At 40.3% G+C, this 46,947-nt stretch carries 37 protein-coding genes, 1 tRNA gene and 1 pseudogene; 19 read left to right on the forward strand and 20 right to left on the reverse strand.

Annotated features, from left to right (window positions below):
• Positions 1-349 precede the first annotated feature (349 nt).
• Both GARC_RS22245 and GARC_RS22250 read left to right on the forward strand, forming a co-directional pair.
• On the forward strand, positions 350-2,917 hold the full coding sequence (locus GARC_RS22245; protein WP_007624754.1) for a glycoside hydrolase family 3 protein: 2,568 nt from the start codon (positions 350-352) through the stop codon (positions 2,915-2,917).
• Between the two features lie 133 nt (positions 2,918-3,050).
• Positions 3,051-5,402: a DNA polymerase II gene (locus tag GARC_RS22250; protein WP_007624755.1), complete on the forward strand. Its 2,352-nt coding sequence runs from the start codon at positions 3,051-3,053 to the stop codon at positions 5,400-5,402.
• Between the two features lie 276 nt (positions 5,403-5,678).
• Here the strand turns inward: GARC_RS22250 and GARC_RS22255 are convergent, their stop codons facing one another.
• The 5 genes from GARC_RS22255 to ccoG form a co-directional block, all read right to left on the reverse strand.
• Positions 5,679-6,302 (reverse strand): thiol:disulfide interchange protein DsbA/DsbL, encoded by a 624-nt coding sequence (locus tag GARC_RS22255; protein ID WP_007624756.1) that lies wholly within the window; start codon positions 6,300-6,302, stop codon positions 5,679-5,681.
• 129 nt (positions 6,303-6,431) lie between these two features.
• Positions 6,432-7,553 carry a porin gene (locus GARC_RS22260; RefSeq protein ID WP_007624757.1) on the reverse strand — a complete coding sequence of 374 codons (1,122 nt, stop codon included), beginning with the start codon at positions 7,551-7,553 and terminating at the stop codon, positions 6,432-6,434.
• Between the two features lie 14 nt (positions 7,554-7,567).
• Positions 7,568-7,996 (reverse strand): type 2 periplasmic-binding domain-containing protein, encoded by a 429-nt coding sequence (locus GARC_RS22265; RefSeq protein ID WP_007624758.1) that lies wholly within the window; start codon positions 7,994-7,996, stop codon positions 7,568-7,570.
• 433 nt (positions 7,997-8,429) lie between these two features.
• Positions 8,430-9,395 carry a serine/threonine protein kinase gene (locus GARC_RS22270; protein WP_007624759.1) on the reverse strand — a complete coding sequence of 322 codons (966 nt, stop codon included), beginning with the start codon at positions 9,393-9,395 and terminating at the stop codon, positions 8,430-8,432.
• The gene (gene ccoG / locus GARC_RS22275) at positions 9,392-10,825 is read right to left on the reverse strand and encodes a cytochrome c oxidase accessory protein CcoG (protein ID WP_007624760.1); all 1,434 of its coding nucleotides are present in this window, start codon (positions 10,823-10,825) and stop codon (positions 9,392-9,394) included. Before ccoG ends, GARC_RS22270 begins: the two co-directional genes overlap by 4 nt.
• A 343-nt stretch (positions 10,826-11,168) precedes the next feature.
• Between ccoG and GARC_RS22280 the strand changes: the two genes are divergently transcribed.
• Complete coding sequence (locus tag GARC_RS22280) at positions 11,169-11,441, forward strand: hypothetical protein (protein WP_226989290.1); 273 nt, start codon at positions 11,169-11,171, stop codon at positions 11,439-11,441.
• Positions 11,442-11,461: 20 nt separating this feature from the next.
• On the opposite strand, the gene GARC_RS22285 is transcribed toward GARC_RS22280, so the two are convergent.
• The 5 genes from GARC_RS22285 to GARC_RS22305 all read right to left on the reverse strand — a co-directional run bounded on the left by GARC_RS22285 (position 11,462) and on the right by GARC_RS22305 (position 14,669).
• The gene (locus GARC_RS22285; protein WP_153811002.1) at positions 11,462-12,196 is read right to left on the reverse strand and encodes a sensor histidine kinase; all 735 of its coding nucleotides are present in this window, start codon (positions 12,194-12,196) and stop codon (positions 11,462-11,464) included.
• Between the two features lie 92 nt (positions 12,197-12,288).
• Positions 12,289-12,690 carry a hypothetical protein gene (locus tag GARC_RS27485; RefSeq protein ID WP_007624770.1) on the reverse strand — a complete coding sequence of 134 codons (402 nt, stop codon included), beginning with the start codon at positions 12,688-12,690 and terminating at the stop codon, positions 12,289-12,291.
• Positions 12,691-12,696: 6 nt separating this feature from the next.
• Complete coding sequence (locus GARC_RS22295) at positions 12,697-13,398, reverse strand: response regulator (protein WP_007624772.1); 702 nt, start codon at positions 13,396-13,398, stop codon at positions 12,697-12,699.
• Positions 13,398-13,772: a DUF3019 domain-containing protein gene (locus GARC_RS27790; RefSeq protein WP_039990320.1), complete on the reverse strand. Its 375-nt coding sequence runs from the start codon at positions 13,770-13,772 to the stop codon at positions 13,398-13,400. The genes GARC_RS22295 and GARC_RS27790 overlap by 1 nt, the downstream gene beginning before the upstream one ends.
• A gap of 6 nt (positions 13,773-13,778) precedes the next feature.
• On the reverse strand, positions 13,779-14,669 hold the full coding sequence (locus GARC_RS22305; RefSeq protein ID WP_226989292.1) for a MipA/OmpV family protein: 891 nt from the start codon (positions 14,667-14,669) through the stop codon (positions 13,779-13,781).
• A gap of 170 nt (positions 14,670-14,839) precedes the next feature.
• On the opposite strand from GARC_RS22305, the gene GARC_RS26545 reads away from it, so the two are divergent.
• Positions 14,840-16,849: a beta-propeller domain-containing protein gene (locus GARC_RS26545; RefSeq protein WP_007624775.1), complete on the forward strand. Its 2,010-nt coding sequence runs from the start codon at positions 14,840-14,842 to the stop codon at positions 16,847-16,849.
• A 164-nt stretch (positions 16,850-17,013) separates the two neighbouring features.
• Positions 17,014-17,571 carry a DUF3016 domain-containing protein gene (locus tag GARC_RS22315; RefSeq protein WP_007624776.1) on the forward strand — a complete coding sequence of 186 codons (558 nt, stop codon included), beginning with the start codon at positions 17,014-17,016 and terminating at the stop codon, positions 17,569-17,571.
• Here the strand turns inward: GARC_RS22315 and GARC_RS22320 are convergent.
• Positions 17,568-19,202: a diguanylate cyclase gene (locus GARC_RS22320; RefSeq protein ID WP_007624777.1), complete on the reverse strand. Its 1,635-nt coding sequence runs from the start codon at positions 19,200-19,202 to the stop codon at positions 17,568-17,570. The two genes, GARC_RS22315 and GARC_RS22320, sit on opposite strands and share 4 nt — an antisense overlap.
• Entirely contained in the window at positions 19,199-20,578 is a 1,380-nt protein-coding gene (locus tag GARC_RS22325) for a bifunctional metallophosphatase/5'-nucleotidase (RefSeq protein ID WP_007624781.1), read from the reverse strand. The genes GARC_RS22320 and GARC_RS22325 overlap by 4 nt, the downstream gene beginning before the upstream one ends.
• Here GARC_RS22325 and GARC_RS27490 point away from each other — a divergent pair.
• Positions 20,568-20,762: a hypothetical protein gene (locus tag GARC_RS27490; RefSeq protein WP_007624782.1), complete on the forward strand. Its 195-nt coding sequence runs from the start codon at positions 20,568-20,570 to the stop codon at positions 20,760-20,762. The genes GARC_RS22325 and GARC_RS27490 overlap by 11 nt on opposite strands.
• Positions 20,763-20,851: 89 nt before the next feature.
• On the opposite strand, the gene GARC_RS22335 is transcribed toward GARC_RS27490, so the two are convergent.
• The 3 genes from GARC_RS22335 to pepA are packed head-to-tail and all read right to left on the reverse strand — an operon-like array spanning position 20,852 to position 25,694.
• Positions 20,852-23,704: a valine--tRNA ligase gene (locus GARC_RS22335; protein WP_007624784.1), complete on the reverse strand. Its 2,853-nt coding sequence runs from the start codon at positions 23,702-23,704 to the stop codon at positions 20,852-20,854.
• The gene (locus GARC_RS22340; protein WP_007624786.1) at positions 23,697-24,164 is read right to left on the reverse strand and encodes a DNA polymerase III subunit chi; all 468 of its coding nucleotides are present in this window, start codon (positions 24,162-24,164) and stop codon (positions 23,697-23,699) included. The genes GARC_RS22335 and GARC_RS22340 overlap by 8 nt, the downstream gene beginning before the upstream one ends.
• Positions 24,165-24,188: 24 nt before the next feature.
• On the reverse strand, positions 24,189-25,694 hold the full coding sequence (pepA, locus tag GARC_RS22345) for a leucyl aminopeptidase (protein ID WP_007624788.1): 1,506 nt from the start codon (positions 25,692-25,694) through the stop codon (positions 24,189-24,191).
• 247 nt (positions 25,695-25,941) lie between these two features.
• Between pepA and lptF the strand changes: the two genes are divergently transcribed.
• Together lptF and lptG are read left to right on the forward strand one after the other, a co-directional pair.
• Positions 25,942-27,051: an LPS export ABC transporter permease LptF gene (gene lptF / locus GARC_RS22350; protein WP_039990321.1), complete on the forward strand. Its 1,110-nt coding sequence runs from the start codon at positions 25,942-25,944 to the stop codon at positions 27,049-27,051.
• A complete protein-coding gene (lptG, locus tag GARC_RS22355; protein WP_007624792.1) occupies positions 27,044-28,111 on the forward strand; it encodes an LPS export ABC transporter permease LptG in 1,068 nt (355 codons plus the stop codon). Before lptF ends, lptG begins: the two co-directional genes overlap by 8 nt.
• A gap of 6 nt (positions 28,112-28,117) precedes the next feature.
• Here lptG and GARC_RS22360 read toward each other — a convergent pair whose 3' ends face one another.
• Positions 28,118-28,660 carry an RDD family protein gene (locus GARC_RS22360; protein WP_264370929.1) on the reverse strand — a complete coding sequence of 181 codons (543 nt, stop codon included), beginning with the start codon at positions 28,658-28,660 and terminating at the stop codon, positions 28,118-28,120.
• Between the two features lie 354 nt (positions 28,661-29,014).
• On the opposite strand from GARC_RS22360, the gene GARC_RS22365 reads away from it, so the two are divergent.
• A complete protein-coding gene (locus GARC_RS22365) occupies positions 29,015-29,761 on the forward strand; it encodes an SDR family NAD(P)-dependent oxidoreductase (protein WP_007624794.1) in 747 nt (248 codons plus the stop codon).
• 282 nt (positions 29,762-30,043) lie between these two features.
• Here the strand turns inward: GARC_RS22365 and GARC_RS22370 are convergent, their stop codons facing one another.
• Positions 30,044-30,775: a FadR/GntR family transcriptional regulator gene (locus GARC_RS22370; protein ID WP_007624795.1), complete on the reverse strand. Its 732-nt coding sequence runs from the start codon at positions 30,773-30,775 to the stop codon at positions 30,044-30,046.
• A gap of 258 nt (positions 30,776-31,033) precedes the next feature.
• Between GARC_RS22370 and GARC_RS22375 the strand changes: the two genes are divergently transcribed.
• The 8 genes from GARC_RS22375 (at position 31,034) to GARC_RS22410 (ending at position 42,218) form a co-directional block, all read left to right on the forward strand.
• Entirely contained in the window at positions 31,034-34,114 is a 3,081-nt protein-coding gene (locus GARC_RS22375; RefSeq protein ID WP_039990323.1) for a TonB-dependent receptor, read from the forward strand.
• A gap of 92 nt (positions 34,115-34,206) precedes the next feature.
• Entirely contained in the window at positions 34,207-36,456 is a 2,250-nt protein-coding gene (locus GARC_RS22380; RefSeq protein WP_007624798.1) for a polysaccharide lyase 6 family protein, read from the forward strand.
• Positions 36,457-36,658: 202 nt separating this feature from the next.
• Positions 36,659-37,960, forward strand: a complete 1,302-nt coding sequence (locus GARC_RS22385; protein ID WP_007624800.1) for an MFS transporter — start codon at positions 36,659-36,661, stop codon at positions 37,958-37,960.
• A 60-nt stretch (positions 37,961-38,020) separates the two neighbouring features.
• A complete protein-coding gene (locus GARC_RS22390) occupies positions 38,021-38,944 on the forward strand; it encodes a sugar kinase (RefSeq protein WP_007624801.1) in 924 nt (307 codons plus the stop codon).
• A 173-nt stretch (positions 38,945-39,117) separates the two neighbouring features.
• Positions 39,118-40,290, forward strand: a complete 1,173-nt coding sequence (locus GARC_RS22395; protein ID WP_007624803.1) for an NAD(P) transhydrogenase subunit alpha — start codon at positions 39,118-39,120, stop codon at positions 40,288-40,290.
• Complete coding sequence (locus GARC_RS22400; RefSeq protein WP_007624804.1) at positions 40,290-40,571, forward strand: NAD(P) transhydrogenase subunit alpha; 282 nt, start codon at positions 40,290-40,292, stop codon at positions 40,569-40,571. Before GARC_RS22395 ends, GARC_RS22400 begins: the two co-directional genes overlap by 1 nt.
• An 8-nt stretch (positions 40,572-40,579) precedes the next feature.
• The gene (locus GARC_RS22405) at positions 40,580-41,983 is read left to right on the forward strand and encodes an NAD(P)(+) transhydrogenase (Re/Si-specific) subunit beta (protein WP_007624806.1); all 1,404 of its coding nucleotides are present in this window, start codon (positions 40,580-40,582) and stop codon (positions 41,981-41,983) included.
• 150 nt (positions 41,984-42,133) lie between these two features.
• Positions 42,134-42,218: transfer RNA gene (locus GARC_RS22410), tRNA-Leu, on the forward strand.
• A 353-nt stretch (positions 42,219-42,571) separates the two neighbouring features.
• On the opposite strand, the gene GARC_RS26965 is transcribed toward GARC_RS22410, so the two are convergent.
• The 3 genes from GARC_RS26965 to GARC_RS27795 all read right to left on the reverse strand — a co-directional run bounded on the left by GARC_RS26965 (position 42,572) and on the right by GARC_RS27795 (position 46,569).
• Positions 42,572-42,775 carry a hypothetical protein gene (locus GARC_RS26965; protein WP_039990326.1) on the reverse strand — a complete coding sequence of 68 codons (204 nt, stop codon included), beginning with the start codon at positions 42,773-42,775 and terminating at the stop codon, positions 42,572-42,574.
• 827 nt (positions 42,776-43,602) lie between these two features.
• Positions 43,603-45,696 (reverse strand): FG-GAP repeat domain-containing protein, encoded by a 2,094-nt coding sequence (locus tag GARC_RS22420; protein ID WP_153811006.1) that lies wholly within the window; start codon positions 45,694-45,696, stop codon positions 43,603-43,605.
• Positions 45,697-46,464: 768 nt separating this feature from the next.
• The gene (locus GARC_RS27795; protein WP_161603943.1) at positions 46,465-46,569 is read right to left on the reverse strand and encodes a PEP-CTERM sorting domain-containing protein; all 105 of its coding nucleotides are present in this window, start codon (positions 46,567-46,569) and stop codon (positions 46,465-46,467) included.
• On the opposite strand from GARC_RS27795, the gene GARC_RS26970 reads away from it, so the two are divergent.
• Positions 46,523-46,687 carry a hypothetical protein gene (locus GARC_RS26970; RefSeq protein WP_007624820.1) on the forward strand — a complete coding sequence of 55 codons (165 nt, stop codon included), beginning with the start codon at positions 46,523-46,525 and terminating at the stop codon, positions 46,685-46,687. The two genes, GARC_RS27795 and GARC_RS26970, sit on opposite strands and share 47 nt — an antisense overlap.
• 108 nt (positions 46,688-46,795) lie before the next feature.
• Positions 46,796-46,947, forward strand: a pseudogene (locus tag GARC_RS26850) (transposase); the annotation flags it as partial.

Consider the following 46,947-nt stretch of genomic DNA (forward strand, 5'->3'; position numbering starts at 1 on the left):
ATGGGGGATACAAAGAATTACCGCCACTAAGGATCATACATAACCAGCCAATAAAAGCAGCTGTGTGTGTCGAGCTTAAAGCACAAAAAAATCAAAAAATTATCACCACAGAGGAAAAGGAGAGCACAGAGAAAAAGACTTAATTCTTAACAATCTAGTTCTCTGTTTAGCGAAGCGCTTTGTACCTCTGTGGTTCAAACGTTTTTAATACTGAAGTCAGGAAGTATTGTAGGATATTGGGTTTAGGCGCTTTAATAGATTGTCGGTTTTTATTGCTTAATTGGGAGCAGTTGTTTATTTTTGTGAAAACGTTTCCAAAAAAAAGAAAATATAGGCCCTATTTTTACTAATGATAAATATTAAATATAAGCAGATACTCACCTCTACAGCATTAATTTTACCACTATTAGCCTCCCTAGTCGTATATTCTGATACAAGTCATGAGCAGACAAGTGAAAAACTCAAACCTGTTTTTGCTGAAAAAATTACTGCCATAACTGTTACACCTGAAAACTGGCCTAAACAAACATCTCCTATAAAACGTTCCCCAGAGCAAGAAGCTAAAATTGTTGAAATTTTAGCTAAGATGACTCTTGAAGAAAAAGTCGGTCAGGTTATCCAAGGAGATATTGCTTCAGTCACACCACAAGAGGCCGGAGAATATAATTTAGGCTCAGTGTTAAACGGTGGCAGCAGTGCACCTAATGGCGATATTCACGCGCCACCAGAAGAATGGTTGCAACTGGCAGATGAATTTTACCAAGAATCAACAGATACCAGTGATGGTGGCGTGGGTATTCCATTGTTATGGGGTATAGACGCGGTGCATGGTAATAACAATGTAGTGGGGGCGACTCTTTTTCCTCATAACATTGGTTTGGGGGCGGCGAATGATCCTAATCTGATGCGCAAGATCGGAGAAATCACGGCTAAAGAAATATTGGTGGTGGGCATTGATTGGACATTCGCACCTACTTTAGCTGTGGTACAAAATGATAAGTGGGGACGTACCTACGAGAGTTATTCTGAAAACCCTGAGATAGTAGCAAGTTTTGCAGGACCTTTAGTCGAAGGGATCCAAGGGAAAGTAAATAGCGATAATTTTCTAAGCAAAAATCATTTATTAGCCAATGTTAAGCACTTTTTGGGCGATGGCGGTACCAAAGACGGAAAGGACCAAGGTGATACCCTTGTTAGTGAAGCCATCATGCGCGACATTCATGGTGCCGGTTATCCTCCAGCTATCCAGCACGGAGCACTAGTCGTTATGGCATCGTTTAATAGCTGGCACGGCAGAAAAATGCATGGCAGCCGCGAAATGTTAAATGATATTTTGGTCGAACGTTTAGGCTTTGATGGCGTAGTCGTCGGCGATTGGAATGGCCATGGGCAGGTGGCGGGTTGCAGTAATGTGTCTTGTCCACAAGCGTTTAATGCTGGCTTAGATATGTTTATGGCCCCCGATAGCTGGAAAGAACTGTATAAAAACACCCTCAAACAAGTCAAGTCGGGTGAGATCAGTTTAGCGCGATTAGACGAAGCAGTGTCACGTATCTTACGAGTTAAATTACGTGCTGGTTTATTTGATGCTGGGTTACCATCAAAACGTCCTTTTGCCAGTAAGTTCGAGTTATTGAGCTCTAGCGAACATAAAGCTGTTGCCAGAGAAGCGGTGCGAAAATCCTTAGTGTTACTCAAAAATAATAATCAGTTGTTACCTCTGCAAGCTAATTCAAAAGTCTTGGTTGCTGGCGGCGGAGCTAATAATATTGCTCAACAATCGGGCGGTTGGACCTTAAGTTGGCAAGGTACAGGCAATAATAATTCACACTTCCCTAATGCTGAGTCAATTTATCAAGGTATTGAAAAAGCTGTTCAACAAGCTGGTGGACAAGTTGAATTGAATGAGAATGGGGATTTCGAAACTAAACCTGATGTCGCCATAGTAGTGTTTGGCGAGCAACCCTACGCCGAATTTCAAGGTGATGTAACAGATTTAGATTACAAACCTAATGCAGATTTAGCTTTATTAACATCACTTAAAGAGCAGGGTATTCCTACTGTGACTGTATTTTTGTCAGGCCGGGGTATGTGGGTAAATCCTGAGTTGAATGTGTCTGATGCCTTTGTTGCAGCTTGGTTACCGGGTTCTGAGGGCGGCGGTGTGGCGGATTTATTGTTTAAAAATGCCCAGGGTAGTGTTCAATATGACTTTACTGGACGTTTGTCTTTTTCTTGGCCTGCCACTCCTCTTGATGTAGAAGTGAATATTGGTGATGAAAATTACCAACCGTTATTTGCTTATGGGTATGGATTGTCGGTAAAAGACAACCAAAATTTAGCGCTATTGAGTGAAGAAGTAGATCCTTCGGTTAGCCAAATTAATGATAGTCGATTCTTATTTGCTGGTGATCCGGTTCAGCCTTGGCGTTTAGTGTTAAACGATGCAGGAGGTAACACCCAAGTTAGCGCTAGTTCACAAGCCAGTTCCTTGTCTAAGTTGTTGGTTGAAGCCAAAGATAACAAAGCACAAGAAGATGCTATGCAAGCTACTTGGAGCGGTGAAGCCAATCTATTAATACAAGGTAACCCAGTTGACTTAACCACAAAAATGGCTGCGGGGATGGCTCTTGCGTTTAACTACAATGTGCTGGAACAAGGTGCCAGCAAGATTATCTTAAGCACAGGGTGTGGTTTGGATTGTGGCGGCGAACTAGATATCACCACATCACTAAAATCTAAGACAGGCCAAGGTTGGCAACAAGCAACTATTGCACTTAGCTGTTTTGCGAAGGCTGGCAGTAATATGCAGCAAGTGGATGTTCCATTTATATTGGCCTCTGACGCTGGATTGACAATACAATTAAGCGAAATAAAAATTGTAGCGGCTGAAAACATAGCAAATTGCGATCTCTAACTACTTCCCATAACCCAAAATTTCCGAGGCATAGGTGCACAGCATTGCTGTATGTCTATGCCTTGGCTTGCTTTCTAGTACAATTACCCTTACCTTGCCGTCAATTGAATTTTTAGAAGCCTAGATCCCAATTATGAACGTCTCCTTAGAGGGATTTATTCTTACTGCTCGCTCTATTGAACGCCAAGGTAAAACCTATATTGAATTCTGGTTTACCACTCAAAATGGTGTAGTAAAAGGGATCTCAACAGCGCAACAAGCTTTGTTTTTTATCGAGCAAAAAGATCAGGCTCAAACATCGCGACTGCTAAAACAAAATAACATTGAACACAGTTATAAACCCTTAGATTTACAAACCTTTGAACATCAGACCGTGGGTGCTGTGTACTTTGATAAAAATAACTCACTTTATAAAGCTAAAACATTACTAAAGCAGCACCAGATTAGCTGTTTCGAAGATGATATACGTTTAACCGAACGTTATTTGATGGAGCGCTTTGTGTATGGCAGTGCTGTTTTTACGGGCAAGCAAGATAGCCAGAAACCAGCAGTACTTTTTGATATTCAATGTAAACCTAGCCAATTTGTACCGAAATTCAAGCTATTATCCATTGATATTGAATGCAGTGAACACGGAGAGTTGTTCTCAATTGGCCTAGCCAGCGATACCTACAAATGTGTATTAATGATTGGCGAGGCGCAAATAGCTGATGACTGGATCCATTGGGTCGCCGATGAAAAGGCCTTGTTGCAGCAGTTTGTAATGCAAGTGAGTCAAATCGATCCAGATATTATTATTGGTTGGAACGTTGTCAATTTTGATTTTCGTTTGTTGATTAAACGTGCCACTTTGCATCAGGTCAAATTGACTTTGGGACGGGATAATCAAGCTATTTCATGGCGAGATGCTAGAAACGAAGTGAATCAGGGGTTTGTATCCATGCCCGGCAGGGTAATCGTTGATGGTATCGATGCTCTAAAAACAGCTACCTATCAGTTTGACAGTTTCAGCCTAGAAAATGTTGCTCAAACCCTATTAAGTAAAGGTAAAAAGACTGAAGACGTTGACGATAGGCTTGCCCAGATTGTGCATGATTTCAATCACAATAAAGTTAAGCTAGCTGAATACAACCTACAAGACTGCCAGTTAGTGTTAGATATTTTTGAGCACACAAAAGTATTAGACTTTTTAACTTTACGTAGTCAGCTAACCGGCCTTGAATTGGACCGAATGGGCGGTTCGGTGGCCGCTTTTATCAATCTGTACTTACCCAAACTTCATCGCGCAGGATACATCGCTCCTAATCGCCCACAGGATGGCGGTTTAGCTAGTCCAGGTGGTTATGTGATGAGCTCGAAGCCGGGGTTATATAAAAACGTCTTGGTACTGGATTTTAAGAGTTTGTACCCTTCTATCATGCGTACCTTTAAAATTGACCCTCTTGGTTTAGTCGAGGGTTTATTGTCCCCAGAGCAAGCTATTGAAGGTTATAAGGGGGCTAAATTCAGTCGCGATAAACATTTCTTACCAGAAATTATTACCTCTCTTTGGCAGCAGCGTGATGAAGCTAAGAAAAACCAAGATGCTGCACGCAGTCAAGCCATAAAAATTCTGATGAATTCCTTTTATGGTGTATTAGGCTCAGGTGGTTGCCCGTTTTATGACACTCGGTTAGCCAGCTCAATCACTATGCGTGGTCATGACATTATGCAAACAACAGCGAAATGGATCGAACAAGCGGGTTACCAAGTGATTTATGGTGATACCGACTCGACTTTTGTGTGGTTGCAAGGAGAACATACAGCTCCACAGGCGGATCAAATTGGCCAATCTCTTGTTCTTGAAATTAACCAAAAATGGCAAGCTAACATTCGTCAACAACATCAACTAGATTGTGATTTAGAAATAGAATTTGAAACCCATTTTAGCCAGTTTTTAATGCCCACTATCCGTGGTTCAGAGCTAGGCAGTAAAAAGCGTTATGCAGGATTAAAAACCACAAAAGATGGTGACGAACTGGTATTTAAAGGTTTGGAAACGGTTCGCTCAGATTGGACGCAATTGGCTAAGGGCTTTCAACTCACGCTATATAAAATGGTTTTTGCAGGGCAAAGTGTTGAAGATTATTTGCTGAAAATCATCGACGATACTCGCTCTGGCATGCTTGATGAACAACTAGTTTATCGCAAACGTATTCGCCGCAGGTTAGATCTTTATGTAAAAAATGTACCACCACACGTGAAAGCGGCAAGATTGGCTGACCAACAAAACAAAGCATTAGGCAAAACACTCAGATACCAACACAAAGGTTGGATATCTTATGTGATCACTGTCAATGGCCCACAACCAATAGAATACCTAAGCAGTCAAATAGATTATGAGCACTACGTAGATAAACAAATCAAACCTATAGCTGAAGGAATATTACCCTTTATACATTTATCCTTCGAAGATATGACCAGTCAACAAATGGGGTTGTTTTAAAGCTGCTTCGAGTGTCGAGCTGAAAACTAGAGAAAAAAACAAAAGCTTATCACCACAGAGGAAAAGGAGAGCACAGAGAAATACAATTTAAATCTTTTCCTCTGTGAAGCGAAGCGCTCTGTGCCCCTGTGGTTCAAATTCTTTAATGTGTTTATTTCTAAATTTAGAATTAAAAAAGCCAGTTGCATAGCAACTGGCTTAAAGGTTTATCATTTTGCGAAGCTCGAAGCTCGAAGCTCGAAGCTCGAAGCTCGAAGCTCGAAGCTCGAAGCTGATTTATTTCTTATTTGATAAGAACACAATCAAATCAACCATGTCATCTTGGTTCATATCTTTAGTGAAGGTCGCTTGATATTTGCCGTTAACAATAAAGTTTGGCACGCTGGTGACGTATTGGCGGTATTCTTGAACAGCCTTGTTATTCATTTTTAATCTGCTATTTACGCCAAAGCTAGACATCATTTTGTCAAAGTCTTCAGGTTCAACACCATTTACAATAAAAATATTTTTTAAGTCTTTAATACCAGCTATGTTCGATCGGGATACGTGAATATAATTAAAGATGGCTTGAATAAGCGCATCATCTTTTTTCAACTCTCTGGCTACCATCATAGCTTTAGTTGCATCGTCCTGAATGGCTGAACTGGTGAAGCCCATAAAGTTAACGTGAATTTTTTTAAATTCAACATCATCGGCTAATTTGGTTTTCATGTTCTTAACTATGGGTTCAAAATTAAAACAATGGCCGCACCAAAACGAAAAGAATTCCATTACTTCTTTTTTCTCAGTGGCTTTATCTGAGATGATTTTGTAGTGCGTGTCTTCGCGCCATTTTTCTTGGGCACAGGCTTGCAATGGCAGCAATAAAGTTAAACTGAGTAACAACAATATTTTTTTCATAATATTTCACAACTAAATTAAAATTTGAAGCAAGATTAGCATAGCTTCTAAAAAAATCCGATAGGACTTTGTAAGCAAGTATAAAAAACGCTCCACGAAGGAGCGTTTGAGGAGCTTCTAAATAGCTGTTTAGAAAATATAGTTTACCGCAACACGTAATAATGTAGTTTCAGCATCATTAAGTTTGTTGTCATATCGGCTCAAGTCGGTTTTAAACGCAACGTTTGTATCGAAGTCATAGCGTAAACCTAAGGTAATGACGTTATGTTTATTAAATGAACCTTCTTGTAACCCACGTACTAAGCCTTCAATCCCTGCTTTATTAGCGTCAGGAAGAGGAAGTGCGTTTACTTGATCAAGAAACTTATACTCTTTACTGTCGAAATTTTCATAAGTCACTGAAGGTGTGAATTTGCCCAAACGTAAACCTGCAGTAACGTAATAAGCATCAGATTTTGGGTTAAAAGACTTTTCTGTTTCTAATATTGTGATTTCACCACTTACAAACCAATCATATTTATCAACTTCTAATCCAAGACCTAAAAAAGGTGATGTGTCGTTTTCATAGGCCAAATTGTTATACAACTCAGTCAATCCTAAGTCATTCAATACACTTATGGCTTCTGTTATAGCTGCACTATCTAAAGTTACTTTAGATGTTCCATATACGGCTCTGGCCTTAAACCAATCGTTCACTGCTTCAACAGAAAATACCGCTGTATTGTTTGCTACAAATTTAACATTGTCGTTATCAACAGTTATTTTTCCTAGAGCAAGTTGCGTATTATATTCCCAGTCACCCGCATAAGTACTGTAATCAAATCTTACGCCATCAATATTGTTAAACTCTACGTCATAAACTGCCCGAGGCGCATTAACCCAATGATATGAATAACCAACATCTAGAGACGCGGAGTATTTAAACAATGGCAAGCGTAGACGCCCAGCTGAAATGCTCAGCTTATCCGTTGCTTGATAAGTCATATAAGCCCACGCAACCTTGGCTTCATAATCGTCTTCGCCACGGGCTAATATTTGTCCTGTGGCCGTCATTTTTTCATTGATATCACCCGTTATTTGGATGGCAAATGAGCTCTCTTCAGAAAAGCTAATTTTGTCTTCATAACCATATACGGTGTCATCGCTGCTGGTAATTCCGCCGATTAGATTGGCGAAACCGTTGATACGTACTTCTGCTTGAGCAGTAAATGTGCTGGCGGTCAAAGCCGCGATAGTTAATAATTTTTTCATAATAAAGCTCCTAATTAGTTCAACGAAATGACTTTAACGGCACCAGAAACTGATGCGCTGTCTACATAACCAATGGCATTCGGATTATCTGCCACTATGGCCAGTACCGCTGCATCGTTGTCTAATTCTTTAGGTGGTATACCTTTTCCTGTAAATACCAATTTTGACCAGTAAGCGGCAATTTGAGTCGAGCTACGGCCTAAGGTGTTAGTATCGAAAGAATCACGAGCTGCAGAAGAGGGCACTTGGTTTATGGGCAAAACTTCTTTGCCATTAGAAAACTTTTTCTCTTTGCCTAGGAATATTCGCTGAACGATTTTTGCATCTAATGCAGCGTCATTGCTTGGATGTACCACTACCACTACTTCAGCTATAGATAAGAATGAAATAGAGTAAGCTAGCGCTGCGCCTATGAGTGTTTTTGAAAATTTCTTAGTGTTCATGTGTGTTACCTATGTGTAGGTTCATTAAGTATAATTTTCGTAAAATTATACGTTTTTACCAAACGTCAACTATTGCCTTTTAATTTTAAATTACAAAATTGTTTTTATAAAACAAAGGCTTATAGTGTTCTTGTTATTCACCGAAAATTTGACGGGCATATTATGATATAAATTTTGAAAGGTTTGAGTATGTAAAAATATACTTACATATGAACAGCAATCGCTAAAACCGCCATTTGGAACTATTGAAGAAACTTCATTTGATTTTTTTGAATGGTTTTACCTTGATAAACACTATTAACTTATTGTTATATATATAAAATACAATATGTGGCTGATATCAATGCTACTTTAGTATTCTTCATGTTCACAATAAACAAGAATGTCTATGTACTCGCAAGTTATGTCTCGTTAAGTACTAATGTGGTTATGTTTATAGTGCTAAAGGTGGTTCTTGTAATGCAGAATACTGTTCTTTTAATCCCAGTATTTGTTGTTCCCAATATTTGCCGTCGGCAAACCAAGGGAAAGCTTGTGGAAATGCGGGGTCTTGCCAGCGTTTTGTTAGCCAAGCCATATAATGCACCATACGCATGGCTCGCAAGGGCTCTATTATGGCAAGCTGTGTATTATCAAATTCACAAAACTCCTCATAGGCTTCGACTAGTGTATCCATTTGAATAAACTGCTGTTGTCTGTCCCCCGATAGCATCATCCACAAGTCTTGGATCGCAGGCCCGCTTCTGCAATCATCTAAATCAACAAAAGTTGGGCCGTCGCGCCACAATATGTTGCCTGGGTGACAATCCCCGTGCAGCCTAATGTTATTTGTGCTTTGGTAAAGTGATAGGGCTAAATCGACAACTTGCTGTAAAATAGTGAAAAATGCTTGCTGTAAGCCTGAAGGGATCAGTGGACTGTTTTGTAGCTCTTGTAATGGTTTCACCAAATACTCATCAACACTTATTGTTGGCCGATAGGCAAAATCAGCACTTTTGGCAACAGCATGAATTCGGCCAATAAAGCGTCCCATCCATTCGACTTGATTTAAATTGTCGACTTCAAATTGTCTACCGCCTACCGAAGGGAAAAGTGCAAAGCAGTAGTCGTTATAAAGATGCAGGCTTTGTTTGTTGTAAACTAACGGTGCAACCACAGGAATTTCATGAGAAGCCAACTCAATAGAAAAATCATGTTCTTCTTGAATTTGAGCTTGGCTCCAACGTTGTGGTCGATAAAATTTGGCCACATAACGTTTTTTGTCTTCAGCAATAAACTGATAAACCCTGTTTTCGTAGCTGTTGAGTGCTAACAGTCCCGACTCAACGCGAATGTCTTGTGATTCGATCGCATCAAGTATCAGGTCTGGAGTGAGTCCAGAAAAATCAAAAGTACTCATAAATCAGGATACAAAAATTTACTTATTGCTTGTACCTTGACTGCGTTATTTTCATCACCTATTGATTCAACTCTAAAGCTAAATTCTGTGGATTCTTGGGTTAATTTACTTGGGTTGATGGCAATGCTTATAGGTAAATTGAACACCTCACCACCTGCAACAGTTGCTTCATCTTCACCAATATAAGTGTGTCCTTCAAGGTTATCAACGTATATGTGGTAGCGTTGTGTGAGTTGTGATTTATTCAGAATTTTTATGGTAAATACGTTCTCAATAAGCCCATAACCGGTTTCTCGAAACATGGGAACTCGGTCTTTTATAATATCTATTTCCAACGGTTTCCTAGACGCAATTTCAAAAATAAGCAGTCCTGACATTAATAATAAAACCATTGCGTAACCAATTAGTTTAGGTCGAAATATTTTTGTTTTCCCGCCAGCTAATTCTGTTTCTGAGGTAAAACTAATCAATCCCTTGGGATAGTTCATTTTTTCCATAACACCATTACAGGCATCTACGCAGGCACCGCAATTTATACATTCATATTGCAAACCGTTACGAATATCAATGCCTGTTGGGCAAACTTGTACGCAAAGGTTGCAATCAATACAGTCACCTAGTCCCTGAGTTTGATTTTCTTCACGACTGACTTTTCGTCCTCTTGGGCCTCTTTGTTCTCCCCGCGTAGTATTATAGGCAACGGTGAAAGTGTCTTTGTCGAACATGGCAGATTGAAAGCGTGCATAAGGACATATGTGTGTACACATGATTTCTCGCATCCATCCTGCGTTACCATAAGTACAAAGCGTAAAAAACAGTACCCAAAAAACCGCCCAAAAACTGCTTGAGAAGGTAAAAAACTCAACAAATAAATTGTCAATGGGGGTGAAATAACCAACAAAGGTCAAAGAGGTAAGTAATGCAACTGAAACCCAAGCAAAATGCTTAAGTGTTTTGCGCCAAAATTTATCAAAGTCCATTTTTCTTTGATCTAGCTTCATTCGTTTATGGTTGCTGCCTTCAATTCTTTCTTCAAACCAGATGTAAATAAAGGTCCAGGTAGTTTGTGGACACATAAAACCACACCAAACACGACCCGCAAAGGTGGTTACAAAAAATAATGCAAAGGCGGCCACTATCAAGATCCATGCAAATAACGTCAAATCTTGTGGCCAAAGTGTTAAGCCAAATATATTAAAACGCTGTGCACCAATATCAAATAAAACGGCTTGACTACCATTAAACTGTAGCCACGGAAGCATCGCAAAACTTCCCAAAAAAAACAGTCCAAAAAATCGACGAATATTTTCCAGCATGCCAGTAACCGCTCGCACATATATTCTACTGCGAGGTGTGTTGTCATGTTTGTTTTTATCTGGGCGGTGTACTTTTACGGGTGAGATGTTTTTAACGGGAATGCGCTCACTCATTGGGTGTCCTTGGTATATCAAAAAATGCAAGAATAGAGAGTTTTATAGACTCTGATAACTAAAGGAGTATACCAGTATGTTAACTACCATGCTTGATCTTGGTCAGGCTTTTTCTCGTTTTACCCACGGTTACTATATGCTATGGATTGTTATTCTTGGTTATCAGAAGATATAACTATTGACTATATTTTATGAGCCTGTTCTCGAGTAGCATATACAATCTTCTAATGATTGAATAGTTTTTGAGTCACAGAGTATGTTGCGTTTTGTTGTAGTTACATTTGAAATTTTGGCATTGATAATGATTTTGCGCAGCGCATTTGTACAATTTTGGTTGTCGGATATGCAAACAAACACATCACAGTGGATGCACGGTATCTCTATGACCATAGATAATCAACAACTGGCTAAGTTTAGAAATCAAATTTCGGATCATGTGCAAGATTTATCCGAACCCCAAACAGAATATTTAAATAGGATCACTAGTACAAAAACTGAGCTTAACAATTTTAATCTACATTATTGTTACGCTGGGGATAAAAATCCTTATATTTATGGAAGCAATTTACATTATGTCTGTGGTGAAATTAGCCGTAAAGGTATTCTAAAAGTGTAATCAGAGTTCAGATTGGGGCGTTAAAAAGGATTGGGTAAGGTAATTACAAATTTAGCGCCTCCCAACTCCCCATCTGTGACGTAACAATCCCCTTGATGCCAATCGACAATTCTCTGTACTATCGCCAATCCAAGACCCGCTCCCCCTTTTTGCCTATCTCGACTTTCATCAGGACGAAAAAAGGGTGAGAATATTTTTTTACGCATAGCCTGCGAAACGCCAATACCGTCATCTTCGATACATATTTTAATGACATCTTTTTGCTTGATGACATGTATCTCTAGTTTTTCTTTAGCATAACGCGCACCGTTTAATACTAAATTTTCAATCGCTCTTTCGATAAAGTGTTCATCGGCTAATACTTGAGGATCATCACCATAAACCCTTACGTTTAAGTTAGTTAGATGACTTCCTTTCAAACGATAAATCAATTGCTGACACAGTTGTTTAATTGGAATTTCTGCTAGGTTCATTTCGGGAATTCTTGCGTCGGTACTGGCATAATCCAACATTTCTTGTACAAGATGTTCTAATTCATTGACGTCTTTTTGCATATCCAGCCAAGGTTCGCTTTGTGCCGTGGGGTTCATCGCCAGGGCAAATTTTAATCGTGCCAGTGGAGTCCGAAACTCGTGGGTCACAGCACCACTTAGTTCTCGCTGATTTTGCATCAGTTGGGTGATTTGGCGTCCCATATTGTTAAGGGATTTTGCAATAGGGTAAATCAAAGATGTTTTACTAATATTGTTTTGCACAATGCTGCCATCGGGCTTGACGTTGGAAACGGTTTTTTCAAGATTTGATAAATCACGCCATAATGGCCAAATCCAAAATGCAATAACGCCACCTAACAACAAAAAAACAAAACACTGTATAACAGAAATCTTCCCGAGTCTGGTCTGCTTATAGGCAGTGATATTTCTAGCAGTTGGGTTTCATTATCAAGTATATAAATTTGCTCTGTTACACTTGAGTCACTAAGTACTATTGCTTGCCCATCATGTAATTTTTTTAAATTGCTATCGGACCATGCAATATCGCCTAAAGTGCGTATTTGATGAGTGCCTCCTAAGCGTTGAATAAAGCTTGGCATATCAACATTTTGCAGTTTGGCTGCTTCAAACACAGGCCCTAACAGTTGAGTGTTAGATGTTTCTGACTGAGTGTAAAATATGCGTTCAAGACCGGCACTAAGGCCCACTAAAGATACCGCAATAAATAAATACAAACTTATGAATAGGCGCGCCATATAAGGTTAATCGTCCCAAGCATCTGCGACAAAGAAAAATCCCTTACCCCAAATAGTCTTTATCCGGTAGGGATGTTGGCTATTGTCTTGTAGTTTTTTACGTAACCGGGAAATTCGTACGTCGGCACTGCGATCCAAACCATCATATTCACGTCCTATTACGTCTTTATACAAAGTTGTCCGGTCAACTAAGGTTGCTGGATTTTTGGCTAGTTTCCATAACATATCAAATTCGTGGCTGGTTAATTGTACATCTTGACCTTTTAAGCATGCCGAACGCGTTGCACGGTCAATAATGAGTTGTCCATATTGTAATTTTTGTTGTGAATTGGTTGCAGCAGTTGGCACTTTATGGCGACGCAACAAAGCGTTGATCCGAGCCAGTAATACTCTTGGCTCAACGGGTTTGATGATGTAATCATCGGCACCAATTTCTAAACCAAAAACCTGATCGAAATCATCGTTTTTTGCGGTCATAAATAACAGTGGACCAGAGTAAAAAGGCCTGACTTTATTACATAACGTAAAACCGTTTTCACCAGGCAACATTACGTCTAACAGCAATATGTCGGGAGGTGAAGTTTGCACATGTTGCAGCAAGTTTTCGCCATTGGGCAAACTCTGAACAATAAAATCGTGTTCAGTAAGATATTGGCTGATGAGTCGGCTTAATCTTTCGTCATCTTCGACTAATAAAACTTGTTTCATCAAAAAAGACTCCATGGAGGTCGGATCCGTCTACGTTGTTCATGTGGTTCCAAGTATTTGATCAATAATTTTTTTGAAAGTATGGTTTTCTGTGCTTTATTCTTTAATTCAATTAGTGAATTTTTTTTAATCAATATAGATGTTTTTTTATGGAAGTAAGCCTTCTGAGAACAATTTAACAAATGTCCGTCAAGATAAAGACAGAGTTGCTCTGAAGGCATATTTTGTGTCTCAATGCTAAAAGACATTTGGCACTCGTCACCCACTCTTTGAGCAACACATATATTGGGTTGTATAGTCCACGCAGGTGTTTGTGCAGAGATATTACTGCAAAAAAAGATACCCGCAATTATTACAATTGCTCTCAATGCCATTGCCTACTAAAAACGATACGCTACACCTAAGAATATCCTACGAATATTATTTTGCTCTATTAGAGGGCTGCTTGTTAGCGAGTTGGGTAGCCATCGATAGCCCATACTTGCCAACCATGACCAGTTTTCATTAATAGGCTTTTGGGTATTAATAGACATGTAAGGTTGCCATCCGGATTTACCATCAAAATAAAATTCCTTGAGTGGAGTATCTCTTTGTGAAACGCCATAATAATAGTCAATCAAACGGGCGCTTTTCCAATCAGTGCCTATACGCGCACCCAATCGAAAATCATTCCATAACCACCTATGGCTATATTCTAACCCTAGTTGACTGCCTTTGTGTACATTGCTGATATCTTGTTGAAATGTTAATTGCCATTCACCATTAGATAAAAAATAATGGCCTCGAATACCAGCATTGATTGCCCACTTACGGCTCGCTATTTCGTCAATCGATAAATTGGATTGAGGTGTTTTGATTATTTCAGAAGGCGAATCAGTCGAATCAGACGTTCCTGACCAATCAGGGGAGATGGGCATGGAAGTGGATATGCTATTTGTCGGTGCTAAGATGTTGGCAGGATGCAAAAAACTAAAAAATGCACTTTCTCGATCAAGGTGTAGAAAAGTTTCAAATGCAAATTGGGATTGGTTTAACCACTGATACCCCAGCTCGCCATTATCAAAATATGCTTTTTCTGCATACCAAGCGACGTCTGGTAATATCACCAAGGGAATGTCATCCCCATCAACAAGTGGGTTGCTTTTTATGCCTAAGCCAAAGGCGATACCAAGGTGCCAGCTACTTTTTTCAATGCATGTTTCATCCCCAGAACAAGCGAGTATTGTTCCGGAAAAAAATATAGATAACAGAATGAGTAAACGAAAAAACACAGCGTACAAAAACAAAGTCCTCACATCGATAATATGCGTAGCCTAGCAGAGTTTTTGTGCTGCTTGTAATAGGGTTACAATTATTCACAAATAGATCCAAATTGGCGCATATATAATACGCTGGATTCACTACAATCATCTACATCATTTATATAAAAAGGTATTTGATTATGCTTCAACCCAAAAACCACAATATTGGCGACCTGTTGTGCGTAGCTGTTATTCTGATGATCGTTTTGGTATTAGCGGCTTGTTCGGATGAAAACACCAAAGTTATTGATGATCCCATTAATGAAAGACCTACTGAGCCTCCGAAGCTGAATTCGGCTACTTCTTTTGATGGACCGTTGGTTAAGGCTGGGCAACTTTCTGTTAGTCGCTTTATTAAAAATGGTATTTACTCAGCGGCATTTGATTATGCCAATTCTTATAAAGAAGGGGTGCCTGAACCTACCTCGAATCTAGATAGTGCATCTAGTGATTTTTCTAGCACTAATACTCAAGAGTCAGGAGTCGATGAAGCGGACCGTATAGAATACGATGGAAATATACTGTATCTAGCTGCTTACCCAGAATGGTTCGAGGGCGGAACTGATAAATCGAAAGTGAGAGTTTTGGAGAGACAAAATGACTTTTCTCTAAATTCACTGACTGAATTACCTCTGGGAGATGAAAATTCTAATATTGAAGGTATGTATCAACATAATGATAGGTTAGCGGTGTTAAGTACCAACACTCAATTTTACACCATTGATGCGCTTTCCTTTGCACCAGAACCTTGGTCGTTAAGTGAGCAAAAATTAACTTTAGATATATATGACACTTCTTTACCAAGTAGTCCTTCCACAGTGAGCAATATCAAAATAGATGGTTCGATGATTTCGAGTCGTCGTATAGGTGATGAGCTTTATATAGTGACCAGTTATACTGCCTATATTGAAGGGCTTAACCCTAATGCCAGCACCGAAGAAGAGTTACTAGCAAATTATCTGACTATTTTAGACACAGCAGATTCCGAGCTTATGCCAAAAATCTATCGAGATGGTGACCAAGGCACGCCTTTAAACACAACTGAAGACTGTGTTATCCCTGCTCAAGCTACAGACAAAGATGGATATGCCCAGCTTTTAAGCGTCAGCAGAATTAACTTAACTGACCCTAACGATATTCAGTCTAGTTGCATTAGTTCAGTGGCAAATATGTTGTATATGTCTGAGGCAAACCTGTATTTAAGTTCGACTGTGGATAATCAAACTGTTTTACATAAAGTGTCGTTAGATGCAGATTTGACCTATCAGGCAACAGGTAAGGTTGATGGTGTTATTGGCTGGCGAGGAGCGCCTAATCTGCGTTTAAGTGAACAAGATGAATATTTACGGATAGTGACCAGTGATTATTCTCAAACAGGGCCTCAACACAAACTTTCAATCTTGAGTCAGCAAGGCAGTGAGTTAGCTATTGTGGCTGCGTTACCCAATGACACATCCCCTGAACCAATAGGAAAGCCTGGTGAAGATATCTTTGCTGTTCGATTTTTTGGAGACAGAGGTTACATAGTCACTTTTGAAAGAATAGACCCGCTTTATGTACTCGACTTAGCCAATCCCAATGCTCCGAAAGTGTTAGGTGCGTTAGAAATTCCTGGGTTTTCTAGTTATTTACACCCGTTGGATAATGGCTATCTGCTTGGAGTAGGTCAACAGGTTAATATTAATAATATTCCTGAAAATGGAAAAGTAACTGACGAACCTGTGACCCAAGAAGGAATGAAAATCAGTTTATTTAATGTAACTGATCCAAGTAATCCTGTTGAGGTGAATAGTATTGTTAAACCTAGTAGTTATACGCCAGTTGAGTATGATTATCGCGCATTGTCGGTGCTAAATAATAATGGCAATTACCAATTCGCATTACCTCTTGAGAGTTGGTATACAGGGTCCAATGAACTAGTGGGTATTTGGGCACCTTCTAATAGCTTGCTATTGCTAGAAGTTGACACTACATCTAACACGCCTGAGTTAATTCAAAGGAGTGAGATGCGACCTAAAGTAAGTGACGCCTATGCCGGAGGATGGAATGACAGAAGTATTATTCATGGTGATAACGTCTATTATATCCATGGCAATCAAGTATGGCATACCACTTGGGCTGAGGATGCCCCAATATTTGGGCCTTTTTAATCAGTCCTGACTATATTGACTTAACTTTTTTTGATGGCTTGATCCAAGTTGTCATCTAAGATCGCTGTTAACCGACCTTAGATGACAACTTATTTGTATTAAATTCAGTATATATTCAGGTATTAGTGCAATACTGGAAAGTAGTTCAACGTAGGGGATTTATTATGAAAATATTAACCGGTCTTATTATATCTGCAGTGACATTAGGCCTGTCTAGTCAAGTTTTGGCACAAACAGAAGTTGAAATCGAATGGGACAAACCGGAAAAATACCGTGATGTCAGGCCCAGCAATGAATCGCGCAAAAGATTCAGAGAAGCGACTTTTGAGCGTATTAACAAATATATGAATGAATTGGCATCGGCAATACCCGATAATAAAAAATTGCTTATGAAAGTAAGCGACCTTGATTTGGCTGGGCAAGTTTGGCCTGCGTCTTTTGTTGGATTGGGGCATAGTGTATCTGACGTACGGGTCATTAAAAATATAGATATCCCAAGGATGAACTTTAGTTACCAGTTATTGGATGAGTCTGGTGAGATAGTGCAAGAAGCGGAAGTAAATCTCAAAGATATGTCATTTCTCGATCGTGGTAACCGGTTTTTCAAAAGTGAAATGTTACGTTACGAAAAAAACATGTTGAAACGTTGGTTTGATGAAGAGTTCGAATCACAAATAACACCGCAGACTGCTAATAAAGAACTAGTTAACCAGAACAGTTAATCTAAATGTTCAGTGGGTGAATATACGCTGTAAGAGTTTTTATTTGTTGTTTTGGCAACATACAAGGCAGTGTCGGCTTGTTTAATGATTGTTTCTGGCGTCAATAATTGATTGGGCTGTGAAGTCGCTATACCAATACTTATGGTCACGTAGTCTGCAACATTGCTATATTTATGTGGCAGCGCTACGTTTTTGAATTTTTCAAGGATATGTGTTGCTATATCTTGTGCTCCTTTTGACCCCGTGTTTGGCAGAACACAAATAAATTCCTCTCCTCCATATCGGGCAACGAAATCGTTATCTCGATGCAGGGAATCGCATATAATCTTAGATACTTCCTTTAAACACTCGTCTCCCGCTGAGTGACCATAGTTATCGTTATATAATTTGAAACAATCTATATCCATGAGCAATATGGATACGCTATATTTTTGTCTAGTCGATAGCTCAAGATCATGTTTTAAACGAGTGTCTAACGCTCTTCGGTTAGCAATACCGGTTAGCCCATCTGACATAGAGAGGTGTTCAAGTTTTTGCTTTTGTATTTCAATTGTCTGTGTGAATTCTTTAAAGGCTTCAGCCAAATCAGTAATTTCATCATTACCATTTAACATAGTTTGATACTCGAACCCTTGGGTTTCGTTACGCACCATTTGATTGAAAATACTGATCCTTCTAAGGATACGTTGCTGAAACAAAACGACTATAACCAATAGAAAAACAACGCCACCTATCAAGACAAGCCTGATAAGTTGGGTCTGCTTTTTCATTTCGATAACAGAGGCGGCTACATGATCGGTAATACTCATTTCTGTTTGGTTAGTAACAAAACCAAGTTGTGCGACGTAATCTTTAATTAAGTTGTGTACAAAATTTTCTCGACCTATAGATCTGCCTTCTAAACGTAGAGATTTTATTGTTAATGCCTCCATACCATTCTCATTAAAAAGTAATGTTTTGAACTGGTTAGTTAATTGATGCTTAATTGCCTGATCTTGCCCTTTGGCAGAAATAACACCTAGTTCGTCTAGTTGTTTGTTTAATTGGCCAAATAAAAACCTAACTCGTTGCAGTCTTTTTTCGTTCAATGCTCTGCTGACATCCACTGAAGCTTGCGAAAACCCTAACGTCCAAATGGACGAATTCTGATTATTAAGATCAATAGCTTGAGCGTTAAGCTCGTACATTTGCGCTTTTAGTAACTCGATATTATTCTTATTTTGCAAACGCTCTTCTATCAAAGAAGAAAATTCAACTAATTCCATGGCAATGGTGCTTAGCTGTGTATCTAAAAACTCATTTTCGAAGATTTCTTTCGCTGCTTTACTGGTATTAGTCAGGTTAGTCTGGAGTTGTTTGTCAGCTAAACGTTTTGACGCATTTGATGAAGAATTTGACAAAATATCTGTGGACTCTAATAGGGTAGCAGCTTGACTATAGAGCTGGCTTATTCGTATTAGGTTGGGTAAGGATTTATCTGATACATCTGTTAATGTCGATTCAAAACTAAGTAAGCGCGTAAAGGTAAAATAACTGAGTAGGACAAAAACAAAGAGTATTCCCAGTAGGCCAGCACTAAATACTTTTAGCAGTGAAATACGTGGGCTTTTTTTGGTTACTAACACAGTCATTCAATCACTCGTTTTATTCTTAATTCAAATTTAGGCGTGATAGTTTTCTTCTGTTGTATCGTGCGCGTGACAATATCGGACAACAAGGGAGCGGGTTGAGTATTTTGTTGATGATGCTGTGCATTCAGAAATACACTATAACCATCTCCACCGTGTGCCAGATAATCTGAGATAGCTACTGAATATGTTTGCTTAACATCTAATGGCTGCCCATTTACTTGTATTGTTTGTATACGTTCATTGACCGGCTTTTCAATAGAATATGTAAAAGAAATACCTGATACTTGCAAAAAACGTCCTTTGACGTCTTCCACTTGACTTACGCTATTTTCTAAAGCCTGCCTTAATTGCTCTCCTGTCACACTTAACACGGTAGCACGTGACCTAAAAGGTAATTCAGTGGCAATGTCTCTGCGAGTGATTGCAGCTCCTTTTTTATAACTTTTATCACCACGAATATCGCCACCATTTACTAAAGCAATATCTGTTTTGGCATGATTTTTCAAGGAATCCGCTATAAAGTTCCCAATGGGCATTTCCATCGTTCGAATGAGTGTTTTGGATGTGTCTATTGTACTACCCCAAACTCCGATCTTCTGATTTAAGAGTCTGTCAAGCCTATGATTATATTCGTTAATCAGCAATGAAGTGGTTGGCCTAGTAGGCAAAAGCGAGTAATTAATTTTAGGGGTATCGATAATAAGGTTTTTTTCTTGTTTGTTTCCTTGCCAACTCATGCGTAGCAACATGAATGGTTCTTGGTTAATAATTGAGTAGACTTTATTAAGGTGATCTTGTTTAGGTACACTAAGTACCCTTAATGCAAAATCAATTTTATTTTCTGATATAAGAGTTTGGTAATAGTCTCTTTCTTTGGAATAAACTAGTACCATTAATTCTGCGCCTTGTTGTTTTAGCGCGACAATTTGCTGTTGAATAATTTGTCGAGGTTCAAACACTCGGGCCCTTTGTAATAAATATTCCTCAACCACCTCTTCATCAAGAATCGATATAAAACCAACTTTAGTGTTACCTTTTTCGACAATAAGGCTTGTTAAAATACCTTCAAGGTTACTATTGGTTAATGGATCATAAAGATTGCTACTGACAATTGGGAATGCCGCTTCATAGGAACGCAAAGTGAGTTCATCTTCAAAATAACTAAAATCTCTTTTGGTGAGTGTCATTAAATCAGGTTCTAGTGTATTAAGAATGTCAATGATATGTGAGCCCTTGTCTAGGCTGGAAAAGGGACTAGGCCCTAAACTCCCCCCTGCAAAAGTAAATATAGTGGGGGTGTCTTCAGCTCTCATTTTTTCTAGCAAGCCTGCAAGGCCAGAGTAAGTGCCGCGGGTTTGAATTCCTATGTCAGGCATACTGCCTGCAAACACTAAGGTTAAATGTTTTTCTGTTGATGGTGAAGAAGATGCAGACGCTGAAGAAGGTGCAGATGCTGAGGAAGGTGCAGATGCTGAGGAAGGTGCAGCTTTTGTCATTATAATCATCAAAAGCACAACGATTAAGAATCGAAATATTATGACCATTGTCTCACCCCCATAAAAACTAATTTATTCAAATAATAAACGTTCTTCAATAGTTTCAGGGGTGTCATCAATATCGATAACACCCCTTATAGTCACAATTACACTTTAAATAGATTCAATGCTACTACGTTGTTCATGTAATTTTCCCATCAGCATAGTAAAGTCGGCTAGCTTAGCTTTTTCTTTCTCAATCACAGCGTCAGGTGCATTACTCACAAACTTCTCATTATTGAGTTTTCCTTGAGTACGAGCATAGTCTTTTTCTAACTTATCCAATGCTTTGGCAATCCTAGCTAATTCGGCTCCTTTATCAATCAAGCCTGCCATGGGGATCATAACTTCAAGTGAGCCCAATAAAGATGTCGCACATGCTGGTGCTTTTTCACCTTCACTTAATGCTGTTACTGTCTCTAGCTTGGCAATTGAGTGTAAGAAAATGGCATTTTCTTCGAGTCGTCTAATATCCTCAGCAGAAGCATTGCGCAACAACACGGGTAAAGGTTTACTTGGGGCAATGTCCATTTCGCCGCGAATGGTGCGAACGGCTAATACAAATCCTTTCACCCATTCCAAATCTTGCATCGCTGTGGCATCAACCTTAGCGGCATCATATTCAGGGTAGGCCTGATTCATGATGGTGGCAGAATGACAGTTAGTCAGAGGAGATACATTTTGCCAAATTGTCTCAGTAATAAACGGCATAATAGGATGCATCAATCTAAGTAAAGATTCTAAAACAGTGACTAGAGTATGCCTAGTGCCCCGCTGTTGTTCTTCGTTACCTTGTAATAACACCGGCTTGGTTAATTCTATATACCAACCACAAAACTGATCCCAAGTGAATTCGTATAATGTATGTGCCGCAATGTCAAAACGATAAGTATCCATCGCATTACGATAGGCTTTTATAGTGTTTTGGTATTGGCCGATGATCCACTTGTCAGCCAATGAAAAAGTCATTTTTGAATCTGCTTTAAACCCACAGTCGAACTCTTGGGTATTCATCAGTACAAAGTTACTGGCATTCCACAACTTGTTGCAAAAATTTCTATAACCTTCTAGGCGCTTCATATCCCAATTGATATCACGCCCAGTAGAAGCAAGGGCTGCAAGGGTAAAGCGTAATGCATCTGTACCGTGGGCCTCTATGCCATTCGGAAATTGTTTAGCTGTTTGTTTTTTGATTTTTTCAGCCATTTTTGGCTGCATCATATTACCAGTACGTTTTTCGAGTAAATCTTCCAGAGAAATACCATCAATCATATCCAAAGGATCGATAACATTACCTTTAGATTTAGACATTTTATGGCCATCATCATCTCGAATAAGACCTGTCACATATACGGTTTTGAAAGGCACTTGAGGTTTGCCATTTTCATCTTTAAGAAAATGCATGGTCATCATGATCATTCTGGCCACCCAGAAGAAAATGATATCGAAGCCAGTGACTAAAACATCGCTAGGATGGAAGGTTTTTAAGTCTTCAGTATTTTCAGGCCAACCTAAGGTAGAAAATGTCCAAAGCGCCGAAGAGAACCAAGTGTCTAATACATCTTCATCTTGTCTAAGCACCACATTAGCAGCTAAGTCGTTTTCTGCTCTCACTTCAGCTTCATCGCGACCCACATAGACTTTACCTTGCTCGTCATACCAAGCCGGTATTCTATGACCCCACCATAGTTGACGAGAGATACACCAATCTTGGATATCATTCATCCAAGAAAAGTACATGTTTTCATATTGTTTAGGTACAAATTCAATCTCGCCATTGGTCACAGCATCTGCTGCAACTTTGGCTAATGGTGCGGCGCGCACATACCATTGATCGGTTAACATAGGTTCAATTACCACACCACCTCTATCACCATAAGGGACAGTCAAGTCGTGGTCTTTTACTTCTGCTAATAAACCCATTTCATCAAATTTGGCCACTATGGCTTTACGGGCGACAAAACGGTCTAAATTTTGAAACTCTTCAGGTATTGCAGAACTCAGAGCATCACTGGGTTCACCCTTAGTATCGTATATTTCAGCTTGCTGGCGAATTTCACCAGAGAAAGTCAAAATATTGATCATAGGTAATTGATGACGTTTACCCACTTCATAATCGTTAAAGTCATGAGCAGGAGTTATTTTTACGCAACCTGTGCCTTTTTCCATATCTGCATGTTCATCACCGACAATAGGAATACGCCGATTAACTAAAGGTAAATCGATAAACTTGCCAATTAAGTCTTTATATTTTGGATCTTCTGGATTAACCGCTACGCCTGTATCACCTAACATGGTTTCAGGTCTGGTTGTGGCGACCACAAGGTAATCTTTGCCTTCAGTGGTTTTGACCCCGTCAGCTAAAGGATAACGAAATTGCCACATGTGCCCTTTTTTATCTATATTTTCGACTTCAAGATCAGATATGGCAGTAAGAAGTTTAGGATCCCAGTTAACCAGTCGTTTACCGCGATAGATTAAATTTTCTGAATGTAGGCGCACAAACACTTCGTTTACTGCGTTTGAAAGCCCTTTGTCCATGGTAAAACGCTCACGATCCCAATCCACTGATGCACCCAAACGACGCATTTGGTTGGTAATGGTATTGCCCGATTCGGCTTTCCATTCCCAAATTTTGTCGATAAAGGCTTCGCGGCCTAATTCTTTTCGAGTTGGGCCATCTTCTGCTGCTAGTTTTCGCTCCACTACCATTTGAGTGGCGATCCCAGCGTGGTCAGTACCCACTTGCCATAAGGTATTATTACCCGACATACGTTTGTAGCGGGTTAAGGCGTCCATAATGGTTTGTTGAAACGCATGACCCATATGCAGGCTGCCTGTTACGTTAGGCGGCGGGATCATGATGCTATATGACTCGCCTTCTCCTGAAGGCTTAAATTGTCCGCTGTCTTCCCACTTTTGGTATATATCGCGTTCTATATTTTGTGGATTAAATGTCTTATCCATTATTTTGTGTCTCGTTAATGCTTGAGGCGGGTAGGGTATCAAGTTGATTGCCTAACGCTCTATATTGTTTATATCTTTCTCTGGCCTGTGGTTTGAGTTGTTCTTTTGCAGGCACAAAATCAATGACTTGTCTAAATCGTTGATGGAAATCGGGGATGTTGTCAGCCAGATTAATCAGTATTGGTCGATTAAATTGGCTAGGTGTTTGCCAGCATATTTCAACTGGGGCTCCGCCCACTGGACCCTCTCCGCTTAAATTATGTGGAACAAAGGCATCATTGGGTAACTGCCATAACAATTCATCAAATTGTTCAGCCTGTTGTTGATCTTGGCAATACACTAAACATTTTTGTTTTTGCCGATAACTACGGGTTGCCAACAAACAAGCCAGCGCAAAGTGCGCTGGCTGTTGATGTGTATCGTTTGTTTCATCAAGCAGATAAAACCTTACATTTGACATATGCGAAGTGGTCCCTAGGCGTGATTAATCTTCTGATTCAATGCCAGCTCGGTTCATTAAGAACTGAGATAACATGGGCACAGGTCGACCTGTTGACCCTTTTTCTTTACCGCCAACCCAAGCTGTGCCTGCAACATCCATATGGGCCCAATTATACTTACGAGTAAAACGAGATAAAAAACAGGCTGCGGTTATAGCACCTGCAGGACGCCCACCTAGATTACTCATATCGGCAAAAGGACTTTCGATTTGGTCTTGGTATTCATCCCATAAAGGTAAACGCCAAGCTTTATCACCACTTTGTTCAGATGCATTGATCAATTCATGAGCAAGAGGATTGTGGTTACTAAATACACCGCTGGCATGTTTACCTAAGGCCACCACACAAGCACCTGTTAGTGTTGCCACATCGACTACCAACTCAGGATCAAAACGTTCCACATAAGTTAATGCATCACATAATACTAAACGGCCTTCGGCATCAGTATTGAGCACTTCAACTGTTTGGCCTGACATAGTGGTCAAAATATCACCAGGGCGGTAGGCGTTAGCATCTGGCATGTTTTCACAACCTGCGAGAATACCTACTATGTTAATAGGTAGGTTGAGCGCACAGATTGTATGCATTGCGCCTAATACTCCAGCTGCACCACCCATGTCGTATTTCATTTCATCCATGGCTTCACCAGGTTTGATAGAAATACCACCAGAGTCAAAGGTTAATCCCTTTCCAACTAAAACAATCGGTGCTTGACCTGATGGTCCACCTTTATGCTCCATGATGGTCATGATTGATTCATTTACTGAGCCTCGACCCACTGCCAAGTATGAGTGCATACCTAGGTCATCCATTTGTTTCTCATTCACAGAGCTAACATGCAAATTGTCGTATGTTGCGGCTAATCCTTCTGCTTGCTCAAGCAGGTATTTAGGATTACAAATATTAGGTGGCATATTGGCCACATCTTTAGCCGTTTTAACACCCTCAGCGACGGCCAACCCATGTTCAAGTGCCCGTTCGCCAATAGGCAACTCGCGGCGAGTCGGAACATTAAAAACAATTTTCCGTAATGGTCTGCGTAATTCACCCTTTTTGGTTTTAAGCTGTAAAAAGGTGTAAAGGGAATCTTGGGTTGCTTCGACTGCTTGGCGCACCTTCCAATAAGTATCGCGGCCCTTAACATGTAATTCAGTTAAGAAGCTGACTGCTTCCATGGAGCCCGTTTCGTTTAGGGTTTTAATGGTTTTCGATATAATTTGTTTGTATTGACGTTCGTCTAGTTCGCGCTCTTTGCCACATCCTACCAGCAATACTCGCTCACTTAAGATGTTGGGCACATGGTGAAGTAGTAACATTTGACCGGCCTGACCTTCCAAGTCACCTCTTCTTAGTAGGTTACTAATATAACCTTCACTAATAATATCGAGTTGTTCGGCAACAGATGTTAAACGCCTAGGTTCAAATACACCCACTACAATACAGGCGCTGCGCTGCTTTTCTGGACTGCCACTTTTTACGCTAAATTCCACTTCGAACCTCGTCTCATGATGAATAAAACTGTAACCTTTTATCCTTTTAATTAAAAATTGAAAGGTGATATTGGGTAATACAGCTATATTATTGTAAGATTAACTTCAGCCGGACATAATCTGTAAATAAGATCGTGGCTGAGTGCTTTAAATACGCACACTTTATAAATTAAACTTGTGAAAACGTTAAGTTTACTTAAAATTTCCCATAGTGCCACTAAAATACTACTTTTCCCTTGGATGTGTTGTGCTGATTTTCCGCTATTTAATGAAAGAAACGTTGAAGTCTCAAGTAGCAATTTTTATGCTATTGATGGCTATTTTTATCACTCAGAAATTTGTCAAAGTGTTGGCTGAAGCATCAGAAGGTGAAATTCCTGCTGGTTTAGTATTAGGTTTTTTGGCTTTACATATGCCTGTTTTAGCGTCGCTTGTGTTACCCCTTAGTCTTTTTTTGGGGATTATGTTGGCTCATGGTCGACTGTACGTAGACAGTGAGATGACTGTTATGCGGGCGTGTGGGATCAGCGAATGGTATGTCACCCGTGTAATGCTAATTTTGGCCTTGATTATGTCGGTGTTAACAGCGGGCTTAACTATGTGGTTAACACCTTTGTCTGTGGAAAGTACCTATCAACTAGAAGAAAAAATCGGTGCTCAAAGTGGCCTAACAAGCTTGATCCCCGGACGTTTTCAACAAACTGCTAATCAGCAGGCAGTAATATTTGTACATGACATCGATAATAGCCAAAACCCTTTAAGAAAGGTCTTTCTAGCGCAAAGAGATAGCGACTCTGACTCTGAAAACGTACGAATAGTGTATGCCAATAGTGGTGGGATCCAAGAGCAATCAAATGGCGCACAAAAATTGATACTGAATCAAGGCAAGCAATATGAAGGTGAAGTGGGCCGACAAGATTACCGAATTGTTGAGTTTGAAGAGTATCAAATTCAAATTGCCGAACAACAAGCTGAAAAGAAACGCAGAAAATTAAGTGCATATTCAACCACTGACTTGATTGCTGATCCGTCTATCTTTGCCATAGCAGAATTACATTGGCGTATTGCTATTCCTTTATCATTACCGTTTTTGGTGCTGATTGCGGTGCCCCTTAGTGCGGCCGATCCCAGGCAAGGTCGTTTCGGTAAAATGTTTCCCGCATTAATGTTATATCTTGGGTATTTTATGCTGTTAATGGCGGGCCGAAAAGCGTTAGAAGATGGCAACATACCTCAACAATTAGGCTTATGGTGGGTGCATGGGGTGTTGTTTTCAATCGGCATAGCATTATTACTTAAAGGCAGACCTATTGGTGTGAAATTACGGGCTAGATTAAAAGGGGATGCCAGTGTTTAAAATACTGGATGTATATATTGCTAAGACCTTGTTGGCAACAACCGCATTGAGTCTGAGTGTTCTAGTAGGTTTGAGCGCCTTAATTAAATTTATCGAACAAATGAAACAAGTAGGACGTGGCAGCTATGATATGACTGTAGCTGCAGTGTATGTGTTGCTTAGCTTACCTAGAGAATTAGAACAGTTTTTTCCTATGGCCACCTTGATCGGAGGGCTGATAGGTATGGGGATTTTGGCAAGCAACAGTGAATTGGTTGTGATGCAAGCAGCGGGTCAAAGTCGTTGGAATATTATTACTTCTGCCATGAAATCAGCACTACTAATGGTGCTATTTGTGATGTTTATAGGTGAATGGGTCGCTCCAGTTACTGAAACAAAAGCGAAAGAAATCCGTACTCAGGCGATTTCTGGCGGAAGCTTATTTGCTTCTGACAGAATAACTTGGGCTAAAGACGGTGATAACTTCGTTAGTATCGGGGAAGTGGTCGATACCAAAACTTTACGCAGAGTAAACGTATACGAATTTGATGAAAGCTTAGAGCTAAGAAAAATCACTAGTGCTTTGGAAGCCAATTATAGCGATAATGGTTGGCAATTAAAGCAAGTCAAATATACCTTTATAGGCGACCAGCGGGTCCGATACCAACAACTTGAAAAAGGAGTTTGGCAGTCAACACTCACGCCAGACAAATTAGGAGTTGTGACAGTTAAACCTGAAGCATTGTCGATCCGTGGATTAGCTGAGTACGTCAATTATCGTAATAATAACAGTCTAGATCCTAGTCGTTACGAATTAGCACTATGGCGAAAAGTGCTGCAACCTCTGTCTGTAGGTGTGATGTTGTTAATGGCATTGTCTTTCATTTTTGGCCCGCTGCGCAGTGTCACTATGGGCGCACGAGTGATCTTAGGAGTGTTAACCGGTTTTGGCTTTTTTGTAAGTAACGAAGTTTTTGGTGCTTTAAGTTTGGTTTATCATCTGCCGCCGTTTCTTGGGGCATCTTTACCAAGTTTAGTTTTTGCTGCTTTTTCTATGTATTTGCTACAGAGAAAGGGATAGTTAAGGTTAATCTTGAAGCTCTTTCCACGCCGCATGATGGTTGTCTTCTTTGCTTAATACCAATATTTCGGTGTTAGCGATCCTATCTTGCAATGACTGCTTTGATTTGAAATCGAATAACACTAACAATGTGCCTAATCCGCCGAATGAACACACTAGGCGCAACAATGCTCGACTATAACCAAAAGGTTTTTCATTAGTGCTAAATAATCGCAGTCGCCACGCTCTCATACCTATAGTTTGACCGCCATTACGCCAAAACCACAAGAAAAAGCCTACAATCCATAAACCTACCCAAACTTGGAGGATTAGTTTGTAGGCAAAGGAATGCTGCATTAGCTCACTAAAACCTTCATAACCTTGATTACTCAAGATATTGTTTTCTACTAATATCATCATAGTTACTAACATTATCATAGCAGCACACATACCTACGGCGACAGCTACCAACAGGTCATAAACCATAGCAGCAAGTCTGCGAAAGAAACTTGCTCGAGAGTGTTGTTGGGTTGTAGTTGTCACAGATAAGCCTTGAAAAATAAAACTGATGTTATCAGTAAAGTCGACAAAACATAAACCTTGAATAAATATTACTGCTAACAAAATTTTGATTATCCATTTTCATCATAAATGTTAATAAATGTATGCCAATACTTACTGAGGATAATCTAGGGGTATCGTTAAATAGTGTTACTTACAACATGAAATTTACAAAAGGTTAATTTTAAATCACATTTGGTAATACCAATATGTATTGATTGGTTGACAATTTGAGTGTGATTGGTTATTTTCATGCAGTAAGCCTGATTGGTTCGTCATCTTGATAAGACATTGTGCTTTGTTTATTTGGGGCCAGTTGTGGGTTAAATGATAATTAATTAGTTAGATTTAGTGGAGTACTTTATGACAATGAAAGGCAAAGTGGCAATTGTTGCTGGCGGCGGCAGAGATATAGGCCGAGCTTGTGCAATAGAGTTAGCACAACGTGGTGCCAACGTAGTAATTACCTACCATTCAAGTAAAACAACAGCCCAAAGCGCAGTAGCAGAAATTGAAGCTTTTGGCGGTAAAGCACTAGCTCTTCAGGCAGATTTGACTGATCAAACAAGTGTTGATGTAACTGTAAAAGCAACGCTAGATACCTTCGGTAAAATTGACTGCCTTGTTCATGTTTCTGGTGGTTTAATAGCCCGGATTAAAATTGCAGATATGAGTATCGAGCATTGGAACAATGTTATGAACTTGAATATGACATCTTTGTTTATGATGTCTAAAGCCTGTATCCCCCATTTAGGTGCGGGTAGTTCAATTGTTACATTAGCATCTCAAGCCGGTCGTGATGGCGGCGGCGGCGGCGCGGTTGCTTATGCAAGCTCTAAAGGTGCAGTTATGACATTTACACGAGGCTTGGCCAAAGAGCTCGGCCCTGATATTCGAGTAAACGGCGTGTGCCCAGGCATGATCAGTACTGGATTTCACGATACGTTCACACCAGGTGAAGTACGTGAGAAAGTAGCCGGCATGACCTGTGCAAAACGTGAAGGAACATCAGAAGAAGTAGCGAAACTAGTGGGGTTCTTGGCTTCAGATGAGTCTTCATATATGACAGGTAACAATATTGATATTAATGGCGGAATGCTTTTCTCATAAGAGATAACAACTAACTAATAATAAAAGTAGAATATTAGCTACTGTACCCTGCAAGGCCATGTTGATACATGGCCTTTTTTATGGCCTGTATATTACCAATACCAATTGCCTATATGCAGGTACAACCCTCAAGTCATATTTTCGGAGTGTAGAAAATTCTAAACAAAAGATGTCAGAAATAATATTTTGGTTGCAACAGAATGATTGAAATTGGATTTGTTATACATGGAGTAAAGTTGTATTTCTATAAGGCACCTTTTAGGTGCCTTATAGAAAATATTTTTAAGAAACTAAATGGCTGAGGGAATATAAATCACGAGTTTGACTAGTTTGTCTTCTCACTTCTTCTAAGGCTTTTGCTTCACTGGCCTCAAATAACGCATTAATAAGTCGATTAAAATGCAAGTGCATCGCTGCTCTTGCTGCTTGTGAGTTTCGATTTTGCAATGCATTGTAGATTGCTCTGTGTTCGTCTAACCTTTTAACATCACTTTGGCTACATACGCCTTTATATGCCAATTTGACTGTTGGACTGGTTTCACGCATCGTCCACAAGCTATTTACCGCCATCAAAATTGCGCTGTTACGCGTAGCTGTTGATATAATCAAATGAAATTCTTTATCAGCAGCTTCTGGGTTGGCACCTTTCTCCATCTCAGTGAGTGTTTGATTTAATCGGATAAGTTCTTCTTCTGAAATGGTGGTAGCGGCAAGCGCAGCTGCTTCACCTTCTATCAATGCCCTTGCCTGAGTAAGTTCAAACGCACTAATATTTTGATGAATATTTTTATTTTTGGGATTTTCTAATACATAAACACCTGAACCAGTTTTTACTTCTACTTGTTCAAGTACTTCTAGGGCAATAATTGCTTCTCGAATAGTCGGACGGCTTACTTCAAAATTCTCAGCAAGCTCTCTTTCTGGCGGAAGTCTACTACCTGCAGGGTATTGTCCAGAATCAATAAGTGATTCAATCCTTTCGACAATAGTCCAAAACAAACGCCTATTCTTCATCCTCAATTCCTCTCTTATCTGTACATAAACTTATAATATATCGAACTGGTATATCACTTCAGTTTTATTTTAACGTTATACCATAATGTTTGCTTAATACCAAATTGGTAACATTCAATTAACGAATTTGGTTATTACCAATAAAACATATATTGGTAATAAATCAAATGTTAAATTGGTTAATATTTGTTTGACATTGTATTTAACTATTGGTTACATTGTGCTGTCTGTACATAAAAACGCAATGCGAGAACACACATGATCAAACTAAATAAGGTAAGTAGCGCGATGGAAAACGGCAAGTTTAGCCGGGTACTTAGCAAAACAGTATACACCTCTACGTTAGCTTGCATGATGGCGATCCCTATAATGGCGCAAGAAAGCGATACCGCACCTGCAGTTGACGATGCAACCGAGGTGATCGAAGTAAAAGGTATTCGTCAGACGATACAAGATTCAATCAGTATTAAAAGATTATCTACCAGCATTGTTGACGGTTTATCAGCTGATGATATAGGTGACTTACCAGCACTATCTATTGGTGAAGCTCTAGAAACCTTAACCGGTGCCTCGTCTCATCGTGAGCAAGGCGGAGCAACTGAAATTTCTATTCGCGGTTTAGGTCCATTTTTAGGCAGTACAGTGTTTAATGGTCGTGAAGCGGCTAATGGTAGTGGAGACCGTTCTGTTAACTTCTCGCAATTTCCTTCAGAACTTTTCAATAAAATTGCCATATATAAAACTCAAGAAGCTAGCTTAATTGAAGGCGGTGTTTCTGGTCAGATTTCGTTAGAAACTGTTAAACCATTGGATTATGGTAAAACTCGTTTTCAAGCCCAAGTTAAAGGCAATTGGAATCCTGGTGAAAGTGATATAAATAATAGTGCGCAAGACTTCGGTTCTAGGATCACAGCAAGTTTTGTTGATCAATACGAAACGGATAACATTGGAGATATTGGTTTCTCTATTGGTGTGCAAAAAGATCTTAAATCCAACCCAGAACAAGAAGCCCGTACTACCAGTGGCTGGGCTAGTTGTAAAATTGATCCAAGCGACACAGGTAGCGGTCTTTATAATTCAGGTGATTGTGGCAGTAGTGGTACCAATAATTTAAATTTGGAAGTTGATCCTGCTACTGGTGTTGCACCAGATCAGGGTGTTCCGTATATATTTGTACCTAGCTCCTATTCTTACCGTCAAAATATTACAGAAGACGACCGAGAGTCGATTTTCGCGGCAGTACAATGGCGTCCATCTGAAACATTCGAAGTTAATATCGATGCGCAATATTCAGACCGAGTGTTTCAAGAAACCAGAAATGACTTTTTGTTTCCTAATTCCAGAAGACCCGATTCAGCCAATGTTTCACGGGATGGGCAATTACCAGTAGATCTAGTGATTACAGATGAGGGCTCCCTAGTTTCTGCTACTTACTTACAAAGACCAGAAACCATAAGCGCGTTTCAAGAAAGAATGGAAGAGTATAAAGGTGGTGGCATCTCATTTATCTATGATGTGAGTGATGTATTGTCAATTTCATCAGATTTTTCAGTTTCCAAAACTGAACGTCGCGAAAATATCTATGAAACTCGTTTGCGTACTAGTAACACTGATATCAATGGTAATTCGGTTTCGGGTACAGATGCTAATGGTTATGCTGAGGCGGCTATTGTCGTAGGGCAAGATGGGTCTCTGATCCCACTTATGACTTTACGTAATTTTGATGTAAATAATGCAGAAGCTTTTGCGAATGCAAGTGAAGTACGTACAAGGGTTGATACCAATCAATTTCGCAATAATACTATCACTGCATTTAGAACTGATTTTGAATACTTAACTGATAGCGAAGTAATCAGTCAGATAAAAGGTGGCGTGCGATACTCAAAGTTGGAATATGTTGGTTATCCTCGTACTCGTGAAGAATATACCGATTTCAATGACGCTGATGCTTTGAAAGCGGGGATCACAAATTGTAAAAATGACAGTTTTCCAGAAAGTGGTTTTTTGTCTTCTGTAACAGGTGGACAGCCTCTTTTCACTAACCTTGATGATGATGGCAATGTTATTGCACAAGGTACAGGTAATACTTACGCCACGTTCGACCCACTATGTATCGCCACCATGTCTATCGGTTCAGCGCCAGTGTTTCCGGATCCCGAGGATACTGTAGCCAAAGTTGATGTGGAAGAAAAAACAACAGCTGTATACCTTCAAGCCGATTACGACACGCTTATTGGAGACTATGGGGTTCGTGGGAACTTTGGTATACGTTATGTCACAACCGATGTGACTTCTCTTGGCCTAAGAGGGCCATTGGAAACAACCACCGCGATAAACCAAGAGGGTTTAGAAGTCATCACTAGTATCGATTTGGTCAGTGGTGCTGAGCTAATTGAGGTTGCTGGCGGTAGTAGTTATTCAGAATTGTTACCTAGCTTAAATGTGGTTGTAGACGTAAGTGATGATGTGTTGTTAAGGGGGGCCGTATATAGAGCTCTTTCTCGACCTTCCCCTTCTGATATGGGCTTTGGCCGTTCGTTTAATGGTCTTGCAGATGAAAGCGAGGAAGTTGAGTCAATTGACGTAGCCATAGGCACAGCTACTGCTAACGGTAACCCAAATATTAAACCTTTCACATCTTGGAACGCTGATGTAGCCATTGAATGGTATCCGAATGAAGATACCATTTTAGCTTTCGGAACTTATTATAAAAGTTTTGAAGGTGGTTTTGAAAACGTATCTACAACAGAAACATTCACAGTTGATGGGCAAGAGCTAGATACGCTAGTAACTGTTCAACAAACTAACAACGATACTAGTGCCATTTATGGTGTGGAAATGACAGCAACACATGCTTTCTCATACTTACCGAGTATTTGGAGTAACTTTGGCGTTAAGTTGAGTTATAACTGGGCAGATTCTGACTTTGAAGTAGAAGACACTAATTTTGGTTCGTCTAATATTGTTGCAGCAGATGGCACGGTAATACAACGAGTTGGCATAGTAGACCCAGCTGAAATATTCGGTTTCTCAGACACTGTTATGTCAGGACAGTTTTATTATCAAGATGGCGGCTTTAATGCCCAGCTAATATACAAATACAGAAGTGAGTACTTTCAACAGTACTTATCTACTCCTGGTAATTTAAGATACGTTGGCTCCACTGGTGTTTATGAAGCCCGTGTTAGCTATAAAGTTAATAAAAATCTAAAAGTGTCTGTTGAGGCCATTAACTTGTTTGATGAACCTAAAAGACAATTTATTCCATCTCCTAATAACTTTGGTGAGATTAATGTTTACGGACCTCGTATTTATGTCGGGATCCAATACAAACTTTAGCAATGGGCTCTCTTTAGTTAATGCATGAGAGCTTGTTTCTAGTTCGATTTACACTCTCAAAATTTCAATTTATTAGTAACATGAGTAATATTATGCAACGCAGTTTTTCTTTAATCGTTTTTACCTATGTGGCTATTGTTTTATTTAGCCAAAATACATTTGCCAGTGAATATTTAGTAAAGACTCAGAATGAGTACAAGGAGGTCTCAAGTAAACTAAAAGCTGGAGATGACGTGGTGCTGGCCAACGGAATTTGGATAGACTTTGAAATTCTATTCAAAGCCAAGGGGACCGAAAAACAGCCCGTCACCTTGAGAGCTGAAACGCCAGGCCAGGTTATCTTGTCCGGTTTATCAAACTTACGTTTAGCTGGTGAGTATTTAGTTGTATCTGGCTTAGTGTTTAAAGACGGTTATACGCCTACTGGTGAAGTGATTTCATTCCGTAGCAATGAAGACGATTTAGCTAACCATAGTCGTGTAACTGAAGTGGTGATTGATAACTACAGCAACCCTGAAAAGTTTGAGCAAGATAAATGGGTAGTTATGTATGGTAAGCATAACCGTTTTGATCACAGTAATTTAGTCGGCAAAAAGAACGCCGGTGTCACAATGGCTGTGCGCTTAAACACTGCAGAAAGTCAGCAAAACCACCATCGTATTGACCACAACTATTTTGGCCCACGACCTATCTTAGGCTCAAATGGCGGTGAAACTTTGCGAATTGGTACCAGTCATTATTCACTCACTGATTCTTTCACTACTATCGAAAATAACTACTTTGACCGTTGTAATGGTGAAGTAGAAATCATTTCTAACAAGTCGGGTAAAAACCAAATACTGAATAACGTGTTTTTCGAATCTCGCGGTACTCTAACCCTACGTCATGGCAATGGTAACTTAGTGGAAGGAAACGTGTTTTTTGGTAACGGTGTTGATCATACCGGCGGTATTCGCGTCATTAACAGCGACCAAATCATTCGTAACAACTATATGGAAGGTTTAACTGGCTACCGTTTTGGTAGTGGTTTTACTATTATGAACGGTGTCCCCAACTCTACAATAAATCGTTATCATCAAGTCGATAATGCCCTGATAGAAAACAATACTTTAGTTAATGTCGATCACGTTCATTTTGCGGCAGGAAGCGACGCAGAGCGCAGTGCAACGCCTATCAATAGTAAATTTCAAAACAACCTTATTTTTAGCAATAAAAACACCGATGGCATTAGTATTTTTGATGATATCAGTGGTGTGACATTTAGCGGTAACTTGTTATCTGAAGGGATTAATCCTTCGATAAGTGAGGGGTTCAAGGTGACTCCACTTAAAATGCAGCGAGCTAAAAATGGTTTGTTGTACCCTGAAGAAAATATGCAAAATGTAGGTGCAGGTAAGACCCTAACTCCAATACAAAAAGATCAAGTCGGTGCGAGTTATTACCCTAAGACTGAACCTGATGTAGCCTTTGATTCTGGTAAAGTTACTCAAGTTAAACCTACTGAAAATGCACTTTTTAACGCAATCAATAATGCAAGCTCTGGTGACGTTCTGATTTTAGAAAATGGTAACTACAACATTGGAAAAGTTATCAAATTAGATAAAACCATCACCATTAAGGCTAAAAATAGAAAACACGTTACCTTATATCCTGCTCGTTCTACTTTTGTAGATATCAATAATTTTGGCAGCCTGAAGTTAGTTAATTTAATTATTAGCGGTAAACGCGCACCAGACTCAGCAGGTAACACCCTAATACGTACATCTAGAGTGCCAATGCAGCGTAATTTTCGTTTAGAAATTACAGGAAGCATTATCGAAGATTTAGACGTTAATCATTCATTTCACCTTTTTGACGCCGGGCATAGAAGTTTTGCTGATTATATAAAAATCACCAAAACCACAATGAGTAATATTAGCGGTGACATTATGCGCCTGAATAAAGAAACAGATGATTTAGGTATTTACAATGCAGAGTACATCTACTTCAACGATAATTTGCTAGAAAACGTTGAGGGTGCTGTGGCTAAGGTATACAGAGGTGGTACAGATGAAAGCACCTTTGGACCACATTTTATTATGAGTGGTAATCTGCTTAAAAATGTAGGTAATGGAAAGCGCAATAAAAATGCTGCTTCGGTATATCTGCATGGTGTGCAAGTTGCACAAATCAGTGAAAACCAATTGTTTGATTCAGCACCGATAGACATTGAACATACAGTGGGTGAGCCAGTAACAGCGGTAATCAATAATGAGATGACTAACACTAGTGCTCCTAAAGTAGTTGAACTAATAGTCAAAGGTCCGCATACCGCCACACTAGAAAATAATATAGTTAAATAATAAAACAAAATTTGACTGACTAATTCAGACAAATATGAACTCTTAAATAGGGAGTGAGTTTTAAGTGTAAAAGCAAGCGATTGTTAATTTGTAGCACCCAATATTGAACATGCTAGGGTATGTAAATAAGCAGGCGTTTTAGTCGATACTTTTAATCCTCACAGTGACGATTTTTTTAGCCGAGTAATACGAGTAGAAGTTTATGAAAATGAAAAATTTACGTTGGTGGGTGATCGCATTAATCGCACTAGCCACCGTTATTAACTATATAGACAGACAAGCACTGAGTGTTCTATGGCCTTATATGGGGAGTGATATTTATCCTGACAAAAGTGCCGATGAATTAAAACAAGTTTTAGGAACGGTAAGCGTTGTATTTTTATTCTCATATGCGATAGGTCAGGCAGTATTCGGCAAAATTTTTGACTGGATTGGTACTCGACTAGGTTTTGTTTTATCTATTGGCGTATGGTCTTTAGCAACAGCATTACATGCATTTGCTCAAGGCGTTTTAACCTTTAGTATTTTTCGAGCAATTCTAGGTTTATCAGAAGCAGGTAACTGGCCTGGTGCTGCAAAAGCTAACGCCGAATGGTTTCCAAGTAAAGAGCGTGCTTTAGCACAAGGCATCTTTAATTCGGGCGCAGCGATTGGTGGTATTATTTCAGTGCCACTCATTGCATATTTAGCGCTATTCTTTAGTTGGAAAATTATTTTTGTCTTAATAGGCGTAGTGGGTCTTTTATGGTTGATCCCATGGTTAGTGCTAGTTAAAGCCCCACCAATTAAGCATCCTTGGATAACAGAGGAAGAGCGCGAATATATCTTATCAGGCCAAAAAGCTGTTACTACTGAAGCAGGCGAAATAAAACTAGAAGAGTATGTACCAAGCTACGGTGAGATGTTACGCCGTAAAGAAAGCTGGGGCGTAATTATTGCTACTGCTGCAATTGACCCCATTTGGTGGCTATTTATTGTTTGGATACCAACCTACCTTGTAGAAGTTTACAGTATGGACGTTAAAGGCTTAGCAATCATTGGTTGGGTTCCCTATGTAGGTGCTATGTTCGGCGCTTGGTTTGGTGGTCTATTATCTCAAAACCGAATTAAAGCGGGTTGGAGCGTTAACAAAACGCGTAAAGCCGTTATCGTGTTAGGTTGTTTAATAATGCTACCTGCATTGTTACTGTTATCTAATCCTGGTAGTGCAAACACTGCGGTTCTTATTATGGCTGCAATATTATTTGGTTTCCAAACCTCGATTGGTAGTATTCAAACATTACCAAGTGATATGTTAGGTAAAGACAGTGTAGGTTCATTATCTGGTTTCGCTGGTATGGCTGCTAAATTTTCTGCTGCAGGGTTAACTGCAATGGTGCCATTTTTGACTGCGGGCGCAAATTACCAAAATGTATTCATTCTTGGTGCGGTGTTGGCTTCTATCGTAATGGTAAGTATTTTATTCCTTTGCCCTAAAATAGAGCCACTAAAAAGTAACAAGTAAAAAGATAATTTTAATTAGGGTTCGCAAGTCATTACTTGCGAACAAGATCCAAGGTTTATCATGCAAAAAATAGTATTAATGGGCGAATGTATGTTGGAACTTCGTCAAGCAAAAGATGGGTTAATGAATCAGTCTTTTGCTGGTGATACCTTCAATACTGCCGTCTATATGAAGCGAACATTTGCTCAGCAAGATATCGCTTTTATGACAGCTGTTGGGCAAGACACCATTAGTCAACAAATGGTCTCTAGATGCAGTTCAGAAAATCTTAACAACCAGCATATCTTTGCCAAGAGCGACAGAAACCCTGGTATTTATTTAGTGCAAACTGATGAGCAGGGCGAACGTTCATTTTTGTATTGGCGTGATAGTTCTGCTGCCAAACAGGTGATGCAATATGTCGACCAAGCCGCTATAGATGAACTTTGTAAAGCCGATTTATTCTTCTTCTCTGGTATATCCATTGCGATATTAGAGCCTCAAGACAGAGATGCTTTTTGGGCGATGCTTGAGCAACTAAAAAAAGCGGGTGTGAAAATTGGCTTTGATCCCAATTATCGCCGTCGTCTTTGGAACAGCGCCGATGAAGCCAAAGCAGAGTTTGCCAAGGCTTATGCTGCTAGCGATATCATGATGCCGGGTGTTGATGACTTTAAGCAGCTTTACGACATCGAATCCCTTGAGGACATCCTAGCGTTTTGTCAGCCTTTTGGTATTGCCGAATTGGTGCTTAAAAACGGCCCAGAGAGTGTCTATTGTCAGTTAGATGGTCAACTAACACATGTTGCTATAACACCAGTCACTAATGTAGTGGACACCACCTCTGCAGGTGATTCCTTCAATGGCGTTTATTTAGGTGCTAGGTTGTCTGGGCAAGATATTACATCCTCGGTTAATCTCGCTGCAACTGCAGCGGGCATTGTGATCCAGCATCCAGGAGCTATTGCTCCGGTTGATGCCTTCGATAATATCCATCTATCATAAAATAAAAAGTAGTCTTTTTTTGATAAAGCCATACTGTAATTAGTGCAGTATGGCTTTTTGCATTTATTCTCTAAAAATCCCCGCAATATCATATTGAACATAAATACTGTGAATTTACATTCCACTCTTAAATAAGCCATATTTATTCTAGTACTTTAAATTTTGAGGTTTTTATGACGATTCTCGCGTTTCCTGCTGAACTTAAACCACTGGAAAAGCGTTGTGCTGTGTTACCAGTCAACGTTAAAGCATACAAATTATTGGGTGCTACTGTGCTTGTACAAGCCGGTATCGGCGAACATATCCATGTGACTGATAAAGAATATGTAGCGGCTGGGGCAGAAATTGTGACAACTCGCAGTGAGCTCTTAGCCAAGGCCGATATTGTACCTAGCTTGCACAAGTTAAGTGTAGATGACCTAAGCCACGTAAAACCCGACACACTTATTGTTAGTTACTTAGATCCATTTAATGAGAAGGGTTTTGTAACCAGTTTGTGCGACAAAAACATCACTAGCATTAGCATGGAAATGATCCCGCGCATTAGCCGTTGTCAAAAAATGGATGCCTTAAGTTCCCAGGCCAGTTTGGCGGGTTATGTAATGGTGATGCAAGCAGCAAATCAGCTAGACAGTGTGTTACCCATGATGATGACACCGGCAGGCACCCTTAAGCCCGCTAAAGTATTTGTGATTGGTGCTGGAGTGGCAGGTTTACAGGCTATTGCTACAGCTAAACGTTTAGGAGCCAGTGTAACTGCATTCGATACCCGAACAGTGGTAGCCGAGCAAGTGCAATCACTAGGTGCTAAATTTTTACATATCGATTTAGGTGAAACCGGTGAAACGGGGCAGGGTTACGCTCAGGCTCTTACACCTGAACAAATGTTAATCCAGCAACGTGAACAGGCCAAATGTATTGCCGATTCAGACATAGTGATCACTACGGCTCAGTTGTTTGGGCGCAAACCGCCACTGTTGATTGACCAACAAACCGTTGAATTGATGCAGCCAGGTAGTGTGATAGTGGATATGGCTGCCGAAAATGGCGGTAACGTTGAAGGCACTATAGCGGGTGAAATTATTCAGCACCAAGGAGTGACTATCATTGGCACCGGGAGTTGGGCTAATGGTGTGGCCAAACATGCTACGCAAATGTATGCCAACAATCTGTTTAATTTAATCAGCGAATTTTGGAACAAAGAAGACAATGTTTTCAAATTAGATATTGAAGACGAAGTGCAGTCTGGTTGCATCATTACTCATCAAGGGCAAGTCGTGAATGCCATGCTTAAATCTATCTATGCCGCCAATAATTCATCCACAACCGATAAAGAGGAAGCCTAATGGACGCCGTATATTTACTATTTATTTTACTACTGTCGATCTTTGTCGGCTTTGAACTTATCCAAAAAGTCCCTGCTACGTTACATACCCCTTTGATGTCTGGCGCTAATGCTATTTCTGGTATCACAGTTGTAGGTGCACTGGCCTTGGCGGGCAGCGACAGCATGGGAGGATATTCCTCTTATCTAGGGGCATTCGCAGTCTTTTTAGCGACCATAAACGTTGTGGGAGGTTATTTGGTTACTGACCGAATGCTCGCCATGTTTAAGAAAAAGCAGTAGAGAATATTATGATAGAAACAACCACAACCGATCTCATTATCAACTTCAGCTACGTGCTCGCTGCTGCCTTGTTCATTTTTGGCCTAAAGCTGCTTGGACATCCTTCTTCAGCTCGTAAAGGTAACTTGCTCTCTGCCATTGCCATGCTTATTGCCATAGTTGTCACTATGTTTGATAACAATATTGTTAGTTTTCAGATGATAGCCATTGCTATGTTAGCGGGCAGCATACTGGGAGTGTTAGCCGCCAGATTGATAGCCATGACAGCCATGCCTGAAATGGTGTCTTTGCTAAACGGCATCGGCGGCCTTGCCAGTTTATTTGTTGCTTGGGCGACAGTTGAAGCTAACAGTGAATTTAGCGTTTTCACTATGATAGTTACCTTTCTGGCCTTGTTAATTGGCGGCGTAACCTTTTCCGGTAGCCTAATCGCATGGGCAAAACTCAGTGAACGCATTACGGGTCGCTCTGTCACCTTCGCAGGCCAAGCAGTGTTCAATAGCCTGTTGGTATTGGTCATTATTTTTGCTGCATACCTTTTTGTTGCTCAGCCTACTATGTTAGCTGGGGTGAATATCGATTTTAATATGGTGTTGTATACTGCCATGGGTTTAGCGTTGTTATTTGGCATTATGTTGGTATTACCCATAGGCGGCGCAGACATGCCTGTGGTGATATCACTGCTGAATTCTTATTCTGGGCTCGCCGCCTGTGCCGCAGGTTTTGCTCTACATAATAACATTTTGATTGTGGCCGGTTCGCTGGTTGGTGCTAGCGGTATTATCCTTACCAACATCATGTGTAAAGCCATGAACCGCTCGTTAACTAATGTGTTATTCAGCGGCTTTATGCCAGTCACTAAAACCGACATGGTGATAGAAGGAGAAGTTAAGCCTTTATCTGCTGAGGACGCATATTATGTGCTCGAAGCCGCGCAATCGGTAGTTGTTATTCCCGGTTACGGTATGGCAGTTGCCCAAGCGCAACACGCCATGAAAGAGCTACAACAATTGTTAGAAGAAAACGGCGCTGAAGTGGCCTACGCCATTCACCCAGTAGCAGGGCGGATGCCTGGGCACATGAACGTACTATTAGCTGAAGCCGATGTGTCTTATGAACAGTTATTTGAAATGGACGAAATCAACAAACGTATTCAAAACTTTGACGTGGCCATGGTGATTGGCGCCAACGACGTGGTTAACCCAGCCGCCCGAGAAATGAAAGGCAGCCCCATTTACGGTATGCCTGTGATTAATGCGGATTTGGCGAAAAACGTGTTTGTGCTTAAACGTGGTATGGCATCGGGTTTTGCCGGTATCGACAACCCGCTGTTTTTCAAACCTAATTGCCGAATGATATTTGGTGATGCCAAAGAAACCTTAGGTCATATGATCCGACAGTTTTCGGACTAAATGACATATTAAAGCTCGCTAATGCCTTTGCTGATTAAAAAGTCAGCAATGAGTCATGATAATGTCACAAAAAACTTGCAAGGCAGGCGCTGCTCGCTATAATGCTCGCCTCTTGACGTTTGGTTCAACCAAACATTAAGTGTTTGCAAAGCCAGTGTGGTGGAATTGGTAGACACGCTAGATTCAAAATCTGGTTTCTTCGGGAGTGGCGGTTCGAGTCCGCCCACTGGTACCACTTTGCAGATAACAATAAACCGACATTTGTCGGTTTTTTTGTGTCTGGGGTTTGGAAGGATGTCTTTTGAGTAGTCATATACACATCCATGATGATCCGCACCCAATCTCAGCGTCCATGCTGAGATGAAAAACTAGGCGATGCAGTGCATCTAAAGAATCTAGCTTTCCCCATGATGATCATCACCCAATCTCGACTTCCTTGTCGAGATGTTCAGTCAGGCGGAGCCGTGCTCCTAAAGAGACTGACTGAACCCACTGGTACCACTTTGCAGATAACATTAAACCGACTTATGTCGGTTTTTTTGTGTCTGAAATTCGGCGGGTGTTTGAAGGTGGAATTCACCTTTTGGGTTAGTTATTACCAAAAGTGCATGCGCTGCGCTTACTGGCGTCCATGCCAGTTTTTGACTCGAATCCTTTCGAGCCAGTTACTCTTTTTTCTGCAGCAAAAAAAGAGTAACCAGAAAAACGCCGCTCGAGGGCAAAGCTCTTCATCCAATAATTGATTCCATTTTGCAGGTCGCGCTGAGCCGTTCCAGACGGCGCACCGCTCAATCGCCTGTCCATGGCGATTGACCCACAAAATGGAATCAATTATTGGCGAGCTTTGAGTCGAGGGTAGATCAAGTGCATCGGCTTTGCCGACTAAGAGATTTTGGTTGCTTCGCAATTTATTAACATGGGTGGCTTGGTAATTCACTGCTTCGCAATTTATTAACATGGGTGGCTTGGTAATTCACTATTGGAATAACACAATTGAGCGCTTGGATAGCTTGAAGGCCGGTAAATTTGCTGATCAAGTTGCGGAACTTCAGTTAGCAATTAACCAATCAATGGATTGAGTGGAGCGCTGCCTAAGTGCGTCTCACGGTAAATAGTGCTTGGCCGTAAGTGTTTGAAGCAATACTCTCAGTGCCAAGCTTCAAACTCGGTTCTTGGCCAGTTTGCTGAAAGTTCAGGTACCAGAAACTTACCTGAGAAATTGATCATCACTGTAAAGGCTTCCATGTCGCTACTTTGCCTCGACAACAATCCTGACACAGGGGCATCCAGTGGGCGGTTTCGGATAACGCCTCCACTTTAAGTAAGTATAGTGTTGCGTTGACCAGTTGAACTCACAGCTCATTTTTGCCATTCGACTTGATAAATTATTTAGTCCGCTTTGGGCGTGAAGCAGTGGTGCATCTAGGTCTGCTTTTGGCGGACCTAAACAAATAGACTCTATTAAACTATTGATATAATACTTCAGTTAACCCTGTCCCCAGTTTTATTGAAAATATTATGCCTATTTTAATTTTTACAAATCAATTGGATATAAATATAAGAAAACACTCTGCAAATTCTTTGCATAGCACTCACAGAGCAATAATAAAAGCCAACGACTACTTGGTAAATTTATTCAGATGGATAAGCAACTCACGTCCAGTTGTCATCACTACGTCAGGCTTACCGTCTTCATTAATATCTTCAATTAATGCATCTTGAGAGATAAATGGGATACGCACTGAAGGTCCAAAAGTTTTTCCTTCCTGTTGAAACAATAGCAGTGAATAATCAAAATTCACATTAACTAGGATGTCCAACAAACCATCAGCATTGAAATCTGCAAATCGTGCAGGCCGGTCTTCAAGCTCCACAGAATTATAAGAGTGCCTTACTTCTACAGGCAATGTATCAAGAAAGGTTGAAGTACCACTCAAGGTGTCACCATCAATGCTGTACACAAATAATTCATAGCCTTTGTACCTTTGACCTAGAGCAAAAACAATCTCACTCACACCGTCTCCATTCAGATCCTGAATAGTAAAATTGTACGGAAAACAAGCTCGTTCAGCACTCAGATTACAATCATCATCAACCTGCACTTCCTGGGTTGTAATAAAATCTTTCCCATCAAAACTGACTATTTGTAAATACAAATCCCCAAAAGACCGTCTAATTAAGACAGCCAACTCAGTTTGCCCATCAGAGTCAATGTCACCAACAGCAAAAGCAGTGAGTGATTGTGTATTAGGGATGTCGACGGAAGAATCTCTATCGAAAACGACAAAGTCAAATTCGCCTTGTTCAGATTGCAATCCAAAATGAAGCTCTTTGTATACGTGTTCCAAATTCATAAAAATATCAGGGATTTCATCGCCGTTAAGATCTACAACCTGTGGCCATTTCAGACTAACATTTGGCACTTCTGTGAGCTCAACTTGTGGTCCCAATTCGCCGCTGGGGGAAATGGGCGAATAAACCAGAGCAGATGTTAACCCACGCCCTTCAATAAAAAGCCACTCCGGATTTCCATCCCCCGTAATGTCTGCAAAATTGTGACGACCTCTACTAAGACTAGATTCCAGTTTATTAGTGACTAAATGATCATAACTCCCTTGTTCATTGCGGTTGAATACATACCCACGAGTGCCGGTATTGTGATGTAAAAACAATTCGTGCTTGCCGTCAGCATCTATATCGACAGTCGTCATAGAATTAAGTCTTGTGAAGCGACCATCTACCACCATTTCCTGCCGGTAAGTATCAAATAGCTCTATTTTATTGAACCTCACGGCAATTGAGTCTGTGGATTTGTTGCCAGTATCATCCGTTACCGTAAGTCCAATACAATATTCGCCATATTCACTTACTATGACTGAAGGAGTGGCCGTCTCTTCATTGATAAGTTGAATATTCGATGCATGGGAACTGAAGTTAACTGATAACTGACAGAGATAAGAAGACGCAGGTTCTACATGCCATGAATATGAAAAAGAGTCTCCATCGGCATCAAAGCTGAGTAAGCCAGATAAGGAAACTTTATTACTACCATTGAAATTAACGGCAATGTCATCACCAGCAAAAGCAAAAGGAGGTGTATCGCTTGACGTACCACCTAAATGAACTAGTTCTAGAGGTTTCGCGGCACCGTTTCCATTTTCATCAATAAGTATTTTGAGAATTTGACCATAATCCTCATACTTATGCTCAACAAAAGAGAGTATGGCTTTCGAATTCTGATTGCCGTTAATAATAACTTTACCAGTTCCAATTACATCCGCCAGGCAATAGCTACGGTCGGATGCTACGCAGACTAAATCGGTATTGGTTTCAACATCTATAAAACCTTGATCAGACAAATATAATCGGCCTTGTATATTGAGCCCAATCTCATTGGTCAGCGACCTACTATCGTCATACTTTGTTACTTGCTGATAGTTTTCAAACCAGTACTGCTTCCCATTCACGTTGTCGTTGATCTCCAGTGAATGCATGTTAAATGATTCTGTCGCTGTTCCAGGTTCAAGATGGTAGTTTAAATCACCGTGAAGACTAAGGTTTGCTTCTTGATCTCGGAGAGTAACTTTAGAAAACTCAATACTGCCACTTCCCAAATCATCACGATAAAAGTCCCAGTCTTTTATATCAAATGTCACCCCCCCATCTAACACTGTACCGGAGCAGTCGTTATAGTTGGAAAATTCAAGCAGCAAGGTTCCCCTCAGGTTGGCGGCGTTACGATTGTCTGTGAATTTTGCTGTTCCACCGCAACCGCCTATGAGCTGGTCCCCCTCGACGGTGGATTGACCGTCGGAAGAGGCCGTCGCTAATCCAGCTGAAAATACATCTCCAATCAATACATCCACAATCGATTTTGCATTAGCTTCTGTAATGTCGGCTTTAGACTGCAAACCTGAATACAATTGGGTGGAAGGTTGTGATGGAGTTGAAGGTGTATCTGGATTCTTAGTGGTTGAGCCCCCCCCCTCCTCCTCCGCAACCTGAGATAATAAAAGGGTATAGAAAAGACAGGAATACAATGCGATTCATCTCGACATCCTTGTTTATAAAATAAATTAACGGCTAGTACTTCAGCTTCAGGCATAGTTTTACTTTTGGCTTACAACAAGTAACTTTAATTTACGAAGTACATGTTTACGAGATCTTACCCTGTGATGTTTGGTTTGACTAGAAATAGAGTCATTCTATTGAGATATCTTTACGCCATTCTACGAGTTTAAAGAAGCAGTGTATTTAGGGGGACCTTTTAAGGTTCAGAACTTGTAAACCACACGAACTTGTCTGGTTGAAAAGTCCAGAGCCCGAGATTCGCTCATTTGTCCGTTCGACCTGATAAGTTATTTAGTCCGCTTTGGGCGTGAAGCAGACGGTTGCATTGGTCAAGTAATATTTGCGGGGGATATTTCAGGAATTGACCGCATTTCTTCCCCGCCTCATTTTTTCAAATTAAGGAATAGATATCAAACCCTAAAAGCTCGACTGCGACCTATCCCCAGCCCGAGCAAACCCAATGCAAATATGACTAATGTTGATGGCTCAGGTACAGATTGCCTTACCAGTGCCACACCATTTCTGAGTCGGCTAAAATCCGGTTGTCCGGTAGAAACGGCATTATATCCATTGGAAATATTAACGTTGTCTAAGTTACTGCTAGGGGAAGGGCTGATGCCTATGGTGCCGTAACCATCAATATGTGCATACGCAAGGATTTACCAAGCCACCCATAACAATTTGACTAAACATGAAGACAAGCTAGGCTTTGAATAGGAAATAAATCAAAGGATTGATGTCATGCCCCAGCCACGTAGCAGTCAAATTTGTTTATCGGATACTCCTTATTACCATTGTGTTTCCCGTTGTGTACGGCGCTCTTTTTTGTGCGGTGTGGATAGTTATTCAGGCCAGAGTTATGAACATCGTCGGGGGTGGGTTGAACAACGACT

Source organism: Paraglaciecola arctica BSs20135 (assembly GCF_000314995.1).
In the GTDB taxonomy this organism is placed as follows: Bacteria; Pseudomonadota; Gammaproteobacteria; order Enterobacterales; family Alteromonadaceae; genus Paraglaciecola; species Paraglaciecola arctica.

Coding starts and splice junctions, on each gene's coding strand:
- ccoG (WP_007624760.1), bottom strand. CDS start 10,825: ATGAGTGAGCGCATTCCCGTTAAAAACATCTCACCCGTAAAAGTACAC.
- GARC_RS27790 (WP_039990320.1), bottom strand. CDS start 13,772: ATGGCATTGAGAGCAATTGTAATAATTGCGGGTATCTTTTTTTGCAGT.
- GARC_RS22260 (WP_007624757.1), bottom strand. CDS start 7,553: ATGAAAAAATTATTAACTATCGCGGCTTTGACCGCCAGCACATTTACT.
- GARC_RS22400 (WP_007624804.1), top strand. CDS start 40,290: ATGGACGCCGTATATTTACTATTTATTTTACTACTGTCGATCTTTGTC.
- GARC_RS22405 (WP_007624806.1), top strand. CDS start 40,580: ATGATAGAAACAACCACAACCGATCTCATTATCAACTTCAGCTACGTG.
- GARC_RS22325 (WP_007624781.1), bottom strand. CDS start 20,578: ATGCCTGACATAGGAATTCAAACCCGCGGCACTTACTCTGGCCTTGCA.
- GARC_RS26545 (WP_007624775.1), top strand. CDS start 14,840: ATGCTTCAACCCAAAAACCACAATATTGGCGACCTGTTGTGCGTAGCT.
- GARC_RS22385 (WP_007624800.1), top strand. CDS start 36,659: ATGAAAATGAAAAATTTACGTTGGTGGGTGATCGCATTAATCGCACTA.
- GARC_RS22340 (WP_007624786.1), bottom strand. CDS start 24,164: ATGTCAAATGTAAGGTTTTATCTGCTTGATGAAACAAACGATACACAT.
- GARC_RS22250 (WP_007624755.1), top strand. CDS start 3,051: ATGAACGTCTCCTTAGAGGGATTTATTCTTACTGCTCGCTCTATTGAA.
- GARC_RS22265 (WP_007624758.1), bottom strand. CDS start 7,996: ATGAACACTAAGAAATTTTCAAAAACACTCATAGGCGCAGCGCTAGCT.
- GARC_RS22255 (WP_007624756.1), bottom strand. CDS start 6,302: ATGAAAAAAATATTGTTGTTACTCAGTTTAACTTTATTGCTGCCATTG.
- GARC_RS22245 (WP_007624754.1), top strand. CDS start 350: ATGATAAATATTAAATATAAGCAGATACTCACCTCTACAGCATTAATT.
- GARC_RS22365 (WP_007624794.1), top strand. CDS start 29,015: ATGACAATGAAAGGCAAAGTGGCAATTGTTGCTGGCGGCGGCAGAGAT.
- GARC_RS22390 (WP_007624801.1), top strand. CDS start 38,021: ATGCAAAAAATAGTATTAATGGGCGAATGTATGTTGGAACTTCGTCAA.
- GARC_RS22320 (WP_007624777.1), bottom strand. CDS start 19,202: ATGACTGTGTTAGTAACCAAAAAAAGCCCACGTATTTCACTGCTAAAA.
- GARC_RS22270 (WP_007624759.1), bottom strand. CDS start 9,395: ATGAGTACTTTTGATTTTTCTGGACTCACTCCAGACCTGATACTTGAT.
- GARC_RS22315 (WP_007624776.1), top strand. CDS start 17,014: ATGAAAATATTAACCGGTCTTATTATATCTGCAGTGACATTAGGCCTG.
- GARC_RS22375 (WP_039990323.1), top strand. CDS start 31,034: ATGATCAAACTAAATAAGGTAAGTAGCGCGATGGAAAACGGCAAGTTT.
- GARC_RS27490 (WP_007624782.1), top strand. CDS start 20,568: ATGTCAGGCATACTGCCTGCAAACACTAAGGTTAAATGTTTTTCTGTT.
- GARC_RS26970 (WP_007624820.1), top strand. CDS start 46,523: ATGACTAATGTTGATGGCTCAGGTACAGATTGCCTTACCAGTGCCACA.
- GARC_RS22380 (WP_007624798.1), top strand. CDS start 34,207: ATGCAACGCAGTTTTTCTTTAATCGTTTTTACCTATGTGGCTATTGTT.
- GARC_RS22295 (WP_007624772.1), bottom strand. CDS start 13,398: ATGAAACAAGTTTTATTAGTCGAAGATGACGAAAGATTAAGCCGACTC.
- GARC_RS27485 (WP_007624770.1), bottom strand. CDS start 12,690: ATGGCGCGCCTATTCATAAGTTTGTATTTATTTATTGCGGTATCTTTA.
- GARC_RS22335 (WP_007624784.1), bottom strand. CDS start 23,704: ATGGATAAGACATTTAATCCACAAAATATAGAACGCGATATATACCAA.
- GARC_RS22395 (WP_007624803.1), top strand. CDS start 39,118: ATGACGATTCTCGCGTTTCCTGCTGAACTTAAACCACTGGAAAAGCGT.
- GARC_RS22370 (WP_007624795.1), bottom strand. CDS start 30,775: ATGAAGAATAGGCGTTTGTTTTGGACTATTGTCGAAAGGATTGAATCA.
- GARC_RS22280 (WP_226989290.1), top strand. CDS start 11,169: ATGCAAACAAACACATCACAGTGGATGCACGGTATCTCTATGACCATA.